The organism is Comamonas sp. C24C (genome assembly GCF_053345995.1).
In genome coordinates this window covers 200,659-242,330 of record NZ_JBKFBC010000006.1, presented here as the reverse complement: position 1 = coordinate 242,330, position 41,672 = coordinate 200,659, and the positions used below count along the sequence as shown (strand labels likewise).

The 41,672-nt window shown below is 63.7% G+C and carries 37 protein-coding genes and 1 other RNA gene; 31 read left to right on the top strand and 7 right to left on the bottom strand.

Annotation, left to right across the window (positions count from 1 at the left end; genetic code table 11):
- The 3 genes from ACLBXN_RS13485 to ACLBXN_RS13475 form a co-directional block, all read right to left on the bottom strand.
- Window positions 1–1,312, bottom strand: a 1,312-nt coding sequence (locus ACLBXN_RS13485; protein WP_447612448.1) for an amidase, incomplete at its 3' end; no start/stop codon positions are given.
- Window positions 1,313–1,326: 14 nt separating this feature from the next.
- Window positions 1,327–2,004, bottom strand: coding sequence for a DUF2848 domain-containing protein (locus tag ACLBXN_RS13480; RefSeq protein WP_034377128.1), 678 nt, complete (start codon window positions 2,002–2,004; stop codon window positions 1,327–1,329).
- A gap of 74 nt (window positions 2,005–2,078) precedes the next feature.
- Window positions 2,079–3,398, bottom strand: coding sequence for an MFS transporter (locus ACLBXN_RS13475; RefSeq protein ID WP_447612447.1), 1,320 nt, complete (start codon window positions 3,396–3,398; stop codon window positions 2,079–2,081).
- A gap of 414 nt (window positions 3,399–3,812) precedes the next feature.
- On the opposite strand from ACLBXN_RS13475, the gene ACLBXN_RS13470 reads away from it, so the two are divergent.
- Window positions 3,813–3,977: a hypothetical protein gene (locus ACLBXN_RS13470; RefSeq protein WP_223305621.1), complete on the top strand. Its 165-nt coding sequence runs from the start codon at window positions 3,813–3,815 to the stop codon at window positions 3,975–3,977.
- Here the strand turns inward: ACLBXN_RS13470 and ACLBXN_RS13465 are convergent.
- Entirely contained in the window at window positions 3,961–4,875 is a 915-nt protein-coding gene (locus ACLBXN_RS13465; protein WP_211457106.1) for a DMT family transporter, read from the bottom strand. The genes ACLBXN_RS13470 and ACLBXN_RS13465 overlap by 17 nt on opposite strands.
- A 91-nt stretch (window positions 4,876–4,966) precedes the next feature.
- On the opposite strand from ACLBXN_RS13465, the gene ACLBXN_RS13460 reads away from it, so the two are divergent.
- Window positions 4,967–5,791 (top strand): helix-turn-helix domain-containing protein, encoded by an 825-nt coding sequence (locus tag ACLBXN_RS13460; RefSeq protein WP_447612446.1) that lies wholly within the window; start codon window positions 4,967–4,969, stop codon window positions 5,789–5,791.
- Between the two features lie 21 nt (window positions 5,792–5,812).
- Window positions 5,813–6,150: RNase P RNA component class A (gene rnpB / locus ACLBXN_RS13455), an RNA gene on the top strand.
- Between the two features lie 41 nt (window positions 6,151–6,191).
- On the opposite strand, the gene ACLBXN_RS13450 is transcribed toward rnpB, so the two are convergent.
- Window positions 6,192–6,992 (bottom strand): helix-turn-helix transcriptional regulator, encoded by an 801-nt coding sequence (locus ACLBXN_RS13450; RefSeq protein ID WP_447612445.1) that lies wholly within the window; start codon window positions 6,990–6,992, stop codon window positions 6,192–6,194.
- A 100-nt stretch (window positions 6,993–7,092) separates the two neighbouring features.
- Here ACLBXN_RS13450 and ACLBXN_RS13445 point away from each other — a divergent pair, with 100 nt between their 5' ends.
- Together ACLBXN_RS13445 and ACLBXN_RS13440 are read left to right on the top strand one after the other, a co-directional pair.
- Window positions 7,093–7,578, top strand: a complete 486-nt coding sequence (locus tag ACLBXN_RS13445) for a DUF3237 domain-containing protein (RefSeq protein WP_291608769.1) — start codon at window positions 7,093–7,095, stop codon at window positions 7,576–7,578.
- Between the two features lie 27 nt (window positions 7,579–7,605).
- Window positions 7,606–8,634 carry a Bug family tripartite tricarboxylate transporter substrate binding protein gene (locus tag ACLBXN_RS13440; protein ID WP_407714276.1) on the top strand — a complete coding sequence of 343 codons (1,029 nt, stop codon included), beginning with the start codon at window positions 7,606–7,608 and terminating at the stop codon, window positions 8,632–8,634.
- A 57-nt stretch (window positions 8,635–8,691) separates the two neighbouring features.
- On the opposite strand, the gene ACLBXN_RS13435 is transcribed toward ACLBXN_RS13440, so the two are convergent.
- Entirely contained in the window at window positions 8,692–9,459 is a 768-nt protein-coding gene (locus tag ACLBXN_RS13435; protein WP_447612444.1) for a pseudouridine synthase, read from the bottom strand.
- Between the two features lie 66 nt (window positions 9,460–9,525).
- Window positions 9,526–11,220: an MBL fold metallo-hydrolase gene (locus tag ACLBXN_RS13430; protein WP_447612443.1), complete on the bottom strand. Its 1,695-nt coding sequence runs from the start codon at window positions 11,218–11,220 to the stop codon at window positions 9,526–9,528.
- A 158-nt stretch (window positions 11,221–11,378) separates the two neighbouring features.
- Here ACLBXN_RS13430 and ACLBXN_RS13425 point away from each other — a divergent pair, with 158 nt between their 5' ends.
- From ACLBXN_RS13425 to murC, 26 genes are all read left to right on the top strand, one after another.
- Window positions 11,379–12,161, top strand: a complete 783-nt coding sequence (locus tag ACLBXN_RS13425; RefSeq protein WP_447612442.1) for a crotonase/enoyl-CoA hydratase family protein — start codon at window positions 11,379–11,381, stop codon at window positions 12,159–12,161.
- A 38-nt stretch (window positions 12,162–12,199) separates the two neighbouring features.
- Complete coding sequence (locus ACLBXN_RS13420) at window positions 12,200–14,104, top strand: feruloyl-CoA synthase (protein ID WP_447612441.1); 1,905 nt, start codon at window positions 12,200–12,202, stop codon at window positions 14,102–14,104.
- A gap of 60 nt (window positions 14,105–14,164) precedes the next feature.
- The gene (locus ACLBXN_RS13415; RefSeq protein ID WP_447612440.1) at window positions 14,165–14,932 is read left to right on the top strand and encodes an SDR family NAD(P)-dependent oxidoreductase; all 768 of its coding nucleotides are present in this window, start codon (window positions 14,165–14,167) and stop codon (window positions 14,930–14,932) included.
- Between the two features lie 96 nt (window positions 14,933–15,028).
- Entirely contained in the window at window positions 15,029–16,036 is a 1,008-nt protein-coding gene (locus ACLBXN_RS13410) for a Bug family tripartite tricarboxylate transporter substrate binding protein (RefSeq protein ID WP_447612439.1), read from the top strand.
- A gap of 89 nt (window positions 16,037–16,125) precedes the next feature.
- Window positions 16,126–17,133 carry a Bug family tripartite tricarboxylate transporter substrate binding protein gene (locus ACLBXN_RS13405; protein WP_167004368.1) on the top strand — a complete coding sequence of 336 codons (1,008 nt, stop codon included), beginning with the start codon at window positions 16,126–16,128 and terminating at the stop codon, window positions 17,131–17,133.
- Window positions 17,134–17,284: 151 nt separating this feature from the next.
- Window positions 17,285–19,048, top strand: coding sequence for an acyl-CoA dehydrogenase family protein (locus tag ACLBXN_RS13400; RefSeq protein ID WP_447612438.1), 1,764 nt, complete (start codon window positions 17,285–17,287; stop codon window positions 19,046–19,048).
- A 96-nt stretch (window positions 19,049–19,144) separates the two neighbouring features.
- A complete protein-coding gene (locus ACLBXN_RS13395) occupies window positions 19,145–19,705 on the top strand; it encodes a MarR family winged helix-turn-helix transcriptional regulator (protein WP_447612437.1) in 561 nt (186 codons plus the stop codon).
- Window positions 19,706–19,755: 50 nt separating this feature from the next.
- Complete coding sequence (dapF, locus tag ACLBXN_RS13390) at window positions 19,756–20,634, top strand: diaminopimelate epimerase (protein ID WP_447612436.1); 879 nt, start codon at window positions 19,756–19,758, stop codon at window positions 20,632–20,634.
- Entirely contained in the window at window positions 20,631–21,344 is a 714-nt protein-coding gene (locus ACLBXN_RS13385) for a DUF484 family protein (protein ID WP_003051227.1), read from the top strand. Before dapF ends, ACLBXN_RS13385 begins: the two co-directional genes overlap by 4 nt.
- Window positions 21,345–21,368: 24 nt before the next feature.
- Window positions 21,369–22,415 carry a tyrosine recombinase XerC gene (locus ACLBXN_RS13380; protein ID WP_447612435.1) on the top strand — a complete coding sequence of 349 codons (1,047 nt, stop codon included), beginning with the start codon at window positions 21,369–21,371 and terminating at the stop codon, window positions 22,413–22,415.
- Window positions 22,416–22,627: 212 nt separating this feature from the next.
- Window positions 22,628–23,749 carry a CobW family GTP-binding protein gene (locus ACLBXN_RS13375; protein ID WP_447612434.1) on the top strand — a complete coding sequence of 374 codons (1,122 nt, stop codon included), beginning with the start codon at window positions 22,628–22,630 and terminating at the stop codon, window positions 23,747–23,749.
- Window positions 23,750–24,003: 254 nt separating this feature from the next.
- Entirely contained in the window at window positions 24,004–24,747 is a 744-nt protein-coding gene (gene dksA, locus ACLBXN_RS13370; protein WP_447612433.1) for an RNA polymerase-binding protein DksA, read from the top strand.
- Between the two features lie 46 nt (window positions 24,748–24,793).
- A complete protein-coding gene (locus ACLBXN_RS13365) occupies window positions 24,794–26,521 on the top strand; it encodes an STAS domain-containing protein (protein ID WP_447612432.1) in 1,728 nt (575 codons plus the stop codon).
- Window positions 26,522–26,605: 84 nt separating this feature from the next.
- On the top strand, window positions 26,606–27,151 hold the full coding sequence (gene hslV / locus ACLBXN_RS13360; RefSeq protein ID WP_003051248.1) for an ATP-dependent protease subunit HslV: 546 nt from the start codon (window positions 26,606–26,608) through the stop codon (window positions 27,149–27,151).
- A gap of 77 nt (window positions 27,152–27,228) precedes the next feature.
- Window positions 27,229–28,548 carry an ATP-dependent protease ATPase subunit HslU gene (gene hslU / locus ACLBXN_RS13355; RefSeq protein ID WP_003051251.1) on the top strand — a complete coding sequence of 440 codons (1,320 nt, stop codon included), beginning with the start codon at window positions 27,229–27,231 and terminating at the stop codon, window positions 28,546–28,548.
- Between the two features lie 355 nt (window positions 28,549–28,903).
- Entirely contained in the window at window positions 28,904–29,332 is a 429-nt protein-coding gene (gene mraZ / locus ACLBXN_RS13350; protein ID WP_003051254.1) for a division/cell wall cluster transcriptional repressor MraZ, read from the top strand.
- 9 nt (window positions 29,333–29,341) lie between these two features.
- A complete protein-coding gene (gene rsmH, locus ACLBXN_RS13345) occupies window positions 29,342–30,271 on the top strand; it encodes a 16S rRNA (cytosine(1402)-N(4))-methyltransferase RsmH (RefSeq protein ID WP_043006068.1) in 930 nt (309 codons plus the stop codon).
- Window positions 30,272–30,314: 43 nt separating this feature from the next.
- Window positions 30,315–30,596 carry a cell division protein FtsL gene (gene ftsL, locus ACLBXN_RS13340; protein ID WP_043006067.1) on the top strand — a complete coding sequence of 94 codons (282 nt, stop codon included), beginning with the start codon at window positions 30,315–30,317 and terminating at the stop codon, window positions 30,594–30,596.
- Entirely contained in the window at window positions 30,593–32,341 is a 1,749-nt protein-coding gene (locus tag ACLBXN_RS13335; protein ID WP_043006065.1) for a peptidoglycan D,D-transpeptidase FtsI family protein, read from the top strand. Before ftsL ends, ACLBXN_RS13335 begins: the two co-directional genes overlap by 4 nt.
- Complete coding sequence (locus ACLBXN_RS13330; RefSeq protein WP_447612431.1) at window positions 32,338–33,843, top strand: UDP-N-acetylmuramoyl-L-alanyl-D-glutamate--2,6-diaminopimelate ligase; 1,506 nt, start codon at window positions 32,338–32,340, stop codon at window positions 33,841–33,843. Before ACLBXN_RS13335 ends, ACLBXN_RS13330 begins: the two co-directional genes overlap by 4 nt.
- A complete protein-coding gene (locus tag ACLBXN_RS13325) occupies window positions 33,840–35,267 on the top strand; it encodes a UDP-N-acetylmuramoyl-tripeptide--D-alanyl-D-alanine ligase (RefSeq protein ID WP_447612430.1) in 1,428 nt (475 codons plus the stop codon). The genes ACLBXN_RS13330 and ACLBXN_RS13325 overlap by 4 nt, the downstream gene beginning before the upstream one ends.
- Window positions 35,258–36,436, top strand: a complete 1,179-nt coding sequence (mraY, locus tag ACLBXN_RS13320) for a phospho-N-acetylmuramoyl-pentapeptide-transferase (protein WP_211457083.1) — start codon at window positions 35,258–35,260, stop codon at window positions 36,434–36,436. The genes ACLBXN_RS13325 and mraY overlap by 10 nt, the downstream gene beginning before the upstream one ends.
- A 5-nt stretch (window positions 36,437–36,441) precedes the next feature.
- Window positions 36,442–38,346 (top strand): UDP-N-acetylmuramoyl-L-alanine--D-glutamate ligase, encoded by a 1,905-nt coding sequence (gene murD, locus ACLBXN_RS13315; protein WP_447612429.1) that lies wholly within the window; start codon window positions 36,442–36,444, stop codon window positions 38,344–38,346.
- Window positions 38,343–39,614: a putative lipid II flippase FtsW gene (gene ftsW, locus ACLBXN_RS13310; protein WP_003051279.1), complete on the top strand. Its 1,272-nt coding sequence runs from the start codon at window positions 38,343–38,345 to the stop codon at window positions 39,612–39,614. Before murD ends, ftsW begins: the two co-directional genes overlap by 4 nt.
- Window positions 39,611–40,696 (top strand): undecaprenyldiphospho-muramoylpentapeptide beta-N-acetylglucosaminyltransferase, encoded by a 1,086-nt coding sequence (murG, locus tag ACLBXN_RS13305; protein ID WP_447612428.1) that lies wholly within the window; start codon window positions 39,611–39,613, stop codon window positions 40,694–40,696. Before ftsW ends, murG begins: the two co-directional genes overlap by 4 nt.
- A partial coding sequence (gene murC / locus ACLBXN_RS13300; RefSeq protein WP_447612427.1) for a UDP-N-acetylmuramate--L-alanine ligase occupies window positions 40,693–41,672 on the top strand: 980 nt, incomplete at its 3' end. The genes murG and murC, both read left to right, overlap by 4 nt.

Sequence of the window (41,672 nt, the reverse complement as noted above, 5' to 3'; positions counted from 1 at the left end):
GATCCTGACCGGCCGTGCCGGCCAGGCTCAGGCCCACGGGCGCTTCGCCTGCGCGGTGGCAGGGCAGGGACACCGCGCAGCCGTCGAGGAAGTTGATCAGCGTGGGATTGCGCAGCATCAGCCCGTTGGCCGCGAAATAGGCTTCGTCGCTGGCCTGCAGATCGGCAATCTTGGGCGCGATCACGGGCACCGTGGGCATGAGCATCAGGTCGTGATCGGCCATCTGCGCCTCCACTCGGGCAATCCACTGCTGGCGGAGTGCCAGCAGCTCGATATAGTCGGCCGCGCTGATGTCCTTGCCGCGCAGAATGCGCGTGCCCACGCGCGGATCGTATTCGGCCAGGCGGCCGGCGCCGTCGATATGGCTGCGGTGCCAGGCCCAGGCCTCGGCGGCGGTGAAGCCGCCCTTGGCATTGATCTGCGCAAGCTCGGAGAAGGGCGGCACCACGGCCTCGGTGATCTGCACGCCGGCCGCGTACAGCAGCGACAGCGCACGCTGCCAGGCCGCGGCCACGGCGCCGTCCATGCCGTCCAGCACCACATTCGTGGGCGCCAGCAGGCGCAGGCCCTGCAGCGAGGCTGCGCGCAGCTCGCCATGCGATTGGCCCGACAGCACTGCGTCCAGCGCGGCGCAGCAGCGCACGCTGGGCGCCAGCGGTCCGATGGAGTCCAGATTGGCCGACAGCGGCAACACGCCCTGCATGGGCACGCGGCGCGCCGTGGGCTTGAAGCCGGTCAGGCCGCACAGGGCCGAGGGAATACGCACCGAGCCGCCGGTGTCCGAGCCGATGGCGGCCAGCGCCATGCCGTCGGTCACCGAAATGGCCGCGCCGGAGGACGAGCCGCCGGGAATGCGGCCGCCGTCGTTTTCACGCTGCCAGGGATTGCGCGGCGTGCCGTAGTGCGGATTCAGCCCCAGGCCCGAGTAGGCGAACTCGGTCATATTGGTCGTGCCCACGATGACCGCGCCCGCGCGGCGCAGGCGCTGCACGACTTCGGCCGTCTGCGTGGCGGGTGCGGCATCGGCCAGCAGCCTGGAGCCGCCCAGCGTGGGGTGGCCCTCGATGTCGAACAGATCCTTGACCGAGATGGGCAGGCCTTCGAGGGGCGAGCGTGCCAGGCCGGCCGCGCGCAGCACATCGCTGGCGCGGGCTTCGGCCAGGGCCTGCTCGGGCAGCAGGCGCGTGAAGACGCGCGGGCCTTCGCCTTGCGTGGCGCGCTCCAGTGCCTGCTCGGCCAGTTGCACGGCGCTGGTCTGGCCTTGGGCCAGGCGCTCGGAGACCTGGTCCAGGCGGGGAGAGACAGAAGTCATGGGTAGCTCCGTGTTCAGGCGACGATGTCCAGCAGCTCGCTGCGGTAGCGGTGGCGGATGCTGCGCTGGCTGCGCGGGTCGTACAGCTCCATGGCGAACTGCGTGGCAGGGCGGATGCCGCCGATGGCGGCCATGGTGCCGCAGGTCATGCCGCTGCCTTCGGGCAGCTGGCTCTGGCCGCCGGTGTAGCCCGCGATCAGGTCCTGGGGTGTGCGCAGGCTGGCCAGCGTGCCTTCCTGGTACAGCACTTCGCGGCCGTCCTCCACGATCCAGGAGCGCAGGATCAGCTCGTCCCAGTGGCCGGCCACATCGGCAAAACGCCAGGCCTGGGTGGCCACGGGCTTGATGCAGGCCTGCTTGGAGAAGGCGACGCTATAGGCTTCGAGCTTGCGATCGGTGTGGTCCGAGGCCAGGCTCACGAACATCTCGCCGTCATGGCTGAAGACGAAGACCTCGGCCTCGCCCGAGGAGTCCGGGCCCAGCACCTGCAGCGTGCTGCTCTGGCTCAGCTGGTTGCTGGCGATGCGGTAGTACAGCGGAACGGCGCTGGGGCGCGGAATGCCGAGCGCGGCCAGCTCTTCGATGTGGTGCTCGATGGCCGCATGGTCGCGACCGGCCCAGCCGGCGACGATCAGGGTGTCGAAGATGGGGGCCAGGGTCTGGCCTTCGGGGGTGGTGAATTGCAGTTGCATGGCGGAAAGCTCAAAAAGGGGAAGGCGGGGCCTTGGGCCCCGCATGGCGGCGCTGCGCAGGCAGCGTCAGGCGGTCACTGCTTCTTGACGAAGAGCACGACCAGGAAGGCGGCGAGGAACTCCAGCGCGGCCACGAAGTACAGCCCCGAGGACAGCGAGCCGGTGCTGGTCTTGAGCGCGCCGATCATGTAGGGCGCCACAAAGCCGGCCAGGTTGCCAACGGAGTTGATGAGGGCGATGCCGCCGGCGGCCGCCGTGCCGGCCAGAAAGGCCGAGGGAATGGACCAGAACACGGGGAAGGCGGCGAGGATGCCGACGGAAGCCAGCGTCAGTGCGCACAGGGCCAGCACGGCGTTGTGCAGGAACATGCCGGTCAGGATCAGGCCTGCTGCGGCGATCAAGGCGGCGATGGCGCTGTGCATGCGGCGCTCGCCGGTCTTGTCCGAATGCATGCCGTTCCAGACCATGGCCAGCGTGCCGGCGAGAAACGGAATGGCCGAGATCAGGCCGATCTGCAGATTGTTCTGGATGCCGATCTCCTTGATGATGGACGGCGACCAGAAGGCGATCGTGGCGTTGCCGCTGACGATGCAGAAGTACACGGCAGCGCACAGCCAGACGCGGTAGTTGCGGCAGGCATCGGCGAAGGAATGCTGCTTGTGGCCTTGCTGGCTTTCCTCGGCCACGGCGGCGCTGACGGCGCGCTGCTCGGCGACGCTCAGCCACTTGGCGTTCTCGGGCTTCTCGGGCAGCCAGGCCAGCACGAAGAAGCCGGCGATCACCGAGGGAATGCCTTCAAGGATGAACAGCCATTGCCAGTTGGCCAGATGGCCCACGTCCTGCATGCCGTTCATGATGGCGCCTGCGATCGGGCCGCCCACGGCGCCGGCGATGGCGAACGAGGTCATGAACAGACCGTTGATGCGGGCGCGGTGGCGGGCCGGGAACCAGTAGGTCAGATACAGCACCACGCCGGGGAAGAAGCCTGCCTCGACCACGCCCAGGATGAAGCGCAGCACATAGAACATGGTGGGCGTGGTCACATAGGCCATGGCCATGGACGCCAGGCCCCAGAGGATGGTGATGCGCGCCAGCGTCTTGCGTGCGCCGATCTTCTCCAGCAGCAGGTTGCTGGGCACTTCGAACAGGAAGTAGCCGATGAAGAAGATGCCGGCGCCCAGGCCGTAGACAGCTTCGCTGAACTGCAGGTCCTGCAGCATCTGCAGCTTGGCGAAGCCGACGTTGACGCGGTCTATCCAGGCCAGGACAAAGAGAAAGACCAGAAAGGGGATCAGGCGCCAGGTGATCTTGCGGTAGGTGGCGTCCATGTCGGGGTGCGCGTGCGCACCGGCATGGCCGGCAAGAGGGTGGGTGGCGGAAGCCGGGCTGCTCATGGGGAGTCTCCTGTATGCGAAAGTGCAGCGGGCACATGGGGCGCTTTTGCTGGCGCTCCTGTGTGTCTTGGAACAGTGGAATGCGGCGCGGGCCGGTGTTCCTGTGGCGGCAGTATCGAAAGGCAGCGAGGGGCTGTCCAACAAGAAATTCTGAGCGGCCCTGAATGCAAATTCTTATGAGCAGAGGTGGTGCGGGCTGTGCACCGGCATGAGGCAGGCGTGCACCGATAAGGCGCGGGAAAACCCTAGGATTTATGCGCTCCGGATCGCGCTGCCGGGCCGCTCAAAACCCCGGTCTGCGCCTGGTGCCAGAGATTGGCGATTGATTCACATCAAGCCCTAGGGAGATGGTGTTTCCCCTTGGGCCTGCAATCGGGAACAATGAGGCAAAGTCTGTTTGAGGGAGGACTGCTCTTGCTCACGTTCAACACAATTCTGGTGCTGCTGGGGGTCTGTTGCGTCGGCCTGCTGGTCGGTTTTTCCTGGCGCGAGCAGCGCTGGGGCCCCTGGGTCATGCTGGTGTTCGTGGTGAGTCTGCTGTCGCTGATGAGCTACGCGATTCTCAATCTGCTGCTTTAGCACCGCAGGCCAGGGCGGGGCGCGCGCGCAGCGGGGCCTTCCAGAGTTCGGCCAGCAGCAGACCGGCAATCGTCATGATGCCGCCCACGGCGTGGTAGGCCGCCAGGGGCTCGTTCAGTGCGAAGGCTGCAATCAGGGCGGTGAATACCGGAATCAGATTGAAGAACATGCTCGATCGCCCGGGCCCCAGCGTCTGTACCGCCTTCATCCACAGCAGCGGCGCGGCGATGGAGGCCATGATGCCGGCATAGCCCACCAGCGGCAGATTGCCGGCGTCAAGCCCGGTCTTGGGCGAGAAGAGATAGAGCGGGAACTGCACGACCACGGCGACCAGCACCTGCAGATACAGCAGCTGCACCGTGGCCAGGCGCGGCATGGGCCAGCGCTTGAGCAGGATGTTGTAGACCGCATAGGCCAGCATGGCCAGGAACATCATGGCGTCGCCCAGGTTCAGGCCCTCGGAAGCCAGATGGCTGAGCCGGCCCGATGAAACCACCAGCGCGACTCCCAGAATCGCCAGCAATGAGCCCCAGATGCCGCCATGCGTCAGCGGCTGGCCCAGCATGAACACGGCCAGGGCCAGCACCAGCATGGGCGTGAGCGAGCCGATGATGCCCATGTGCGTGGCCGTGGTGAAGTGGGCAGCGTAATAGGCCAGGCTTTGGTAGATGACCATGCCCAGCACGCCCAGCACCACAATCCGTGGCAGCAGGGGCTTGATGTCGGCGCGCTGGCGCCAGATCGAGGGCAGGACGAAGGGCGTGAACAGCACGGCCGCCACCAGCCAGCGAAAGAACCCGATCTCGGCCGCGCTGATGCTGTCTGCGGCCAGCTTGCTGACCACGGTGTTGACCGACCAGATCAGCACCGCGCCCAGTGGTAATAGGTATGCACCCATATGAAACTCCTTGAGGTGCTTATGATGCGCTTGACGTATTTGAAGCGCATTGCTGATTTCAGACATTTCATAACTCAAGCCGGACGAACCCATGCCTGCCTCTGCCCCGACTCCCGGCCCGGCCACCAAGCGGTACGCCGTACAGATACTGGACACCGACACAGTGCCTGGCAGCTATTACTTCCGCTATGACGAGTTCGGCGAACACAGCGAGGCTCCGCCGCACAGCCACCGCTGGGGGCATCTGAACTATGCGGCCCACGGCAGTCTGAGCATGGATGTGCCCAGCGGCCATATCCTGTGTCCGCCGCAGCACGGGGTATGGATTCCGCCGGGCGTGGTGCATAGCTGCTATCTGCAGCATGCGGTGCAGTACCGCTCCGTCTATCTGGCCCCCGATCTGTGTGCGGACCTGCCGCAGACGGCGGGCTGCATGCGCCTGGGACCCATCGTCAAAGCCGTGCTGGCGGACTTCGGCGCCCGAGGCGTGCAGATCCCGGTGACGGACGCAGACCTGCGTCTGGCCCGGGTGGTGCATGACCAGTTGCGAGCCACACCGCTGGAGCTGAGCTTTCTGCCCGTGGCCCGGCATCCCGCGCTGGTGCAGGTGCTGGATGCCATGCAGTCGCGCCCCGACGACCATCGCAGTCTGGCCGAATGGGCCGAGACCGTGCACATGACGGAACGAACCCTGGCCCGCCACTGTCAGCGCGAACTGGGCATGAGTCTGGGGGAATGGCGCCAGCGCATGCGTTATCTGCAGGCCATCGACGCGCTGGAGGCCGGGCATACCGTGCAGCGCATCGCCTACGACCTGGGTTACAGCACGCCATCGGCCTTTATTGCCATGTTCCAGCGCGAATCAGGCCTGCCTCCCGAGCAGTTCAGGCGCGAGTTCTGTGCAAGTTCTTTCTGAACGCGGGATAATGCGCGCCGTGAAGTGCGCCAGACCGCCGCTGGTACAAGTGCCGAAAGGCCGTACTGGAGGAACGTCCGGACTGCATAGGGCGGCGTAGCAGCTAACAGCTGTCCACCGTGAGGTGAGGATCAGAGCAACAGAGACGAGTCTGGCAGGAGTGCCGCAAGGCAGACCAACCAGGGTGAAACGGGCAATCTCTACGCGCAGCAATACCAAGTAGGCACACGTTGACGGGGCCCCCGGAGTGTGCGGGTAGGTAGCACCGAGCCATCAGGCGACTGATGGCCAAGATTAATGGCGGTCACATGGCGGGCAACCGTTGTGCACAGAATCCGGCTTATCGGCGCACTTCACACCTTCTTCCTCGGCCGGACACAGTCCGGCGAATCCACTGCATTCACTCCACCATCAGCGCGAACAGCTGATGGCGGTGGTGGATATCGAGCCGCGCAAAGGCGCGGTTGCGATAGGTCTTGACCGTGGCTGCGCTCAGCCCGAGATCGGCCGCGATGCCGTCCTGGGTCATGCCGCGCAGCAGGCGCAGGCAGACCTCGAGTTCGCGCGCCGTCAGACCCGGTGCCAGCTCCCGCAGGTGAGCCGGCCACCTCTCATCTCCAGCAGCCATGTCCGCCGTCAGCGCCAGGTGCTTGTGCGTCAGGGCCATCAGGGCGCTGGACAGGTCCGCGAAGTCGCTCAGATGCCGGTCGGCAAAGGGTTTCTGGTGCGCATGGCGATAGAGGTTGACGGCAAACACCGAGCCGTCGGCACCGGGCTCGGCAATCGAGATGCGCTCAGCCACGTCATGCGCGTCATACACGCGCTGGCGATGCAAGGGCGTGACCTCGTTGGCCTGCACATGGACCAGATTGCGCGCGCCTGGCGTGCGCATATGTCCGGGCCATTCCTGGCCCCAGCTTCTGTCCTCGTGCTGGGGCCCCGAGAGATAGGCGCTCCAGCACTGGTGTGTGGTGTCCGCAACGCCCTGGGAGGCCGATAGAAACAGCTGCGGCCGGCAGCTGCCGATGCGATACACCGACAGCGAGGCCGTGGGTGCGATGGCGCTCAGCTGATCCAGTGCGGCCTGGGCAAAACAGCTCTGTCCCAGATGCTCCACCAGACCGGCCAGCAAGGTGCTGGCCTGGGCCATGCCGCTGGCCGGCATGGCATCAGTCGTCGAAGGTAGCGTCCAGGTTCTCATTGGTGTGTCTTGGCGTGGGCTGTCATCTTCTTGGGGGACAGCGAAATCTTCAACAGTGCTTACGCTCATGTTCCTGTGCCTAGACATCGCAAGGAGAGCAATGCTGTCGCCAAACCATGATTTCCAGATTGCCGCTCCAGGGCTGCGCCACTTTGCCGAATTTCGCGTGCAGGTGGGGCCGGCGCAGGAGGTGGGAGAAACGACACGCGGCTTGCGGCGTGTGATTCCCATCGTCGGCGGCCAGGTGCAGGGAGAGGACTGGTCGGCGCGTGTGTTGCCGGGCGGGGCAGACTTCCAGCTGCTGGTCAGCGAGGAAGTGGCCGAGCTGGACGCGCGCTATGTCATCGAAACCGACGGCGGCGATCTGATTTATGTGAGCAACCATGCCTTGCGCACCGGGCCGGCCGAGCTGATGCAGCGTCTGCGCCGCGGCGAGAGCGTCGATCCCTCGGCGATCTACTTTCGCTGTGCGCCCCGCTTTGAAACAGCCTCCAAGCGCTTTGCCTGGCTGGGGCAGCGCCTGTTCGTGGGCGCGGGAGCGCGCTTTCCGGAGCAGGTCGTCATGCGGTTTTTCGAAGTGCTGTGAAACAGCATCGCAACAAGGAGACAAAACATGAAATTACTGCAAGCCCACAACCTGCCCGGACCCGCTTCTGCACGGGCCTGGCGACGTCGGCTGATGGCCCTGGCACTGCTGGCCGGCGGCAGTGCAGCCCTGGGCGTCGCTCAGGCCCAGACGGCTTATCCGAGCAAGACGGTGCGCATGATCGTGGGCTTTCCGGCGGGCACGGGACCCGATGTAGTGGCCCGCCTGCTCGCACAGAAGCTCTCTGAAGCATGGGGCGGCGTGGGCGTGGTGGTGGACAACAAGCCCGGTGCTGCCGGCCTGATCGCAGCCAGCGAGGCAGCGCGTGCACCGGCCGACGGCTACACCATCATGCTGGCCGAGACCGGACAGCTCAGCATTGCGCCCAATACCTACCAACGGCTTGCCTACCAGCCGCGCAAGGATTTCGCCCCCGTCAGCCAGGTGGTGAGCTCCGACTTCGTGCTGCTGGTCAATCCCGAAAAGGTCAAGGCGCGCAACGTCAGGGACTTTGTGGCCTGGACCCGGCAGCAAAACGGCTTGTTCATGGCCACTTTCGGAGCGGGCACGCCGGGGCATTTCGGGGCCTATATGTTTGGCGATGCCGTGCAGTCCAAACCCGAGGTGGTGCACTACAAGAGCACTTCGGATGCCTTGAGCGGCATTTTCAGCGGCGATGTGCAGGGGGTGTTTGCTTCCTCCGGCATGGCGATCCCGCAGGTGCGCGCCGGCAAGCTGGTGGCCCTGGGAAGCACGGGCAGCGCGCGTGTGGAGCAGTTGCCCGAGTTGCCGACCATGAAGGAGCAGGGCTTTGGCAACCTGGAGTTCAGCTCCTGGTTCGGCATCGTTGCGCCCGCCAGGACACCTGCGGAGGTGGTGAGCAAACTCAATGCCGATCTGCTCAAGGTCCTGCAATCGGGCGACGGCAGGGCGCGGCTGCAGGAGGCAGGCTTCAGAGTTACGGGCACCAGTGCGCAGCAGTTTGCCGACATCATTGCTGCCGATACCGTCAAATGGGGCAAGGCGGTGGCAGCGACGGGCTTCAAGGCGGATTGAACGAACCGGTGCGTGCCGTGGCCGAGTCCGGTTGGCGGCACGCGAAGGCCGTTCCGCTCAGAACCTTTCCCAGGGCATCAGATAGCGCCACTGACCCTCGGGTACCTTGGCCAGCGACACGCGGCCAAGGCGCAGCCGGCGCATGCTGAGCACCGTCAGGCCGATGGCAGCGCACATCTTCTCGACTTCTTCGGGCGCAATGCCCTTGAGAGCGAAGCGCAGATGGTTTTCGCTTTGCCAGCTGACATGGCAGGGAGGCATGCGGCGATGTCCGTTACCGCCGGGAATGGGTAGACCTTCGTACAGGATCTCCAGGCCATCTTCAATGATCTGGCCCTCCACGCCGACGATGATTTCCTGCTCCAGCCACATGCCTTCCTCGGCCAGCTTGCGTGCCACGCGCTTGTCCTGGGTGTAGACGATGAGGCCGCTGGCAGGCAGCGGAATCGTCAGAAACGACTCCAGATTCCTGAAGTGATGGTCCAGCACCAGCTGGGGCATGGGCGTGTCCAGCTTGGCCTTGGTGTCCTCGCTCAGCAGCGAATGCGCGCTGCGCACGCGGCCATAGGCCTTGCCCTGGGTCATGCCCGCGGGTTTGTTCATCAGGATGGTGACGGGCGGAATGGCTTCAGGCTTGGCGTCCTTGCGCAGGACCACTACCTGGTCGGGGCGGACACGGGTTTCGGGCACTTGCACCACTTTGCCATCCACCTGGACATTGCCCGCGACGATATGGAGCTCGGCCTCGCGGCGCGAGCATTGTTCTTGCTCCGCCAGGCGCTTGGCTAGACGGATGCTTTCTTGTTCAGGCAGGGATTCAGACATGGCGAGAGCTTAATGCTCCGGCCATGTCCTAGTTGTCCACAGGTCTAGCACGGCGCTTGCGGCGCGCTATCGGCCCAGGCAGAGCTTCTGGATGCGCTCCACATGCGCCAGCAGCGATTGCTGGGCCACGGGCCACAGCGCTTGCGGCGTGTCGGCATAGGCAATCGCCACCCAGTCCTGAATGCTGCCGTCCGGCTTGGTGCGCATGGCCTGATGCACCTTGGCCTCGCGCGCCAGGCGGTGGGCCTTGAGGCGGGTGATCTGATGCTGCGCAAAGCCCAGCACGTAGCCGTGGGCAGGCAGGATGTAGCGAATGTCGTACTCCAGACACAGGGAGTGCAGCCGGTCCAGCGAATCGAGGTAATCGATCATGTTGCCGTCCGGCGGGCTGATGACGGTGGTGCTGCCATTGAGGATGTGATCGCCACTGAATAGCAGTGCGTCCTCCTCCAGCAGAAAGCACAGGTGGTTGGCCGCGTGGCCGGGCGTGAAGATGGCTTGCAGCGTATGCGTGATTTCGCCTTCTTCCCCTTGTCCGCGAAGTGTGATGCGCTCTCCGTCCTGCAGCGTCACCTCAGGTCTGAAGCGGCTGTTGGCACGTGCCGTGGGCGCAGACGGCAGGCCCATGATGGGGGGGCTGGCATGGCCGGAGAGCAGGACCATGGCCTGCAGCGGTGCGGCACCCGGCGAGTGATCGGGGTGGGAATGGGTGCAGACGATGTAGCGGATATCGCCGCCGGCGGCATCGTGCAGTCGCTGCAGATGTTCGGCATCGTTCGGTCCGGGGTCGATGGCGATATAGCCGGTATGCGCATCGCCGACCAGATAGCTGTTGGTGCCGGGGCCGGTCATCATGCCGGGGTTGGGGGCCGTCAGACGCATCAGGTTCTTGCGCAGCGGCACGGCTTTTTCAAACTGCCAGTCGAGATGGTGAGCAGCCTGGCCGTCGGGATGGACCATCTCCAGCTCGCCGTAGGCTGTATCGGTTTCCAGCTGTCTTGTGTCCTGCCCCTTGAGATAGCCCGCACGAGGGTGGGCGTGCCATAGTGGCTTTTCACCCTGCAGGGCATCCAGCACGGCCTGCGTGTCGGCATAGCCCGTCAGGCGTTGCAAGGTGCGCTGGGTGGGGAAGAGGATAAACAGTTCCTTTTCCTCGAAGCGCTGCAGGGCTTGCTGGGGGCTGATCCAGGTGGGCTCGAACTGCTCGGTCTCGTCGGCTAACGCTGTCTGGCCCTCGGGCATGCGGGCCACGAAAAACGGCACGTTGAAGCGCTTTGCTAGGTTCAGCGGCGCCGTCCAGTGGGCCAGATACCAGAGCTGATCCACGGCCAGGCTCCAGCCGCGCGCGCGGCATTGCTCGTACAGCGATGCCTTGCGGTCCAGCTGCTCGACTTCGGCCGCAGGCACGGGCCGGCCGGCCTGGTCATAGGCCAGCAGGATGCCCAGCTCCTCAAACGTCTCGCGAATGCCTGCCAATACCTGTGTGATGCGGTCGGTGCCGGCAATCTCCGCCATGGTGGGACGAACCCGCGCCAACGCGTGGTTGGCAGGGGCCGCATCCTGATCCTCGAGGCCTCCGCCAGGAAACACGTAGGCATTGGCAAAAATACCCTGATCGGCGCGTCGCGTCATCAGCACTTCGAAACCATTGCCGTCGGCGCAGTCGCGCAGCAACAGCAAGGTCGAGGCGTCGCGCGTGGGCACCGGTTCGCGCTGGGGCAGAAGGAGCTGGCTGGGACGGGGCTGGCTGGTTGATGTCATGAGGTCACATTATGCGAAGTCGCAGGCTTCGTGCCTGTCACGCCTGGACTAGTTGCGCACTACAGCGCCCGAATCGGGGAAAGCACTGAGAGCAAACCTCTGAGGATGTCTTGCATTTAGTTATTTGAAATAACAATAATGATGCAAAAGGAATGGTTATGACTCATAAAGAAATTGCAGTTGAATTCCGTGGCGAAGCCGAACAGGTTGCCGTCATTCGCCTGATGCGCGCTGCCAAGCGCAATGCCTTGTCCGATGGACTGGTGCTGGGTCTGCGCGATGTATTCATGAATCTCCCCAGCAGCGTGCGTGCGGCCGTGGTGGATGGCGATGGCCCGCATTTCTGCGCCGGCCTGGATCTGAGTGAGCTCAGCGAGCGCGATGCGGCCCAGGGCGTTCTGCATTCGCGCATGTGGCATGAGGCCTTGCGTCAGGTGCAGTTCGGCGCGGTGCCCGTGGTCGCCGCCCTGCATGGCGCCGTGGTGGGCGGCGGTCTGGAGCTGGCCAGTGCCTGTCATATCCGTGTGGCCGACAGCAGCACCTTCTATGCCTTGCCAGAAGGCTCGCGCGGCATTTTTGTCGGCGGCGGCGGCTCGGTGCGCATCCCGCGCCTGATCGGTGCGGCGCGCATGGCCGACATGATGTTCACGGGCCGTGTGTACAAGGCCGAAGAGGGCGAGCGTATCGGTCTGTCGCAATATCTGGTGCCAGAAGGACATGCGCTGGACAAGGCTGTGGAGCTGGCGCTGCGCATTGCTGAAAACGCCCCCATGACCAATTACGCACTCATGCATGCGTTGCCCCGGATTGCCGATCAGCCTGCCGATCAGGGGCTGATGACCGAAGCTCTGATGGCCGCCGTGGCGCAGAGCGCGCCAGAAGCCAAGTTCCGTTTGCAGGAATTTCTGTCCGGGCGGGCCGCCAAGGTCAGCAAGGACTGAAAGCAAGCTCAAAAAACAACGCTGTGGAGACAAAGACAATGCAGGAGACAGACACAGCCATGCAGGCTCTGGGCCAGGTGGCAGAGGGGGGCAGGCCCCGCTACCGCGAGCTGGAGTTCGGCGTGCGCAGCATCCGGGTCAGGGAAGCGGGCGACGGCACTTTCTACGTGCGCTCCGACCAGGAGCTGGCAGGGCATGCAGCGCGTATGACGGACAGGCTGGTGCACTGGGCGCAGACCACGCCGCAGCAGACCTTCATCGCCCAGCGGCAGCGATTGGCAGACGGCAGCACAGGAGACTGGCAACGCATCAGCTATGCCCAGACGCTGGCTGCGGCACGCGGCATTGCGCAGGCACTGGTGGACAGAAAACTCTCGGCAGAGCGTCCCGTCATCATCCTCAGCGAGAACGACCTGGACCATGCCATGCTGGCCATGGGCTGCCTGTATGCGGGCGTGCCCTATTGCTCGGTCTCCACAGCCTACTCCCTGGTCAGCACCGATTACGCCAAGTTGCGCCATGTGGTCGATACGCTCACGCCCGGCCTGATCTTTGCTGCCGATGCGGCGCGCTATGACAAGGCGGTACGCGCCGTGCTGCCCGAGGGCTGTGAGGTGGTGTACCGCAAGCCCGCCGTCGAGGCCCCGAGCTGCACCTTGTTTGCCGACCTGCTGGCGACCGAGCCCACAGCTGCAGTGGATGCTGCCATGCAGGCCACCGGGCCCGACACCATTACCAAGTTCCTGTTCACCTCGGGATCGACCAAGCTGCCCAAGGCCGTCATCAACACCCACGGAATGTGGTGCGCCAACCAGCAGCAGATTGCCCAGACCATGCCCGATATGGTTCAAGGCCCGCCCGTGCTGGTGGACTGGCTGCCCTGGAACCACACTTTTGGCGGCAACAAGAACATCGGCCTTGCGCTCTACCACGGCGGCACGGTCTACATCGATGAAGGCAAGCCGACGGCGACGGGCATTGCCGAGACGCTGCGCAATCTGCGCGAGCTCTCACCCACCGTTTACTTCAACGTACCCACCGGCTTTGAATACATCGCCCGCGCCATGGAAAGCGATGCGCAGCTGCGCAGCAGCCTGCTCAAGCGCGTCAAGCTGTTCTTCTATGCCGGAGCCTCTCTGGCGCAGCCCGTCTGGGATAGCCTGCACCGCACGCAGGAGGCCGAGTGCGGCGAGCGCATCGTGATGGGAACTGGCCTGGGCATGACCGAGTCCTCGCCATCGGCCCTGTTCATCAACCGTCCCGACGTGCGCTCCGGAGACCTGGGCGTACCGGTGCCGGGTCTGGAGCTCAAGCTGGCGCCTGTGGACGGCAAGCTGGAGGTCCGCTATCGCGGGCCGAACGTCACGCCTGGCTACTGGCGCGCGCCCGAAGCCACGGCAGAGGCATTTGACGAGGACGGATTCTTCCGCACCGGCGACGCCGTGCAGTGGCGCGACCCGCAGGATAGAGACCAGGGTCTGCGCTTCGATGGCCGCATTGCCGAAGACTTCAAGCTGGCCACGGGCACATTCGTCAATGTGGGGCCGCTGCGCGCGAGGATCATTCACGCAGGCGCGCCCTATATCCAGGACGTGGTGCTGACCGGCCTGGATCGCAAGGAGGTCGGTGCCATCGTTTTCGGGACCCCGGCCTGTGCGGCCTTAAGCGGCCTGGCAGCGGGAGCGACGCTGGAGCAGATCATGCACAGCGAGCCGGTGCAGCAGCATCTGCAGACGGTTCTTAATGAGCTGGCGCAGACGGCCACCGGCAGCGCCACCCGCATTGCGCGTGCAGTGGTGGCGATCAAACCGCCATCGCTGGACCTGGGCGAAGTCACGGACAAGGGCTCCATCAACCAGCGTGCCGTGCTCCAGCACCGTGCCGATGTGGTGAGCGGCCTGTATGACGAAACACTGGCCCTGATCCTGAAGCCGAATCTCTGAGCCCGTACCGGCTTGAGCCCGATAACAGAAAGCGCAAGCAGCTTTTGAAAGGATAGTGATATGCAAGTTCAGGATCAGATTGCCATCGTGACCGGGGGAGCCTCGGGCCTGGGCGAAGCCACGGCGTGTGCGCTGGCTGCCGCAGGGGCCAGGGTTGCCGTGCTGGATCGTCAGATCGACAAGGCCAAGGCGGTGGCTGCCGAGATCGGCGGACTGGCGCTGGAGTGCGATATCTGCGATGCGGCCAGCGTGACGGCTGCACTGGATGCCGTTCGCGAGCAATGGGGTGGCGATGCGCGCATTCTCATGAATGTGGCCGGCATCGGGACGGCTAAGCGCGTGATCGGCCGCGATGGCGAGCCCGCACCGCTGGAAGACTTTGAGCGCGTGATTCGCGTCAACCTCATTGGCAGCTACAACATGACGCGACTGTTTGCCGCACGCTGCGCCAAGCTGGCGGCGCTGGAGGATGGCGCGCGTGGCGTGATTCTCTATACCGCCTCGGTGGCAGCCTTTGACGGCCAGGTGGGGCAGCAGGCCTACAGCGCATCCAAGGGCGGACTGGTCGGCATGACGCTGCCCATGGCGCGTGATCTGGCCCAGCACGGCATTCGTGTCTGTACCGTGGCGCCAGGCTTGTTCGCCACGCCGTTGATGAAGGAATTGCCCGAGCCCGTGCAGCAGTCGCTGGCGGCGTCCATTCCCTTTCCTTCGCGCCTGGGCAAGCCTTCGGAGTTTGCCGACCTGGCTGTTCATATCGTGCATAACGATCATCTCAATGGCGAGGTGATTCGCCTGGATGGTGCGCTGCGCATGGCTCCGCGCTGAGGCAGTGCGGGCTGCTGACAGCCCGTTTGTTTGCTATCGAGACGTGTATTGATTCCACAGGACCGAAGAGTCCGTATTTCAAGCAGGAGACAAGTCATGCAAGGTCGTCGCAATTTCGTCAAAGGTATGGGCGCTGGCGCAGCGCTGGCAGCATTCGGCGGCGTCGCCAGCCGCAGCGCCTATGCCCAGGGCAGCGGCCCGCTGGAGCAGGTGCGCATTCTGTACGGTTTTCCCGCAGGCAGTGCTGGTGACTCGGTGGCCCGCCGTGTGGCCGAAAAAATGGGCGGCAGCAGCTACACCAGAAATATGGGCGTGGTGGAAAACAAGCCCGGTGCCGGTGGTCGCATCGCGCTGGAGAATCTGCGCAACTCCGTGGGCGATGGCTCGGTGATTGCGCTGTCCCAGGTCTCGGCTTTCTCCATCTACCCGCATATCTACAGCAAGCTGACCTATCAGGCCAAGGATTTCGAGCCGATCTCCATCGGAGCCATCATGCACCACGGTCTGGCCGTCGGCCCCGCCGTGCCGACCGAGGTCAAGACGCTCAAGGATTTTCTGGCCTGGTGCAAGAACAACCCCGACAAGGCCAGCTTCGGTAGCCCCGGCGCCGGCAGTCAGCCGCATCTGCTGGGGGCTTTGCTCAGCCTGCGCTCGGGCGTCAAGCTCAGCCATGCGCCTTATCGCGGCATGGCTCCCGGCGTCTCGGACGTTGTGGGCGGCCAGATTGCAGCCATCATGGGCACTTGCGGCGACTATCTGAGCTATTACAAGGCCGGCAAGCTGCGCGTGCTGGCCACCAGCGGGCCGCAGCGCAACCCCTATCTGCCCAATGTGCCCACGTTTGCCGAGCAGGGTTTTGCTGATCTGACGGCCGAGGAATGGTTTGGCTTCTATGCCAATTCCAAGACGCCCGCCGATGTGCGTGCACGCGCCCATGCGGCCATCACGGCTGCGCTCAAAAGCGATGTGCTCAAGGAAAGCCTGGGCGTGGTCGGCCTGATTGCCACCAGCTCCACGCCTGAGGAAATGGCCCGTTCGCAGCAGGCCGAGTTCGAGCGCTGGGGCCCGCTGGTCAAGCAGATCGGTTTTACGGGGGACTCCTGAGGGCCCCCAGTATCGAATAGCATTCGGGTCGGGATTTTTCAGACGGGCTCAAGCCTGCACATAGTGATCGAACAATAGAGGAGACAAACATGCAAGATCGTCGCAATTTCGTCAAAGGCCTGGGCGCTGGAGCAGCGCTGGCCGCATTCGGTGGCATCGCCAGCCGCAGCGCCTATGCCCAGGGCAGCGGCCCGCTGGAGCAGGTGCGCATTCTGTACGGTTTTCCCGCAGGCAGCGCCGGGGACTCGGTAGCCCGCCGCGTGGCGGAAAAGATCGGCGGCACCAGCTACTCCAAGAACATGGGCGTGGTGGAGAACAAGCCCGGTGCCGGTGGTCGCATCGCGCTGGAGAATCTGCGCAACTCCGTGGGCGATGGCTCGGTCATCGTGCTGTCCCAGGTCTCGGCCTTCTCCATCTACCCGCATATCTACAGCAAGCTGACCTATCAGGCCAAGGACTTCGAGCCGATCTCCATCGGAGCCATCATGCACCACGGTCTGGCCGTCGGCCCCGCCGTGCCGGCCGAGGTCAAGACGCTCAAGGACTTCCTGGCCTGGTGCAAGAACAACCCTGACAAGGCCAGCTTCGGCAGCCCCGGTGCGGGCACCCAGCCGCATCTGATCGGCTCCCTGCTCAGCCTGCGGTCCGGCATCAAGCTCAGCCATGTGCCTTATCGCGGCACGGCGCCTGCCGTGTCCGATCTGGCCGGTGGCCAGATTGCTGCCGTGATGGGCCCCAGCGGCGACTTCCTGAGTTACTACAAGGCCGGCAAGCTGCGCGTGCTGGCCACCAGCGGGCCGCAGCGCAACCCCTATCTGCCCAATGTGCCCACGTTTGCCGAGCAGGGTTTTGCCGATTTGACGGCCGAGGAATGGTTTGGCTTCTATGCCAATGCCAAAACGCCCGCCGATGTGCGTGCACGCGCCCATACGGCCATCACGGCTGCGCTCAAGAGCGAGGCTCTCAAGGAAAGCGTGGGTGTGGTCGGCCTGATTGCCACCAGCTCCACGCCCGAGGAGATGGCCCGTTCGCAGCAGGCGGAGTTCGAGCGCTGGGGGCCGCTGGTCAAGCAGATCGGCTTTACTGCAGATACTTGATACCCCCTGAACGGCTGCGCCGTTTCCCCCTGAGGGGGACGGCGCCATCGCCGCGAGGCGGCTCTTGCTGGGCGCCTCTGACTATAGGGTTGCGCTTCTTGCATAGCCCGCGTTTTGGTTGAGTTTTTGCTGCAAACGCAGCCGGTTTTGTATGTCCTATTTGCCCCTCAGCACCGATAACGCGTTTCTTCTTTTCGATGTGCTCAAAGCCGATGAGCAGTTGCAGCGCTTGCCGGCGCATGCCGCAACGGATCAGGCGCTGATGCAGCAGGTACTGGAGGAGGCCGGCAAATGGGTGGGCGAGGTGGTGGCTCCGCTGTCACGTTCGGGTGACGAGACCGGAGCCAGGTTTGAGGTCGGTCAAGTCGCTACGCCACCCGGTTTTGCGACGGCCTATCAGGACTTTTGGCAGGCGGGCTGGCCTGCGCTGGCCTGTGCCGAGGAGGACGGTGGTCAGGGGCTGCCCTGGGTGCTGGAAGGTGTGCTCTATGAATGGCTGAGTGCCGCCAACCATGGCTGGACCATGGCTCCGGGTTTGCTGCATGGCGCTTATGAGTGTCTCAAACACCATGGCAGCGAGGCGCTTAAGGCCGCCTATCTGCCCAAGGTGGCCAGCGGCGAATGGCTGGCAACCATGTGCCTGACGGAGGCCCATGCGGGCAGCGATCTGGGACAGGTTCGCACCCAGGCCGTGCCGGCTGGTGAATCCGAGCTGGGCGAGCGCTTCGAGATCAGTGGCAGCAAGATTTTCATCTCCGGCGGTGAGCATGACCTGAGCGCGAACATCGTGCATCTGGTGCTGGCGCGTCTGCCCGGAGCTCCGGCCGGGCCCAGGGGCCTGTCGCTGTTTCTCGTGCCTAAGCTGCTGCCGGGTGGCGAGCGCAACGGCGTGGTCTGCGAGCGCATCGAGGAGAAGATGGGCCTGCATGGCAGCCCCACCTGCGTGATGCGTTTTGAGGCGGCTCAGGGGTGGCTGATCGGTCAGCCCGGCGCGGGGCTGAACGCCATGTTCGTCATGATGAATGCCGCGCGTCTGCATGTGGCACTGCAGGGCATAGGTCTGCTGGATGCAGCATGGCAGAAGGCCCATGCCTATGCACTGGAGCGCCGCCAGATGCGTGCTCCAGGGGCAGTGCCTGCCTCGCGTGGCGCTGGCGATGCAGCAGATTTGATCATCGAGCACCCGGCCATTCGCCGCACGCTCGATCTGCAGCGTGCCTGGGTGGATGGCGGGCGCGTGCTGGCCTACCAGACCGGTATCTATCTCGATGTGGCGCGACATGCCGAAAGCGCCCGTGAGCGCGAGCAGGCCCAGCAGTGGTGCAGCCTGATCACGCCCATACTCAAGTCCGCCTGGACCCAACAGGCTTTCGAGGGGGCCAGCGCCTGTCTGCAGGTATTTGGCGGTCACGGCTACATCCGCGAGTGGGGCATAGAGCAGATCGTGCGCGATTCGCGCGTGGCCATGATTTACGAGGGTACCAACGAAATTCAGGCCATCGACCTGCTGGTGCGCAAGGTCTTGCCCGATGGCGGCCAGGCCATGGGGCAATGGCTGCTGGGCCTGCGCAAAAGCCTGGATGCAGGCCGGGCGCTGGATGCAGAGGTGCTGCGCTGCCTGGCCCAACTGCGCTACTTCACCACGGTGCTGGCACAGGCTTGCAAGGAGGATGACACCCTGGCCTGGCGCGTGGCCGATGACTATCTGCGCAGTGTGGCCGTGGTGTTGCTGGGCTGGGCCTGGGCGCGTATCGCGGCCACCGAGGGTAGCGACGGCGAGCGCTGGCATGGTCCATGCAAGCAGGTGCAGCAGCGCATCCTGCCCGAGATGGACTGGCGTCTGGGTCTGATGAAGGCGCAGTGGGCGCAGGCTTCCGTCGTACACGGCAACCAGCTGTTCAGCCCTGCTCACTGACCAAAAAGGCTGCAAGATGCAGGCAAGACCGGCACAATTGCAGTCTTTTCATCGCGCTCCTGGATTGCTCTTTTGCCATCGAAGTTGACATCCCCAATGCTCGCTCACAAGACTGCCGAATCAGACTCCAAACCTGTGCGCCCTGCGCGTAGTTCTCGCTCCAGAGAGGCCGAGGCGGCCAGTTCGGGCCCGGAGAACGAGTCCGGCAGCGCTGCCGAGGTCTTTGCGGTCGATCAGGTTGATGCCAGCTTTCTGGAGTCGCTGCTGGGCTACAACGCCAGGCGTGCCTCGCTGTCGCTGGTGGGCGTCTTCATGCGCTGCATGGAGCGCTTTGACCTCAAGATCGTCGAGTTCTCCGTGCTGTCGCTGGTGGGCAGCAATCCGGGCATCACCTCGCGACAGCTCTGCCAGCAACTGGCCGTGCTGCCGCCCAATATGGTGGGCATGATCGATGCACTGGGCAAACGCGGCTTTCTTGAACGGCGTCCACATCCGCGTGACGGGCGCGCCACAGGGCTGTATCTGACCGCCGCAGGGGGCCAACTGGTGGACACCGCCGAGCCCGAACTCAAGAGCAGCGAGGCTCGCTCCATCGCGCATCTGAGTGCGACTGAGCAGGCGCAACTCATGGAGTTGTTGCAAAAGCTGTACCGCTGATCTTGTGGCATGGCGCAGATCCTGCGCCCGGCGCGATAATGTGCGGCATCATGCAGATTCGCTTTACCAAGATGCAAGGCGCGGGCAACGACTTTGTCGTGCTCGACGAGACCCAGGCTCGTCTGGGCCTGAGTGCCGCCCAGTACCGCTACCTGGCCAACCGTCACTTTGGCGTAGGCGCCGACCAGATCCTGACCGTGCGCCCGGCGCCCTCGGAGGGCGTGGACTTTGAATATGTCATCCACAACGCCGATGGGGGAGAGGTCGAGCAATGCGGTAACGGCGCGCGCTGCTTTGCGCGCTATGTGCATGACAAGGGCCTGACCGACAAGAGCGTGATCCGCGTGCAGACGCTCTCAGGCGTCATCGCTCCCGAAATCCATGGCAATGGCCGCGTCACGGTCGATATGGGGGCGCCCCAGCTGGACCCGGCCAAGGTGCCTTTCTCGACCGAGGGTCTGCAGGCCGAAACTTTGGGCTCAGCGCAAAAATGGCCGCTGACGCTTGATACAGCTGTCCAGCCAGCTACAGTTTGGATAGCGCCTGTTTCCATGGGCAACCCGCACGCGGTGCAACTGGTGGACGACGTGAATGCCGCTGCGGTGGAGGTCCACGGACCGCTGATCGAGAGCCATACCCGTTTCCCTCAACGCGTGAACGCGGGCTTCATGCAGATCGTCAACCGCGGCGAAGTCAATTTGCGCGTCTATGAACGTGGTGCCGGCGAGACCCTGGCCTGCGGCACAGGGGCCTGCGCCGCCGTGGTGGCAGGCATTGGCTGGGGTCTGCTGGACCAGCGCGTGGATGTGCATACCCGAGGCGGTCTGCTGACCATTGAATGGGCCGGCGCAGCGCAGGATCGCGTGCGCATGACAGGCCCAGCCGAATTTGTTTTTGAAGGCCAGATCGACATACCTGATACCTTATGAACAGCTTGACCGACACCGCCATGACTGAAGAGTCGATTGCCGACTATCTCCAGGAAAATCCCGACTTCTTCGAGCGCCATGCCGAAATGCTGACGAGCGTGCGCCTGATCAGCGGACACGGCCCGCGTGCCGTCAGCCTGCAGGAGCGTCAGGCAGAGATGCTGCGCGAAAAGATCAAGGGTCTGGAGCATCGCATCATGGACATGGTGCGCCATGGCAGCGAAAACGCCTCCATCGCCAACAAGATTCATCAGTGGACCCATGCCCTGGTCAAGGTGCAGGACCTGCGCGAGCTGCCCCATGCGCTCACCGCCAGCCTGCAGCACACCTTCGATGTGCCCCAGGTCGCACTGCGTCTGTGGAATGTGGCGGGTGCCCACAGCGGCACCGTCTACACCATGGGAGTGAGCGATGATGCCAAGGCCTTTGCCTCGTCGCTCACGATGCCGTTTTGCGGTCCCAATATGGGCTTCGAGCCCGTGACCTGGCTGCCTAATCCGAACGCTGTGCAGTCGGTCGCGCTGCTGACTCTGCATGACGGCGCGATGGACAGCACTTCCAATGCCTTCGGCATGCTGGTGCTGGGCTCGCCCGACCCGCTGCGCTTCGATGCCACCATGGGGCTGGAGTTTCTCTCGCGCATCTCCGAGCTGGCCAGTGCCTCGCTCTCGCGCATGCGTGCTCCGACGCTGACGCTGGCGCACGGCTGACGCGGCAAAAGGTTGCAGGCATTGATGCAAGAGCGCGAGCAGCTCTCTTTTGAGGAGCAGTACGCGCAGCTGCCGGAAGTTGTCCACAGCTATCTGGAGCATGTGCGGGTGCAAAAACGCCTGGCCGATCGCACGCATACGCTGTATGCACTGGACCTGATCAAGCTGCAGAGCTTGGCGCGGGCAGCAGACCAGGACCTCTTGGCGCTGCAGCCGGCGCATATCCGCCGCTTTGCTGCGCAAATGCATAGCGCCGGCCGCAGCGCACGCGGCATCGCACTGATTCTTTCGGGCTGGCGCAGCTTTTTCCGCTGGGCGGCTCAGCGGGAGTTGGTGCCGTTCAATCCCGTGGAGGGGGTGCGTGGCCCCAAGGCTGCCAAGCCCCTGCCCAAGGCACTGGCCGTGGACGACGCCGTGCAACTGGCCAGCTTTCAGAACCCCGAGGCCGATCCGTGGATGGAGGCACGCGACGTCGCCATGACCGAGCTGCTCTACAGCAGCGGGCTGCGTGTGGCCGAGCTGGTGGGGCTGGATCTGCGGCCGGACCAGCAAAGTCTGCAGCAAGGCAGAGGCTGGATCGACCTGGAAGCGGGCGACGCCCATGTGCAGGGCAAGGGCAGCAAGCGCCGCATCGTGCCCGTGGGGCGCATGGCGATCGAGGCCTTGCAGCGCTGGCTGGCGCTGCGCAGCAGCGCGCTGACCGGGGCGGCGCAGTTCAAGGCGCAGGACGAGGCGGCCTTGTTCATCGGTCGTCGAGGCGAACGGCTCGGCAGCCAGTCGGTCTGGTCACGGCTCAAGCAGCGCGGCCAGCGGGCGGGGCTGGCTTCCGGCGTGCATCCGCATGTGCTGCGCCACTCCTTTGCCAGTCATATGCTGCAGTCCAGTGGCGATCTGCGTGCCGTGCAGGAGTTGCTCGGGCACGCCAGCATCGCCACCACGCAGATCTACACGCGCCTGGATTTTCAGCACCTGGCCCAGGCCTATGAAAAAGCCCACCCGCGTGCCCAGCGCGGCAGCGCAGCCGAGAAGCCAGGGGCGCGACGCAAGCCCGAGGACAAGGAAGAAGGCTGAGAAGTCCTTTTTTGATAGCTTTAAGCGCTTATTAGGTAAGCGTTTGGGGCGTATTTTTAATGAAATATATGCCGCCCCTGCTGCCCGTGCGCGCTTGAAAGCGCCGCTACACTCCCCAGCTGTTATCACCGGAGCGCGCATAGGGATGCGCCGCCCCGGTGTTTTTTGGACAGCCGCATGTGGCGGCTGGCCGCAGCAAGAGGTTTCAACGCATGGCTCTCATTCCAGTCACCATCCTCACGGGCTTTCTGGGCTCGGGCAAGACCACGCTGCTCAAGCGCGTGCTGCACGAATCCCACGGCATGAAGATTGCCGTGATCGAGAACGAATTCGGCGAGGAGAACATCGACACCGATATTCTCAAGACCGAGTCGAAAGAACAGATTCTGCAGATGAGCAACGGCTGCATCTGCTGCACCATCCGTGAAGATTTGCGCGAGGCCTTGCAACTGCTGGCCGCCAAGCGCCGCAAGGGACAGGTGGACTTCGACCGCATCGTGATCGAGACCACCGGCCTGGCCGATCCCGGTCCCGTGGCCCAGACCTTCTTCATGGATGACGAGATCGCCGAGACCTATCTGATCGACTCCATCATCACTCTGGTGGATGCCAAGCATTCCAACCAGCAGCTCGACGATCGTCAGGAAGCGCGCCGCCAGGTGGGCTTTGCCGACCAGATGTTCCTGTCCAAGACCGATCTGGTGACGGAAGCGGAAAAAGAGGCTCTGATCCATCGCCTCAAGCACATGAACCCGCGCGCGCCCATTCGCGCCGTACATTTTGGCGATGTGCCCCTGAGCGAAGTGTTCGACCTGCGTGGCTTCAACCTGAACGCCAAGCTGGACATCGACCCCGACTTTCTCAAAGAAGAGGGTCATGAGCACGATCATCATGACCACAGTGCCTGCGACCATGACCATGGCCAATGTGAGCACGATCACGACCATGGACACCAGCATGACGAGCATTGCGGCCACGACCACCATGACCACGAACATGGCGAGCACTGCAATCACCCGCACCACCATCACCACGACGATGATGTGAAGAGCTTCGTCTACCGCGCCGATCGCGCGTTCGACCCCGCCAAGCTGGAAGACTTCCTGGGCGCCATCGTCAATATCTACGGCCCCAAGATGCTGCGCTACAAGGGCGTGCTTGACATGAAGGGCACCAGCCGCAAGGTCATCTTCCAGGGCGTGCACCAGCTCATGGGCAGCGATCTGGGCCCGGAGTGGGAAGCCGACGAAAAGCGTGTAAGCAAAATGGTCTTCATCGGTATCGATCTGCCCCAGGACATCCTGCGCCAGGGACTGGACCAATGTCTGGTGTAAACCCTGGGTTTGCCTGCCGTTTTGGCGAAAGCTAACGGTTTGCTGACAATCACTGACGGCCTGCCAAGCAGGCCGTTTTTTTTGTCTGTTATTTCTCGCAAACTGCTCGAAACAGGCGCAGGCTTTGTTGCAAATTGTGGGGTATGTGCAACGGAGACGGGCAGGGGTGAGTTGCGTGGCTACAATGCCGCCCCTAAAGAGGGTGTTGGAGCAATCCGGCCCGGCAAGGGCTCTGTACTGTAAGGAGACAGGACGTGACCGCTGTGAAAAGTAAACCGCCCAAGGCTGCAGTCAAGACTGCGGCAGCGGCTGTGCACACCTGCAGCGTCGAGACCTCTTTGGTGGACGCCGCGTTGGACAACCCGGTGCTGGCACCTGCAGCAACGGAAAACTCTTCCAAATCGTCCAGATCCAAGCGTTCTGCATCGCCTCCTGCGCGGCAGCCTGAAACAGATGTTCCGCCCGTGGCCGCTTCGGCAGCCAAGGCAGCGGCAACCATGAGAGATACGAAAGCAATGACCAACACAAAGCAAGCTGTGCCCAAGAAAGACCCCAAGCTGGCCAACGCCTGGAAGACCAAGTCGGTAGAGGAGCTGACCGATGCTGAAGTGCTGGCCATGTCCGATGACGATTACATGAACGACGCACAGCTGGCGTACTTCCGTCGCAAGCTGGTCGCGCTCAAGAACGACATGCATGTGAATGCCGGTGAAACCGCAGAAAACCTGCGTGAAGACACCGTGGTGGTGCCCGATCCCGCTGATCGCGCCACCATCGAGGAAGAGCATGCTCTCGAGCTGCGCACTCGCGACCGCGAGCGCAAGCTGCTCAAGAAGATCGACCAGTCCATCGCTCGCATTGATGCCGGCGACTACGGCTACTGCGATGAAACCGGCGAGCCCATCGGCGTCGGTCGACTGCTGGCGCGTCCCACGGCTACACTGTCGCTGGAAGCCCAGCAGCGCCGTGAGCTGAAGCAGAAGATGTACGGCGATTGATCTGCGTCAGGTGTTGGTGGGGCAGCAGGCAGCAAACTAGAGGACCATGGTGAAAGAAGAAAACAAATCGGGAGGGCTGCTGTCCAAGGTGGCGCGTTTTGTGCGTCACCCGACCGTGAACTGGTCCGATTTGGAGAATCTCAACCAGGACAGCGAAGAGAGCCAGTACAGCAAGCAGGCGCTCAAGGAAATGCTGGAGCGAAAGCGCCAGAACGACTTTGTGCGCAAGCGCGAGTTTGAGCAGCTGCGCAAGCTGCGTCAGGCCCAGTTGTCCAAGGCGGCGCTGAGCGCCAGGGCACCCCTCGATACGCCCACGCCGCTGGCGGCGTCCTCTTTTTTGCATACCGCCCAAAGCTCCGTGCCCGGCGAGCGTGCGGAGACCATCAAGAAGATCGACGAGATCGAAGCGCAGATGGCCCAGCAATGGTGGCGCGGCAAGCAGGCTGCCGATGCCGCGACCATGCCGCTGCAGCTGCCCGAGGAGGGGAACACCATGCCTTCGGTGTTCAAAACCCAGCCGCCTTCGATCAGTACCCTGCCTTTGCTGCAGGATGTGTTGCCCAGCGACCTCAAGCTGCCGCCGTCGGGCGGGCAGGGCCATCCGGCGGGCATGCCCGGCCTGCGTGGCGAGACGGATTTTTCCCCGGGGTTTGCGACGACCGAGGTTTCAGCCCCGACCGATATCAATATGGTGCCGCCATCCTTTGCGCGCTTCGAGCACGACGCCGCGCTGGAGGATGCCGCGATTGTGTTTGCCAGCGGTGATAACGCTGCGGCAGAGGCCTGTCTCAAGGCCTTGATTGCCGAGCGCGCCCAGGATACGCCAGCGCAGCTGCAGGTCTGGCTGGCCTTGCTGGACATGTACCGTGCGGCCGGCATGCAGGCCCGGTTCGAAGACGCGGCCATGGACTTCGTGGCGCGCTTCGGTCGCTCGGCCCCGCAGTGGTTTGTGATGCCGCAGCAGGCCGGCCGGCTCAGCGAAACCCCGTCGGATGCCGCTGCGGCGTCGACAGGCCTGCGCTGGCAGGCGCCGGTGCAGCTGGATGAATCCGGCTTCAAGGCCTTGCTGGCCAGCAAGGCGCGCAGCGTCGGCGGTGCAGTCATGGACTGGAGCGCTCTGGAAGGCTTTGGCTCCGGCGTCCAGAAACCGCTGCTGGATGCGGCGCAGCGCTGGGCTGGCGAAAAAGGATCTCTGGTTTTTGCCGGTCACGAGAGATTGCTGGCGGTGCTCAGCAAGCACACCCCGTCCGGCGACCGCTCTGTCGATCAGGACTGGTGGTATTTGCGTCTGGCCATGCAGCGCCTGATGCATCTGCAGGACGAATTTGAGCTGACGGCGCTCGACTACTGCGTGACCTACGAGTTGTCGCCGCCATCCTGGGAAGATCCGCTGTGCGCGTATGCGAACGAGGGGCAGGCGCAGAACCAGCGCCCCCAGGACAGCCGGCTTCTGGGGCCGGATACGCTTCAGCCCGGCATGCTGTGGAAAGAGCACAAGCCACGGTTTGCGCTGCAAGGCGTGATCGACGGCGACGCATTGCCCTGGCTGGCCGAAGTGCAGGAGAAGGCCAAGCTTGGCGAAGCCATCGCGATTGACTGTACGCGTCTGGTGCGCATGGACTTTGCGGCCGCCGGCTCGGTGCTGAACTGGTCGGCTCAGATGCAGGAGCTGGGTCATGTGCTGCAGTTCAGTCAGCTGCATCAGCTGCTGGCGGTGTTCTTCAATGTGGTGGGCATTCAGGAGCACGCCCAGGTGCTTCCAAGGCGGGATTAGTCGGCTTGGGCCGCTTTGCAGCGCCCTGTAATTTCTTTTGCCGACGCTCTTGAGGTTGCCGCAGGCAGCCCCCATCTGCAGCAGATGGAACAGTTTCACGGCACCACCATTTTGAGCGTGCGCCGCCAGACTCCCGAGGGCGTGCAAGTCGCCATCGGCGGTGATGGTCAGGTCACATTGGGCAACATCGTCATCAAGGGCACGGCGCGCAAGGTGCGCAAGCTCTATCACGGCAAGGTGCTGGCGGGCTTCGCGGGGGCCACCGCAGATGCCTTCACGCTGTTCGAGCGCTTCGAGGCCAAGCTGGAAAAACACCAGGGCAATCTGACCCGCGCCGCGATCGAGCTGACCAAGGAGTGGCGTACCGACCGTGTGCTGCGCAAGCTTGAAGCCATGCTGGCAGTCGCCGATGCGACGACCTCGCTCATCATCACCGGCAATGGCGACGTTCTGGAGCCCGAGCAGGGCATCGTGGCCATCGGCTCCGGCGGTGCCTATGCGCATTCTGCCGCCAAGGCCTTGCTGAACAATACCGAGCTGTCGGCTGAGGATGTGGTGCGCAAATCCCTGGCGATTGCCGGCGAGTTGTGCATCTACACCAATATGAATCACACGATCGAGACGCTGTAAGCACCTCGACTATCCGAATTGATAGCTGCTGGCGCTTTATGGATGGGCGCTAGAGGCATATTTGACTGAGAATTCACATGTCTTCTGCCATGACTCCCCAGGAGATCGTCTCCGAGCTGGACAAGCACATCGTCGGCCAGCATGGTGCCAAGCGCGCGGTGTCGATTGCCTTGCGCAATCGCTGGCGTCGTCAGCAGGTGCCCGAGGGCCTGCGCCAGGAAATCACGCCCAAGAACATTCTGATGATCGGCCCCACAGGCGTCGGCAAGACCGAGATCGCCCGTCGCCTCGCAAAGCTCGCCGATGCGCCCTTCATCAAGGTCGAGGCGACCAAGTTTACCGAGGTGGGCTATGTGGGCAAGGATGTGGACGCGATCATCCGCGATCTGGCCGAGGTTGCCGTCAAGCAGACGCGCGAGTCGGACATGAAGAAGATGCGTGCCCGCGCCGAAGATGCCGCCGAGGAGCGCATTCTCGATGTGCTGATCCCGCAGGCTCGCACCGGCGAAGTGCCAGCCGACAACACGGCGCGTCAGGTTTTCCGCAAGAAGCTGCGCGAAGGTCAGCTTGACGACAAGGAAATCGAGATCGACATCGCCGAGCAGATGCCCCAGGTGCAGATCATGGGCCCCCAGGGCATGGAGGAGATGGCCGAGCAGCTGCGCGGCATGTTCAGCCACATGGGCCAGGAAAAGCGCAAGACGCGCAAGCTCAAGATCGCCGAGGCCTTGAAGCTGCTGACCGATGAGGAAGCGGCCAAGATGGTCAACGAGGAAGACGTCAAGACCCGCGCCATCGCCAATGCCGAGCAAAACGGCATTGTCTTCATCGATGAAATCGACAAGGTGGCGACGCGCCAGGAAACCAGCGGCTCCGACGTCTCGCGCCAGGGCGTGCAGCGCGATCTGCTGCCGCTGGTCGAGGGCACCAGCGTCTCGACCAAGTACGGGGTGGTCAAGACCGATCACATTCTGTTCATCGCTTCGGGCGCTTTCCATCTGTCCAAGCCCAGCGACCTGATTCCCGAGCTGCAGGGGCGCTTTCCCATTCGCGTGGAACTGGAATCTCTGTCGGTTCAGGACTTCGAGGCGATTCTCATGCAGACTCACGCCTCCCTGGTCAAGCAATACCAGGCGCTGCTGGCGACCGAAGGCGTGACCCTGGAGTTCAAGCCCGAGGGCATCACGCGTCTGGCGACGATCGCCTTTGACGTCAACGAGAGTACCGAGAACATCGGTGCGCGGCGCCTGTCGACCGTGATGGAGCGTCTGCTTGACGAAGTCAGCTTCGATGCGGCCAAGCTTTCGGGCCAGACCGTGGTCATCGATGCGGCCTATGTCGATCAGCGCCTGCAGGTGCTGAGCAAGGATGAGGATCTGTCGCGCTTCATTCTTTGAGGAGCGCAGCGCTTGAAACCAGCTGCCCGCCTGTGCGGGCAGTTTGCATTTGTAGGAGAAGGTCGAGACTTCAATCAGTTCTTTCCATTGAATTGAATGGTTGCAATTGACGCCACCTAATGAGAGTCCACTTGCATTGACTTTGCTAAGTGCTTGTAAAGGAAAGGTATTTTCGGAATAAGGCTTTTCTTTTTCTCTCTAAGTGCTTGATTTCATTGCAAATAATTGTTCCTTCGGGTTTGGAATCACCTGAAATTGCTGCTACAGTGCAAAAAAGTGCAATTAAGTGGTGAAAGCTGCCCTCGCGCCCTATTTTTTGGGAGTGAGTGGCTCCAGATGACCGGAGTAACCAGCCGTGTTTCAAGGGGCGTCTTCGCTGAATCTCGATGGAAAGGGGCGGCTTTCAGTGCCGACCCGGCATCGTGACGCCCTTTTGTCCTTGGCTGAGGGGCAGGTCACTTTCACCAAGCATCCCGATGGCTGTCTGTTGCTGTTTCCGCGCCCCGAGTGGCTGCAGTTTCGCGAGCGTGTCGCGCAGCTGCCCATTACGGCTCAGTGGTGGAAGCGGATTTTTCTGGGCAATGCCATGGATGCGGAGATGGATGCAACCGGTCGGCTGCTGATTTCGCCCGAGTTGCGTGAAGCCACAGGTCTGACCAAAGAGGTCTTGATGCTGGGCATGGGGGCGCATTTCGAGGTCTGGGACAAGGCCACTTATGAAATGCGCGAAGCGGAAGCGCGCCAGCAACCGATGCCGGCGGCTTTCCAGGATTTTGTTTTGTAGGAAGTGCTTGTGAATCAGCCGTTGCAACATATCACCGTCTTGCTGGACGAGGCCGTGGACGCCCTGCTGGGTGGTGCCGCTGAGCCGCCTGCCGGCCAGTGGGTCGATGCGACGTTCGGTCGGGGCGGTCATTCCCGGCTCATTTTGCGAAGGCTGGGGCCGGACGGGCGTCTGATCGCGTTCGACAAAGACCCGGACGCAATTGCTGAGGCGGCGCGCATCACCGATGCGCGTTTTTCGATTCGGCATGAAGGATTTCGCCATCTGAGCGAACTGCCCGAAGGCAGTGTGCAAGGGGTGTTGATGGACCTGGGCGTGAGCTCGCCCCAGATCGACAACCCGGACCGGGGCTTCAGCTTCCGCTTTGACGGCCCCCTCGACATGCGCATGGACACCACGCGTGGTCAAAGCGTTGCCGAGTGGCTTGAAGACGCGGAAGTGCAGCAGATTGCGGAGGTGATACGTGACTACGGCGAAGAACGGTTTGCTGGCCCCATTGCAAAGGCGATTGTTGCTCGGCGCGAGAGCCAGGGCCCATTACGCACCACTGCCGAGCTGGCCCAACTCGTGGCTGGCGCGGTCAAGACCCGCGAGGCTGGGCAGAACCCGGCAACACGGACCTTCCAGGCTCTTCGGATTTTCATCAATGCCGAACTTCAGGAGCTTGAGCAGGCGCTAGAAGCCAGTCTGCGCGTGCTGGCGCCAGGCGGCCGCCTGGCCGTGATCAGCTTCCACTCGCTGGAAGATCGCATCGTCAAGCAGTTCATTGCCAAGCATTCCAAGGAGGTCTACGACCGCCGTGCGCCGTTTGCTCCCCCTACACCGATGCGGCTGAAGGCGCTGGAGCGTATCAAGCCCAGTGCTGCCGAGGTGGATGCCAATCCGCGCTCGCGCTCTGCCGTGATGCGCGTCGCCGAGCGCACCGAGGTGCCTGCATGATGCATTGCCATGCCGCCTCGAGCATGGCTGCGGGAGGGCTGCCATGCTGCGCATAAACCTGCTGCTGCTGCTGGCGGTCATGACCAGCGCCATTTTTCTGGTGCATACCCAGTATGAGTCGCGTCGCCTGTTCACCGAGCTGGACCGTGCCGAGGCGGAGGCGCGTCGTCTGGCGACCGACCAGCTGCGCCTGCAGGTGGAAAAGCGTGCTCAGGCCACGCCTCAGCGCATCGAGACCATGGCGCGTGAAAAGCTGCAGATGAAGCCTGCTTCGCCCGCGATCACCCAGTATGTGCAGGAATCTGCAGCGGGAGCAGCGCGATGACACGCAGCGTGCTCTACACCACCAGTCCACTGCTGGCCTCCAAGACGCCGCTGTGGCGCAGCAAGTTCATCGTGGCCGCGCTGGCACTGGGCTTCGTGGGCCTGGGCGCGCGTGCCGCCTATGTGCAGGTGTTCGGCAACGACTTCTTCAAGCGCCAGGGTCTGGTGCGCTTTGCGCGTACCCTGGAGCTGCCGGCCAACCGGGGCCGTTTGCTGGATCGCAACGGCCTGATCCTGGCATCCAGCGTGCCGGCGGCCAGCATCTGGGCCATTCCCGAAGACGTGGATCTGAAGGATCCCGACGTGCAGCAAAAGCTCAAGGAAGTGGCGCGTCTCATGGACATGCCGCTGCGCTCCCTGATGGAGAAGCTGGATGTCGAGGACAAGACCTTTGTCTGGGTCAAGCGTCAGCTGGACTGGGACGTGGGCCAGAAGATCGTGGCGCTCAATATCAAGGGCATCTACAACCGCAAGGAATACAAGCGCCAGTATCCCGAAGGAGAGTCGGCTGCGCATATCGTGGGCTTCACCAATGTGGAAGACCATGGTCAGGAAGGCATGGAGCTGGCCTTTGACAAGGAGCTGGCGGGGCGGCCCGGTTCGCGTCGCGTGATCAAGGATCGCCTGGGCCGTGTGGTCGAAGGCGTGGGCGAGGAAGTGCCGCCTCAGGATGGCCAGGACATTCAGCTGTCCATCGACAGCAAGGTTCAGTACTACGCCTACCAGAAGCTCAAGCAGCAGGTGGAGTCGCAAAAAGCCAAGGCCGGCAGCGTCGTGGTGATGGATGCGCACACCGGCGAGTTGCTGGCCCTGGCGAACTATCCCAGCTATGACCCCGGCCACCGCAAGAACCTGACGGGCGAGCAGCTGCGCAATCGCGCGCTGACCGACACCTTCGAGCCTGGCTCGACCATGAAGCCCATCACCATTGCCACGGCACTGGAGCTCAAGCGCGTCAAGCCGTCCACCATCATCGATACCTCACCCGGCCGCTATACGGTGACGGGATCCACCATCACCGACACGCACAACTACGGCGCGCTGACGGTGGAGGGCGTGATCCAGAAGTCCAGCAACGTGGGTGCAACCAAGGTCGCGCAAAGGCTGTCGCCCCAGGAGATGTGGGAGTACTTCAGCGCTCTGGGCTTTGGCCAGAAGCCGCAGATTCAGTTTCCGGGCGCGGTCTCGGGGCGTCTGCGTGCCTGGAAGACCTGGAAGCCCATCGAGCAGGCCACCATGTCCTATGGCTATGGCCTGTCGGCCTCGCTGTTCCAGATGGCGCGCTCCTACACCGTGTTTTCCAACGAGGGCAATGTCATTCCCTCGACGATTCTGAAAACGACCGAGCCTCCCGTGGGCGTGCGCGTGATCTCCAAAGAAAACGCCGAGGCGGTGCTGCACATGTTGCGCATGGCTGCAGGCCCTGGCGGTACCGGCCAGAAGGCCCAGGCCGAGGGCTACACCATTGGCGGCAAATCGGGCACTGCCCGCAAGCAGGTGGGCAAGAGCTATGCCGCGGGCAAGTACCGCGCCTGGTTCACGGGCATCGCCCCCATCGACAAGCCGCGCATCATCGTGGCCGTGATGGTGGACGAGCCTACGGCCGGTTCCTACTACGGCGGCACGGTGGCCGGTCCCGTGTTTGCGGACGTGGTCCAGCAGACGTTGCGTTTCATGGGCGTTCAGCCCGACAAGGAAGTCAAGCCTCAGATCGTGGCTGCACCCGCTGAGGAGCCTGTGCTATGAGCACCCCCATTCAAATCCTGAACAATGCAGCCGAGGCCGTCGCCTGGCTGCGCAGCCGCGTGCAGGGTGAACTGCAGACCGATAGCCGCAAGGTCAAGGCCGGCGATGCCTTTGTCGCCTGGCCTGGTGCTGCCACCGATGGCCGGGCCTATGTAGGCCAGGCCCTGGCACAGGGCGCCGCTGCCGTGCTGGTGGAGGCCGATGGCCTGCAGGCCTTTGATCTGAGTGGCGACCGCATTGCCGCGCTCAAGGGCCTGAAAGCTGCGACCGGGCTGATTGCCGACCAATGGTTTGCGCATCCCAGTGGCGAGCTCGACGTGCTGGCCGTGACCGGCACCAATGGAAAGACCACCACCGCCTGGTGGCTGGCGCATGCGCTCTCGAAAGTGACATTGAACACCCGCACCGGCTGCGCGTTGGTCGGCACCCTGGGTGTGGGCGTGCCGCCTGCACTGGAGTCGACGGGCATGACCACGCCGGATCCGGTGCTGCTGCAGCGCGTGTTCCGCAGCTACGCCGACCAGGGCCTCGCGGCCTGCGCCATCGAGGCTTCGTCCATCGGCATCGTCGAGCACCGCCTGGACGGCAGCAAGATTCGCGTGGCTCTGTTCACCAATTTCACGCAGGACCACCTGGACTACCACGGCAGCATGGATGCCTACTGGCAGGCCAAGGCCCAGCTGTTCGACTGGCCCGGCCTGCCGGCGGCCGTGGTCAATATTGATGACGCACACGGCGCCAGGCTCTGGGCTAGGCTGCAGGGTCGCGCAATGGATGTGTGGAGTGTCTCCATCCAGGGGCCGGCACGTCTGCAGGCCAAGGACATCGGTCTGGGCGACGAGGGCCTGAGCTTTACCGTACTGGAAGCCGGTCACAGCCTGCGCATGAATACGCGTCTGGTCGGCCAGTACAACGTCTCCAACCTGCTGGGGGTACTGGCCGCCCTGCGTTGCCTGGGCCTGACGCTGGAAGAGGCTGTGGCTGCCTGTGCCCATCTGGAGCCCGTGCCCGGTCGCATGCAGCAGATCGTCAAGCCCGGCCAGCCTCTGGTGGCCGTGGACTATGCCCATACCCCCGATGCGCTGGAAAAAGCCTTGCGCGCCCTGCAGCCTGCAGCGCGCCAGCGCCAGGGCAAGCTGTGGTGCGTGTTCGGCTGCGGCGGCGACAGGGACAACAGCAAGCGCCCGTTGATGGGGCAGGTCGCCCAGGCGAATGCCGACGGCGTTTTCGTCACCAGCGACAACCCGCGCAGTGAAGTGCCCGAAAGCATCATCGACCAGATTCTGGCCGGCATGCAGGCGGGAGAGACATTGCATGTTCAGGCCGACCGCGCGGCGGCCATTGCCCAAGCCATTGCCCGTGCCGATGCGCGCGATGTGGTGCTGATTGCCGGCAAGGGACATGAGGACTATCAGGAGACGAAGGGCGTGCGCCATCCGTTCTCCGACATGGCTGAGGCGCACAAGTCGCTCTCAGCCCGCGAAGGAAAGATTCGGTCATGATGACCCTGGCAAAAGCGCTGGAGCTGATCCAGACGCATATCCCCCAAGCCCGCCTGGTCGGCAACGGCCAGCTGGAGCTGGCACGCGTGCACACCGATACGCGCACGCTGCAGGACGGGGACTTGTTCGTTGCACTGAAGGGCGAGCGTTTTGACGCCCATGATTTTCTGTCCCAGGCGCAGGCCGCAGGTGCCGTGGCTGCTGTTGCCAGCCACGGACTGGAGGCCGCAGGCATGGCCGGCATCGAAGTGCCGGATACGCTGCTGGCATTGGGCGCGTTGGCGCGGGCCTGGCGTGCGCAGTTCGGTCTGCCGCTGATTGCCGTGACCGGCAGCAATGGCAAGACCACCGTCACGCAGATGATTGCCTCCATCCTGCGCGCGCACGTGGGCGCGCAGGGCGAGGCGGCGCTGGCCACGCGCGGCAATTTCAACAACTCCATCGGCATGCCGCTGAACCTGCTGCGCATGACGGGCGCGCATCGCATTGCGGTGCTGGAGATGGGCATGAACCATCCCGGCGAGATCGCCGAGCTGGCCGCCATCGGCCAGCCCACGGTGGCCCTGGTCAACAACGCCCAGCGAGAACACCAGGAGTTCATGGGTACGGTGGAAGCCGTGGCACGTGAAAACGGCTCGGTGCTGGGCTTTCTGCCCCGGGACGGCGTGGCCGTCTTCTCCGCTGGCGATACGTACACCCCGCTGTGGACGGAGCTGGCCGCCGGCCGTTCATGCCTGATGTTTGGCGAGGCCGCTGCCGGTGCCCAGGTTTTTGCCAGTGATGTGGTCTGGGCCGACGGCGCCTGGAGCTTTGCACTGCACACGCCGCAAGGCGTGGCAGCCGTGCAGCTGCATATTGCCGGCCGCCACAACGTGCGCAACGCACTGGCCGCGGCTGCCTGTGCCCATGCCGCAGGTGTGTCTCTGGCGGCCATTGCGAAGGGACTGTCCGGCTTCGAGCCCGTGACCGGCCGTTCGCGCGCGCTGGCCGTGCAACTCGCGGGCCGCAGCGTGACCGTGGTGGACGACACCTATAACGCCAATCCCGACTCCGTGGCCGCGGCCATTGCGGTGCTCGCCGAGCTGCCTGCACCGCAGTTGCTGGTGCTTGGCGATATGGGCGAGGTCGGCGACAACGGCCCGCAGTTCCATGCAGAGGCCGGCGCGCTGGCGCAGCAGGCAGGTATTGCCCATTTCTTTGCTCTGGGCGAGCAAAGCGCGTTTGCGGCCGCTGCCTTCGGCAGTGGCGCTAGTCATTTTGATAGCATGGCCGCCCTTCAGCAGGCGGTGTGCGCAGTTTTACCCAAGGTAGGTAGCGTTTTGGTCAAGGGTTCGCGGTTCATGAAGATGGAGCAAGTGGTGCAGAGCATTGAAGCCTGCGCAGACAACAAGCAGGGCAACTGCGGGGAGGCCGCATGCTGCTGATGCTGGCTCAATGGCTGCAAGGGCTTTCGCCGGATTTCGGCTTTCTGCGCGTCTTTCAATACCTGACGCTGCGTGCCGTGCTGGCCGCCGTCACCGCCTTGCTGATCGGCCTGATCGTCGGCCCCAAGGCGATTCGCATGCTGACCGCACTCAAGATCGGTCAGCCCGTGCGCGGCTACGGCATGGAGACCCATCTGGTCAAAAGCGGCACGCCCACCATGGGCGGCGTGCTGATTCTGTTCTCGATTGCCGTCTCCACCCTGCTGTGGTTTGACCTGTCCAACCGCTTTGTCTGGATCGTGCTGCTGGTCACGCTGGGCTTTGGTGCGATTGGCTGGGTGGACGACTGGCGCAAGGTCGTCAACAAGGACCCCGAGGGCATGCGCTCGGGCGAGAAGTATTTCTGGCAATCCGTCATCGGCCTGCTGGCTGCGCTGTATCTGGTGTTCTGCATTTCCGAGAACAACAACGCCGAGGTTTTCGGCCTGTTCATCTCCTGGGTGCAGTCGGGCTTTTCCATGGACCTGCCGCCCAAGGCTGGCTTGATGGTGCCCTTCTTCAAGGAAGTCAGCTACCCGCTGGGCGTGCTGGGCTTCATCGTCATGACCTATCTGGTCATCGTGGGCGCCAGCAATGCCGTGAACCTGACCGACGGCCTCGATGGTCTGGCCATCATGCCCGTCATCATGGTCGGCACGGCCCTGGGCATCTTTGCCTATGTGACCGGCAACGCCACTTATGCGCGCTATCTGCTGTTTCCCAGCATCCCCGGCACGGGCGAGCTGATGGTGTTCTGCGGCGCCATGGCGGGTGCCGGTCTGGCTTTTCTCTGGTTCAACGCACACCCCGCCCAGGTCTTCATGGGCGACGTGGGTGCGCTGGCGCTGGGCGCCGCTCTGGGCACGATTGCCGTGATCGTGCGCCAGGAAATCGTGCTGGCCGTGATGGGCGGCATCTTTGTGGCGGAAGCCATCTCGGTGATGCTGCAGGTGACTTACTTCAAGTACACCAAGAAGCGCTATGGCGAGGGCCGTCGTCTGCTGAAGATGGCGCCGCTGCACCACCACTTTGAAAAGAGCGGCTGGAAGGAGACCCAGGTCGTGATCCGCTTCTGGATCATCACCATGCTGCTGTGCCTGCTGGGCCTGTCCACCCTGAAGCTGAGGTAGTCGCCATGCAAGCCGAAGACCTCAAGCTCGACGATCAGGTTCTGCAGCCGGATGCGGGGGCGGATGCTATGCAAATGCAAGCGCCTATCGCTGATTTGCAAAGCATTTCAGATGAAAATATGTCTGAAGTGATTCAGGAGCAAGCGCAAGAAGCTCCTGAAATGGAAGCGCCAGCCATCATCGCCAAGACGCTGGATGCCGAGCCGGTGCCCGATATCTCCACCTTGACGGCTGCCAGGGATGCGGCCGCCTTTGTGGCACAGATCTTTGCCGATCCCAGCATCTCCGACGCGGCCGACGCCGAAGTGACTGCCGCCGAGCCGCAGCCCGAAGCCGAGCAGCAGGAGGCGGTGGAACTGCCGCCTGTCCCCGTGCATTGGCCGCAAGGCGCGGCCCAGCATCTGCAGGGTCAGCGCGTGCTGATTCTGGGTCTGGGCATCTCGGGCATTGCCATGGCTCGCTGGTGCGTGCGTGCTGGTGCTGACGTCACGGTGGCAGACACCCGCGAAGCCCCGCCTTATCTGTCTGCGCTGCAGACCGAGCTGCCCGGCGTGCGCTTTGTCGCCGGCGAGTTCACGGCGGCGCTGGTCGACGGCCAGAGCCTGAGCTCCGTCTATCGTTCGCCGGGCCTGAGCCCGGCCAGCGTGGCGCCGGTCTTCAATGCCGCGCGCAGCATCGGCTTGCCCACGGGCGGCGAACTCGATCTGTTTGCCTTTGCGCTCAAGGGCCTGCGCGAGGCCCATGGCTATGCGCCCAAGGTGCTGGGCATTACCGGTACCAACGGCAAGACCACGGTCACATCGCTGACCGGCCAGCTGCTGGAGCATGGCGGATTGAGCGTGGGCGTGGCCGGAAATATTGGTCCCACGTTGCTTGACACCCTGTCCGGGCGCATCGATGCCGAGACTCTGCCCCAGGCCTGGGTGCTGGAGCTGTCCAGCTTCCAGCTCGATGACTGCCACGGCTTCGAGCCCACGGCGGCCACGGTGCTCAATATCACCCAGGACCATCTGGACTGGCATGGAGGCATGCAGGCCTATGCCGACGCCAAGGCCCATGTCTTTGGCGAGCAGGCTCTGATGGTCCTCAACCGCGAAGATCCTGTCGTTATGGCCATGTTGCCCGCGCCCGTGGCGGTACCCGGCAAGCGCGGCAAGACTTTCCAGCGCGCCCATGTCACCTTTGGCGGCGACATGCCGCGCCGCCCCGGCGACTTCGGTCTGGAGGTGGTCAACGGCATGACATGGCTGGTGCGTGCCCACGAGGCCGACGAAACCAGCAAGGGCAAGAACGTCGACGATCTGCACATCGTGCGCCTGATGCCCGCCGATGCGCTGCGCATCCGCGGCCGCCACAACGCCATCAATGCACTGTCTGCCCTGGCGTTGGCGACCGGCGCGGGATGCACGCTGGCACCGCTGCTCTACGGCCTGCGCGAATACCGGGGCGAGCCGCACCGCGTGCAGCCCGTGGGCCGGGTGGGCGATGTCGAATACTTTGACGACAGCAAGGGCACGAATGTGGGCGCCACCGTGGCCGCCCTCATGGGCCTGGGGCCGGACCACCGCATCGTGGTGATTCTTGGCGGTCTGGGCAAGGGCCAGGACTTCACGCCGCTGGCTGCTCCCGTCTCGCGCTATGTGCGCGCGGCCGTGCTGATCGGCCAGGATGCGCCGCAGATTCGCGAGGCCCTGGGCGACACCGGCGTGACCCTGGTCGATGCCGGCACCATGCAGGACGCCGTGCAGCAGGCCGCGCGTCTGGCCCATGCCAATGATGCGGTGCTGCTCTCGCCAGCCTGCGCAAGCATGGACATGTTCAAGGACTACGCGGACCGCGCCCACCAGTTTGTGGAAGCGGTGCGCGAGCTGGCGCTGGAAGCCGGCCAGCAACTGGAGGACGGCGCATGACAGCCGCCTTCATGACCAGCCTCTCCGGCCGCATGCGTTCGTGGTTCCGCACGGTCGGAGACAAGCCTATCGACGTGCTGCCGGTGCGCGTGGGCGGGCCCGTGTACGACCGTCCGACCCGCACGCCCGCCAGCGTCCTGGGGCTGGACCAGGCTCTGATCTGGGTCGTCATCGCCTTGCTGTCCTGGAGTCTGGTCATGGTGTATTCGGCATCGATTGCGATGCCCGACAACCCGCGCTTCGGCAAGATCGAGCCCTATCACTTCCTGCTGCGCCACACCATGTCCATAGGCATGGCCTTTGTGGCCGCGCTGCTGGCCTTCCAGGTACCCATGAATGTCTGGGAAAAGGTGGCGCGCAAGCTGTTCCTGATCTCCATCGTGCTGTTGGTGGCGGTGCTGATTCCGCATGTGGGCACGGTGGTCAACGGCGCACGGCGCTGGCTGTCGCTGGGCATCATGAACTTCCAGCCTTCGGAGCTGGCCAAGTTCTCCATCCTGATCTATGCGGCCGATTACATGGTGCGCAAGATGGAGGTCAAGGAGCGCTTCTTCCGCGCCGTGCTGCCCATGGGGCTGGCCGTGGTCGTGGTGGGTGTGCTGCTGCTGGCCGAGCCCGACATGGGGGCCTTCATGGTGATCGTCGTGATCTCCATGGGCATTCTGTTCCTGGGCGGCGTGAATGCGCGCATGTTCTTCATCATCGCGCTGCTGGTGGTGCTGGCCTTCGGCATGATCATCGCCACCTCTGAGTGGCGTCGCGAACGTATTTTTGCCTACCTCGATCCCTGGGATGAAAAGCATGCGCTGGGCAAGGGCTACCAGCTCTCGCATGCGCTGATCGCCATCGGGCGGGGCGAGATCTTTGGCGTAGGCCTGGGCCGCAGCGTGGAAAAACTGCACTGGCTGCCCGAAGCGCATACCGACTTTCTGCTGGCCGTGATCGGCGAGGAATTCGGTCTGGTCGGTCTGCTGCTGATTGCGGCAGTCTTCTTCTGGCTGACCCGCCGCATCATGCTGATCGGGCGTCAGGCCATCGCGCTGGACCGTGTCTTTGCGGGCCTGGTGGCAGAGGGCGTAGCGATCTGGATGGGCTTCCAGGCCTTTATCAACATGGGCGTGAATCTGGGCGCCCTGCCAACCAAAGGTCTGACTCTGCCGTTGATGAGTTTTGGCGGTTCGGCCATTTTGATGAATTTGATTGCGATAGCTGTGGTGCTCCGAGTCGATTACGAAAACAAGCTGCTGATGAAGGGAGGTCACGCATGACGCTTCCCGTTCAGCAAAACAGGCAGCGCACCGCGCTGTTGATCGCCGGCGGGACCGGCGGCCATATCTTCCCCGGGCTGGCCGTGGCGCAGGAACTGCGTGCACGCGGCTGGAATGTGCACTGGCTGGGCGCGCCGGGCTCCATGGAGTCGCGCATCGTGCCCCCACAGGGCTTCGCACTGGAGACCATCGAGTTCGGCGGCGTGCGCGGCAAGGGCGTCAAGACTTTGCTGCAGCTGCCCTTCAAGCTCGCCAAGGCCTTTGCACAGGCGCGCAGCGTCATCAGGCGCGTGCAGCCCGATGTGGTCATCGGCCTGGGCGGTTATCTCACCGTGCCTGGAGGCCTGGTGGCCGCGCTGTCCGGCGTGCCCGTGGTGCTGCACGAGCAGAACTCCGTGGCCGGCATGGCCAACAAGGTCGTGGCCAAGGTGGCCAAGCGCGTGTTCACGGCTTTCCCCAAGGTGTTTGCCAAGGGCGAATGGGTGGGCAACCCGCTGCGTCAGGCGTTTCTGGAGCAGGCCGAGCCGGCCCGGCGCTTTGCCGGCCGCAGCGGCCCGCTCAAGCTGCTGGTCGTGGGCGGCAGCCTGGGAGCCAGGGCGCTCAATGAGATCGTGCCCCAGGCTCTGGCTCTGATGCCTGTGGATCAGCGCCCCGTGGTGTTGCACCAAAGCGGTACCGCCCAGATCGATGCGCTGCGTGCCAACTATCAGGCTGCAGGCGTGCAGGCCGAGCTGACTCCTTTCATCGACGACACGGCCAAGGCTTTTGCCGATGCCGATCTCGTCGTCTGCCGTGCCGGTGCCAGCACCGTGACCGAGATCGCTGCCGTAGGAGCTGCTGCGGTCTATGTGCCCTTCCCGGCGGCGGTGGATGACCACCAGACCAGCAATGCCCGCTTCCTGGTGGATGCCGGTGGCGGTTGGTTACAGCCTCAAAGTACTTTGAGCGCCCAAGGGTTGGCGGAAATGCTACAAAATATGCAGCGTGCGACGCTGTTGGAGCGCGCTGAACTCGCGAAGAAAATGCAAAAGACTGATGCCACCGCGAAGGTGGTCGCCGCTTGTGAGGAGTTGGCAGCATGAAACACGCCATTCATCACATTCACTTTGTCGGTATTGGCGGCGCCGGCATGAGCGGTATTGCAGAGGTTCTGCACAACCTGGGTTACGCCATTTCAGGCTCCGACCTGGCTGACAGCGCCACGCTGCGTCGCCTGGCCGGCCTGGGCATCAAGACCTTTGTCGGTCATGCGGCCGAGAACGTCGCCGGCACCGATGCCGTGGTGACCTCCACGGCCGTGCAGGGCGACAACCCCGAGGTTCTGGCGGCCCGCGAGAAAAAGATTCCGGTGGTTCCCCGTGCCCTGATGCTGGCCGAGCTGATGCGCTTCAAGCAGGGCATCGCCATTGCCGGCGCGCATGGCAAGACCACCACCACCAGCCTGGTGACCAGCGTGCTGGCCGAGGCCGGCCTGGATCCCACTTTCGTGATCGGCGGCAAGCTCAACAGCGCCGGCGCGAATGCCAAGCTGGGTCACGGCGACTACATCGTGGTCGAGGCCGACGAGTCCGATGCTTCTTTCCTGAACCTGTTGCCCGTGATGGCCGTCGTCACCAATATCGACGCCGACCACATGGAAACCTACGGCCATGACTTTGGCCGTCTCAAGCAGGCTTTTGTCGACTTTCTGCACCGCATGCCGTTTTACGGCCGTGCCATTCTCTGCGTCGACAGCCCTGCCGTTCGCGAGATATTGCCCAGGCTGGCCCGCCCGGTCACGACCTACGGCTTTGCCGAAGACGCCCAGGTGCGAGCCGTGAACGTGCGTGCCGAAGCCGGCCGCATGCGCTTTACCGTGCGCCGCCAGAACGGACAGAGCTACCCCGACCTCGAAGTCGTGCTGAGCCTGCCCGGCGAGCACAACGTGCTCAACGCCCTGTCTGCCGTGGCGGTCGCCATGGAGCTCGAGATTTCCGATGAAGCGCTGCTGCGTGCGCTGGAAGGCTTCAAGGGCGTGGGACGGCGCTTCCAGCGCTATGGCGAGCTGCCGGCTGCCAA

Coding starts and splice junctions, on each gene's coding strand:
- ftsL (WP_043006067.1), top strand. CDS start 30,315: ATGCTGCGCATAAACCTGCTGCTGCTGCTGGCGGTCATGACCAGCGCC.
- ACLBXN_RS13445 (WP_291608769.1), top strand. CDS start 7,093: ATGCTGTCGCCAAACCATGATTTCCAGATTGCCGCTCCAGGGCTGCGC.
- dapF (WP_447612436.1), top strand. CDS start 19,756: ATGCAGATTCGCTTTACCAAGATGCAAGGCGCGGGCAACGACTTTGTC.
- ACLBXN_RS13425 (WP_447612442.1), top strand. CDS start 11,379: ATGACTCATAAAGAAATTGCAGTTGAATTCCGTGGCGAAGCCGAACAG.
- mraY (WP_211457083.1), top strand. CDS start 35,258: ATGCTGCTGATGCTGGCTCAATGGCTGCAAGGGCTTTCGCCGGATTTC.
- murG (WP_447612428.1), top strand. CDS start 39,611: ATGACGCTTCCCGTTCAGCAAAACAGGCAGCGCACCGCGCTGTTGATC.
- hslU (WP_003051251.1), top strand. CDS start 27,229: ATGTCTTCTGCCATGACTCCCCAGGAGATCGTCTCCGAGCTGGACAAG.
- murD (WP_447612429.1), top strand. CDS start 36,442: ATGCAAGCCGAAGACCTCAAGCTCGACGATCAGGTTCTGCAGCCGGAT.
- ACLBXN_RS13440 (WP_407714276.1), top strand. CDS start 7,606: ATGAAATTACTGCAAGCCCACAACCTGCCCGGACCCGCTTCTGCACGG.
- ACLBXN_RS13405 (WP_167004368.1), top strand. CDS start 16,126: ATGCAAGATCGTCGCAATTTCGTCAAAGGCCTGGGCGCTGGAGCAGCG.
- ACLBXN_RS13475 (WP_447612447.1), bottom strand. CDS start 3,398: ATGAGCAGCCCGGCTTCCGCCACCCACCCTCTTGCCGGCCATGCCGGT.
- ACLBXN_RS13410 (WP_447612439.1), top strand. CDS start 15,029: ATGCAAGGTCGTCGCAATTTCGTCAAAGGTATGGGCGCTGGCGCAGCG.
- ACLBXN_RS13325 (WP_447612430.1), top strand. CDS start 33,840: ATGATGACCCTGGCAAAAGCGCTGGAGCTGATCCAGACGCATATCCCC.
- ACLBXN_RS13465 (WP_211457106.1), bottom strand. CDS start 4,875: ATGGGTGCATACCTATTACCACTGGGCGCGGTGCTGATCTGGTCGGTC.
- ACLBXN_RS13480 (WP_034377128.1), bottom strand. CDS start 2,004: ATGCAACTGCAATTCACCACCCCCGAAGGCCAGACCCTGGCCCCCATC.
- ACLBXN_RS13395 (WP_447612437.1), top strand. CDS start 19,145: ATGCTCGCTCACAAGACTGCCGAATCAGACTCCAAACCTGTGCGCCCT.
- ACLBXN_RS13385 (WP_003051227.1), top strand. CDS start 20,631: ATGAACAGCTTGACCGACACCGCCATGACTGAAGAGTCGATTGCCGAC.
- hslV (WP_003051248.1), top strand. CDS start 26,606: ATGGAACAGTTTCACGGCACCACCATTTTGAGCGTGCGCCGCCAGACT.
- ACLBXN_RS13435 (WP_447612444.1), bottom strand. CDS start 9,459: ATGTCTGAATCCCTGCCTGAACAAGAAAGCATCCGTCTAGCCAAGCGC.
- ACLBXN_RS13400 (WP_447612438.1), top strand. CDS start 17,285: ATGTCCTATTTGCCCCTCAGCACCGATAACGCGTTTCTTCTTTTCGAT.
- ACLBXN_RS13330 (WP_447612431.1), top strand. CDS start 32,338: ATGAGCACCCCCATTCAAATCCTGAACAATGCAGCCGAGGCCGTCGCC.
- ACLBXN_RS13420 (WP_447612441.1), top strand. CDS start 12,200: ATGCAGGAGACAGACACAGCCATGCAGGCTCTGGGCCAGGTGGCAGAG.
- ACLBXN_RS13430 (WP_447612443.1), bottom strand. CDS start 11,220: ATGACATCAACCAGCCAGCCCCGTCCCAGCCAGCTCCTTCTGCCCCAG.
- ACLBXN_RS13335 (WP_043006065.1), top strand. CDS start 30,593: ATGACACGCAGCGTGCTCTACACCACCAGTCCACTGCTGGCCTCCAAG.
- ftsW (WP_003051279.1), top strand. CDS start 38,343: ATGACAGCCGCCTTCATGACCAGCCTCTCCGGCCGCATGCGTTCGTGG.
- ACLBXN_RS13380 (WP_447612435.1), top strand. CDS start 21,369: ATGCAAGAGCGCGAGCAGCTCTCTTTTGAGGAGCAGTACGCGCAGCTG.
- ACLBXN_RS13375 (WP_447612434.1), top strand. CDS start 22,628: ATGGCTCTCATTCCAGTCACCATCCTCACGGGCTTTCTGGGCTCGGGC.
- ACLBXN_RS13365 (WP_447612432.1), top strand. CDS start 24,794: ATGGTGAAAGAAGAAAACAAATCGGGAGGGCTGCTGTCCAAGGTGGCG.
- ACLBXN_RS13450 (WP_447612445.1), bottom strand. CDS start 6,992: ATGAGAACCTGGACGCTACCTTCGACGACTGATGCCATGCCGGCCAGC.
- ACLBXN_RS13415 (WP_447612440.1), top strand. CDS start 14,165: ATGCAAGTTCAGGATCAGATTGCCATCGTGACCGGGGGAGCCTCGGGC.
- ACLBXN_RS13460 (WP_447612446.1), top strand. CDS start 4,967: ATGCCTGCCTCTGCCCCGACTCCCGGCCCGGCCACCAAGCGGTACGCC.